At 43.7% G+C, this 57,671-nt stretch carries 58 protein-coding genes and 1 pseudogene (1 of these 59 running past the window's edge); 31 read left to right on the plus strand and 28 right to left on the minus strand.

All coding sequences use genetic code 11. From position 1 onward, the window contains the following. The coding region (locus L5L98_RS19565) for a transposase (protein ID WP_263142986.1) at window positions 1-188 on the minus strand (188 nt) is incomplete at its 3' end. A gap of 1,715 nt (window positions 189-1,903) precedes the next feature. Between L5L98_RS19565 and L5L98_RS19570 the strand changes: the two genes are divergently transcribed. The 3 genes and pseudogenes from L5L98_RS19570 to L5L98_RS19580 all read left to right on the plus strand — a co-directional run bounded on the left by L5L98_RS19570 (window position 1,904) and on the right by L5L98_RS19580 (window position 3,548). Beyond that, window positions 1,904-2,620 carry a hypothetical protein gene (locus L5L98_RS19570; protein ID WP_263142987.1) on the plus strand — a complete coding sequence of 239 codons (717 nt, stop codon included), beginning with the start codon at window positions 1,904-1,906 and terminating at the stop codon, window positions 2,618-2,620. A 124-nt stretch (window positions 2,621-2,744) separates the two neighbouring features. After that, a pseudogene (locus L5L98_RS19575) lies at window positions 2,745-3,062 on the plus strand (integrase core domain-containing protein); the annotation flags it as partial. Between the two features lie 60 nt (window positions 3,063-3,122). After that, a complete protein-coding gene (locus tag L5L98_RS19580; RefSeq protein WP_263142988.1) occupies window positions 3,123-3,548 on the plus strand; it encodes a nuclear transport factor 2 family protein in 426 nt (141 codons plus the stop codon). A gap of 317 nt (window positions 3,549-3,865) precedes the next feature. Here the strand turns inward: L5L98_RS19580 and L5L98_RS19585 are convergent, their stop codons facing one another. After that, a complete protein-coding gene (locus L5L98_RS19585) occupies window positions 3,866-4,495 on the minus strand; it encodes a recombinase family protein (RefSeq protein ID WP_263142990.1) in 630 nt (209 codons plus the stop codon). A 563-nt stretch (window positions 4,496-5,058) separates the two neighbouring features. On the opposite strand from L5L98_RS19585, the gene L5L98_RS19590 reads away from it, so the two are divergent. The 5 genes from L5L98_RS19590 to L5L98_RS19610 all read left to right on the plus strand — a co-directional run bounded on the left by L5L98_RS19590 (window position 5,059) and on the right by L5L98_RS19610 (window position 10,067). Beyond that, window positions 5,059-6,378: a hypothetical protein gene (locus L5L98_RS19590; RefSeq protein ID WP_263142995.1), complete on the plus strand. Its 1,320-nt coding sequence runs from the start codon at window positions 5,059-5,061 to the stop codon at window positions 6,376-6,378. A gap of 12 nt (window positions 6,379-6,390) precedes the next feature. Further along, window positions 6,391-6,711: a hypothetical protein gene (locus L5L98_RS19595; RefSeq protein WP_259508566.1), complete on the plus strand. Its 321-nt coding sequence runs from the start codon at window positions 6,391-6,393 to the stop codon at window positions 6,709-6,711. A gap of 1 nt (window position 6,712) precedes the next feature. Beyond that, a complete protein-coding gene (locus L5L98_RS19600) occupies window positions 6,713-6,985 on the plus strand; it encodes a hypothetical protein (RefSeq protein WP_259508568.1) in 273 nt (90 codons plus the stop codon). 1,403 nt (window positions 6,986-8,388) lie between these two features. Continuing rightward, on the plus strand, window positions 8,389-8,823 hold the full coding sequence (locus L5L98_RS19605) for a S24 family peptidase (protein WP_006087353.1): 435 nt from the start codon (window positions 8,389-8,391) through the stop codon (window positions 8,821-8,823). After that, complete coding sequence (locus L5L98_RS19610) at window positions 8,811-10,067, plus strand: Y-family DNA polymerase (protein WP_006087354.1); 1,257 nt, start codon at window positions 8,811-8,813, stop codon at window positions 10,065-10,067. Before L5L98_RS19605 ends, L5L98_RS19610 begins: the two co-directional genes overlap by 13 nt. 123 nt (window positions 10,068-10,190) lie before the next feature. Here the strand turns inward: L5L98_RS19610 and L5L98_RS19615 are convergent, their stop codons facing one another. Next, on the minus strand, window positions 10,191-10,514 hold the full coding sequence (locus L5L98_RS19615) for a hypothetical protein (protein WP_259516234.1): 324 nt from the start codon (window positions 10,512-10,514) through the stop codon (window positions 10,191-10,193). Window positions 10,515-10,707: 193 nt separating this feature from the next. Between L5L98_RS19615 and L5L98_RS19620 the strand changes: the two genes are divergently transcribed. From L5L98_RS19620 to L5L98_RS19705, 18 genes are all read left to right on the plus strand, one after another. Further along, window positions 10,708-11,373 carry a tyrosine-type recombinase/integrase gene (locus tag L5L98_RS19620; protein ID WP_006087356.1) on the plus strand — a complete coding sequence of 222 codons (666 nt, stop codon included), beginning with the start codon at window positions 10,708-10,710 and terminating at the stop codon, window positions 11,371-11,373. A 58-nt stretch (window positions 11,374-11,431) separates the two neighbouring features. Then, a complete protein-coding gene (locus L5L98_RS19625; RefSeq protein WP_193377977.1) occupies window positions 11,432-11,608 on the plus strand; it encodes a hypothetical protein in 177 nt (58 codons plus the stop codon). Between the two features lie 14 nt (window positions 11,609-11,622). Then, the gene (locus L5L98_RS19630) at window positions 11,623-11,913 is read left to right on the plus strand and encodes a hypothetical protein (protein ID WP_220774006.1); all 291 of its coding nucleotides are present in this window, start codon (window positions 11,623-11,625) and stop codon (window positions 11,911-11,913) included. A gap of 13 nt (window positions 11,914-11,926) precedes the next feature. Then, window positions 11,927-12,106, plus strand: a complete 180-nt coding sequence (locus L5L98_RS19635; RefSeq protein WP_220774007.1) for a hypothetical protein — start codon at window positions 11,927-11,929, stop codon at window positions 12,104-12,106. A gap of 24 nt (window positions 12,107-12,130) precedes the next feature. After that, window positions 12,131-12,475, plus strand: a complete 345-nt coding sequence (locus L5L98_RS19640; protein WP_220774008.1) for a hypothetical protein — start codon at window positions 12,131-12,133, stop codon at window positions 12,473-12,475. A gap of 413 nt (window positions 12,476-12,888) precedes the next feature. Beyond that, window positions 12,889-13,620 (plus strand): endonuclease, encoded by a 732-nt coding sequence (locus L5L98_RS19645; RefSeq protein ID WP_220774009.1) that lies wholly within the window; start codon window positions 12,889-12,891, stop codon window positions 13,618-13,620. Window positions 13,621-13,634: 14 nt separating this feature from the next. After that, the gene (locus L5L98_RS19650; RefSeq protein ID WP_012197936.1) at window positions 13,635-13,868 is read left to right on the plus strand and encodes a hypothetical protein; all 234 of its coding nucleotides are present in this window, start codon (window positions 13,635-13,637) and stop codon (window positions 13,866-13,868) included. Between the two features lie 392 nt (window positions 13,869-14,260). After that, on the plus strand, window positions 14,261-16,135 hold the full coding sequence (locus tag L5L98_RS19655; RefSeq protein WP_263143005.1) for a ParB/RepB/Spo0J family partition protein: 1,875 nt from the start codon (window positions 14,261-14,263) through the stop codon (window positions 16,133-16,135). A 124-nt stretch (window positions 16,136-16,259) separates the two neighbouring features. Then, entirely contained in the window at window positions 16,260-16,715 is a 456-nt protein-coding gene (locus tag L5L98_RS19660) for a type II toxin-antitoxin system HicB family antitoxin (RefSeq protein WP_220774011.1), read from the plus strand. Between the two features lies 1 nt (window position 16,716). Beyond that, complete coding sequence (locus L5L98_RS19665; protein ID WP_220774012.1) at window positions 16,717-17,205, plus strand: hypothetical protein; 489 nt, start codon at window positions 16,717-16,719, stop codon at window positions 17,203-17,205. A gap of 30 nt (window positions 17,206-17,235) precedes the next feature. After that, window positions 17,236-17,457 (plus strand): hypothetical protein, encoded by a 222-nt coding sequence (locus L5L98_RS19670; RefSeq protein WP_220774013.1) that lies wholly within the window; start codon window positions 17,236-17,238, stop codon window positions 17,455-17,457. Window positions 17,458-18,127: 670 nt separating this feature from the next. Next, entirely contained in the window at window positions 18,128-18,751 is a 624-nt protein-coding gene (locus L5L98_RS19675; protein ID WP_220774014.1) for a hypothetical protein, read from the plus strand. Between the two features lies 1 nt (window position 18,752). Continuing rightward, window positions 18,753-19,154, plus strand: a complete 402-nt coding sequence (locus L5L98_RS19680; protein WP_220774015.1) for a hypothetical protein — start codon at window positions 18,753-18,755, stop codon at window positions 19,152-19,154. A 193-nt stretch (window positions 19,155-19,347) separates the two neighbouring features. Beyond that, complete coding sequence (locus tag L5L98_RS19685; protein WP_006087375.1) at window positions 19,348-19,593, plus strand: type II toxin-antitoxin system HicA family toxin; 246 nt, start codon at window positions 19,348-19,350, stop codon at window positions 19,591-19,593. Next, window positions 19,590-19,928 carry a type II toxin-antitoxin system HicB family antitoxin gene (locus L5L98_RS19690; RefSeq protein WP_012197942.1) on the plus strand — a complete coding sequence of 113 codons (339 nt, stop codon included), beginning with the start codon at window positions 19,590-19,592 and terminating at the stop codon, window positions 19,926-19,928. The genes L5L98_RS19685 and L5L98_RS19690 overlap by 4 nt, the downstream gene beginning before the upstream one ends. A gap of 603 nt (window positions 19,929-20,531) precedes the next feature. Beyond that, a complete protein-coding gene (locus tag L5L98_RS19695; protein WP_048908709.1) occupies window positions 20,532-21,530 on the plus strand; it encodes an ArdC family protein in 999 nt (332 codons plus the stop codon). A gap of 48 nt (window positions 21,531-21,578) precedes the next feature. Beyond that, window positions 21,579-21,878 carry a hypothetical protein gene (locus L5L98_RS19700; protein WP_012197944.1) on the plus strand — a complete coding sequence of 100 codons (300 nt, stop codon included), beginning with the start codon at window positions 21,579-21,581 and terminating at the stop codon, window positions 21,876-21,878. Window positions 21,879-22,436: 558 nt separating this feature from the next. Further along, entirely contained in the window at window positions 22,437-22,796 is a 360-nt protein-coding gene (locus tag L5L98_RS19705; RefSeq protein ID WP_259512114.1) for a hypothetical protein, read from the plus strand. Between the two features lie 20 nt (window positions 22,797-22,816). Here the strand turns inward: L5L98_RS19705 and traI are convergent, their stop codons facing one another. From traI to L5L98_RS19815, 22 genes are all read right to left on the minus strand, one after another. Continuing rightward, a complete protein-coding gene (gene traI, locus L5L98_RS19710) occupies window positions 22,817-28,777 on the minus strand; it encodes a conjugative transfer relaxase/helicase TraI (RefSeq protein ID WP_263143013.1) in 5,961 nt (1,986 codons plus the stop codon). Between the two features lie 58 nt (window positions 28,778-28,835). Beyond that, on the minus strand, window positions 28,836-29,015 hold the full coding sequence (locus L5L98_RS19715; RefSeq protein ID WP_259583107.1) for a thyroid hormone receptor interactor 11-like protein: 180 nt from the start codon (window positions 29,013-29,015) through the stop codon (window positions 28,836-28,838). Window positions 29,016-29,028: 13 nt separating this feature from the next. After that, the gene (gene traD / locus L5L98_RS19720; RefSeq protein ID WP_263143016.1) at window positions 29,029-31,155 is read right to left on the minus strand and encodes a type IV conjugative transfer system coupling protein TraD; all 2,127 of its coding nucleotides are present in this window, start codon (window positions 31,153-31,155) and stop codon (window positions 29,029-29,031) included. 2 nt (window positions 31,156-31,157) lie between these two features. After that, window positions 31,158-31,691, minus strand: a complete 534-nt coding sequence (locus L5L98_RS19725; RefSeq protein ID WP_263143018.1) for a hypothetical protein — start codon at window positions 31,689-31,691, stop codon at window positions 31,158-31,160. 36 nt (window positions 31,692-31,727) lie between these two features. Beyond that, window positions 31,728-34,547 carry a conjugal transfer mating-pair stabilization protein TraG gene (gene traG, locus L5L98_RS19730; RefSeq protein WP_263143020.1) on the minus strand — a complete coding sequence of 940 codons (2,820 nt, stop codon included), beginning with the start codon at window positions 34,545-34,547 and terminating at the stop codon, window positions 31,728-31,730. 2 nt (window positions 34,548-34,549) lie between these two features. Then, window positions 34,550-35,938, minus strand: a complete 1,389-nt coding sequence (locus L5L98_RS19735; protein WP_131525418.1) for a conjugal transfer protein TraH — start codon at window positions 35,936-35,938, stop codon at window positions 34,550-34,552. Then, window positions 35,935-36,099 (minus strand): hypothetical protein, encoded by a 165-nt coding sequence (locus L5L98_RS19740; protein WP_263143022.1) that lies wholly within the window; start codon window positions 36,097-36,099, stop codon window positions 35,935-35,937. Before L5L98_RS19740 ends, L5L98_RS19735 begins: the two co-directional genes overlap by 4 nt. A gap of 9 nt (window positions 36,100-36,108) precedes the next feature. Next, the gene (trbB, locus tag L5L98_RS19745; protein WP_263143023.1) at window positions 36,109-36,519 is read right to left on the minus strand and encodes a type-F conjugative transfer system pilin assembly thiol-disulfide isomerase TrbB; all 411 of its coding nucleotides are present in this window, start codon (window positions 36,517-36,519) and stop codon (window positions 36,109-36,111) included. Window positions 36,520-36,559: 40 nt separating this feature from the next. Then, window positions 36,560-37,327 (minus strand): type-F conjugative transfer system pilin assembly protein TraF, encoded by a 768-nt coding sequence (traF, locus tag L5L98_RS19750; RefSeq protein WP_263143024.1) that lies wholly within the window; start codon window positions 37,325-37,327, stop codon window positions 36,560-36,562. A 104-nt stretch (window positions 37,328-37,431) separates the two neighbouring features. Beyond that, entirely contained in the window at window positions 37,432-39,243 is a 1,812-nt protein-coding gene (gene traN / locus L5L98_RS19755; RefSeq protein ID WP_263143025.1) for a type-F conjugative transfer system mating-pair stabilization protein TraN, read from the minus strand. Then, complete coding sequence (trbC, locus tag L5L98_RS19760; protein ID WP_263143027.1) at window positions 39,240-39,980, minus strand: type-F conjugative transfer system pilin assembly protein TrbC; 741 nt, start codon at window positions 39,978-39,980, stop codon at window positions 39,240-39,242. The genes traN and trbC overlap by 4 nt, the downstream gene beginning before the upstream one ends. Before the next feature lie 22 nt (window positions 39,981-40,002). After that, window positions 40,003-41,010 (minus strand): conjugal transfer pilus assembly protein TraU, encoded by a 1,008-nt coding sequence (gene traU / locus L5L98_RS19765; RefSeq protein WP_263143029.1) that lies wholly within the window; start codon window positions 41,008-41,010, stop codon window positions 40,003-40,005. Further along, window positions 40,997-41,701, minus strand: a complete 705-nt coding sequence (traW, locus tag L5L98_RS19770) for a type-F conjugative transfer system protein TraW (protein WP_063883625.1) — start codon at window positions 41,699-41,701, stop codon at window positions 40,997-40,999. The genes traU and traW overlap by 14 nt, the downstream gene beginning before the upstream one ends. Continuing rightward, window positions 41,698-42,069: a type-F conjugative transfer system protein TrbI gene (gene trbI, locus L5L98_RS19775; RefSeq protein ID WP_263143031.1), complete on the minus strand. Its 372-nt coding sequence runs from the start codon at window positions 42,067-42,069 to the stop codon at window positions 41,698-41,700. Before trbI ends, traW begins: the two co-directional genes overlap by 4 nt. A 1-nt stretch (window position 42,070) precedes the next feature. Continuing rightward, complete coding sequence (traC, locus tag L5L98_RS19780) at window positions 42,071-44,659, minus strand: type IV secretion system protein TraC (RefSeq protein ID WP_263143034.1); 2,589 nt, start codon at window positions 44,657-44,659, stop codon at window positions 42,071-42,073. Between the two features lie 3 nt (window positions 44,660-44,662). Beyond that, a complete protein-coding gene (gene traV, locus L5L98_RS19785) occupies window positions 44,663-45,118 on the minus strand; it encodes a type IV conjugative transfer system lipoprotein TraV (protein WP_048908712.1) in 456 nt (151 codons plus the stop codon). Window positions 45,119-45,138: 20 nt separating this feature from the next. Continuing rightward, complete coding sequence (locus tag L5L98_RS19790) at window positions 45,139-46,671, minus strand: TrbI/VirB10 family protein (RefSeq protein ID WP_263143036.1); 1,533 nt, start codon at window positions 46,669-46,671, stop codon at window positions 45,139-45,141. Then, window positions 46,668-47,483: a type-F conjugative transfer system secretin TraK gene (gene traK, locus L5L98_RS19795; RefSeq protein ID WP_014358135.1), complete on the minus strand. Its 816-nt coding sequence runs from the start codon at window positions 47,481-47,483 to the stop codon at window positions 46,668-46,670. The genes L5L98_RS19790 and traK overlap by 4 nt, the downstream gene beginning before the upstream one ends. Continuing rightward, a complete protein-coding gene (gene traE / locus L5L98_RS19800) occupies window positions 47,483-48,049 on the minus strand; it encodes a type IV conjugative transfer system protein TraE (RefSeq protein WP_263143039.1) in 567 nt (188 codons plus the stop codon). The genes traK and traE overlap by 1 nt, the downstream gene beginning before the upstream one ends. A 40-nt stretch (window positions 48,050-48,089) precedes the next feature. Next, window positions 48,090-48,392, minus strand: coding sequence for a type IV conjugative transfer system protein TraL (gene traL / locus L5L98_RS19805; RefSeq protein WP_115407283.1), 303 nt, complete (start codon window positions 48,390-48,392; stop codon window positions 48,090-48,092). Between the two features lie 3 nt (window positions 48,393-48,395). Then, window positions 48,396-48,770, minus strand: a complete 375-nt coding sequence (locus L5L98_RS19810) for a hypothetical protein (protein WP_263143042.1) — start codon at window positions 48,768-48,770, stop codon at window positions 48,396-48,398. A 63-nt stretch (window positions 48,771-48,833) separates the two neighbouring features. Beyond that, window positions 48,834-49,022, minus strand: coding sequence for a TraY domain-containing protein (locus L5L98_RS19815; RefSeq protein WP_263143044.1), 189 nt, complete (start codon window positions 49,020-49,022; stop codon window positions 48,834-48,836). 1,103 nt (window positions 49,023-50,125) lie between these two features. Between L5L98_RS19815 and L5L98_RS19820 the strand changes: the two genes are divergently transcribed. Continuing rightward, on the plus strand, window positions 50,126-51,046 hold the full coding sequence (locus L5L98_RS19820; protein ID WP_263143046.1) for a hypothetical protein: 921 nt from the start codon (window positions 50,126-50,128) through the stop codon (window positions 51,044-51,046). A gap of 1,081 nt (window positions 51,047-52,127) precedes the next feature. On the opposite strand, the gene L5L98_RS19825 is transcribed toward L5L98_RS19820, so the two are convergent. Both L5L98_RS19825 and L5L98_RS19830 read right to left on the minus strand, forming a co-directional pair. Continuing rightward, entirely contained in the window at window positions 52,128-52,472 is a 345-nt protein-coding gene (locus tag L5L98_RS19825) for a hypothetical protein (protein ID WP_263143049.1), read from the minus strand. After that, window positions 52,469-53,170: a ParA family protein gene (locus L5L98_RS19830; RefSeq protein ID WP_263143050.1), complete on the minus strand. Its 702-nt coding sequence runs from the start codon at window positions 53,168-53,170 to the stop codon at window positions 52,469-52,471. The genes L5L98_RS19825 and L5L98_RS19830 overlap by 4 nt, the downstream gene beginning before the upstream one ends. Before the next feature lie 353 nt (window positions 53,171-53,523). Between L5L98_RS19830 and L5L98_RS19835 the strand changes: the two genes are divergently transcribed. From L5L98_RS19835 to L5L98_RS19850, 4 genes are all read left to right on the plus strand, one after another. After that, entirely contained in the window at window positions 53,524-53,808 is a 285-nt protein-coding gene (locus tag L5L98_RS19835; RefSeq protein ID WP_263143051.1) for a hypothetical protein, read from the plus strand. A gap of 683 nt (window positions 53,809-54,491) precedes the next feature. Beyond that, a complete protein-coding gene (locus tag L5L98_RS19840; protein ID WP_263143052.1) occupies window positions 54,492-54,707 on the plus strand; it encodes a hypothetical protein in 216 nt (71 codons plus the stop codon). Between the two features lie 212 nt (window positions 54,708-54,919). Continuing rightward, window positions 54,920-56,083, plus strand: coding sequence for a DUF262 domain-containing protein (locus L5L98_RS19845; protein ID WP_263143053.1), 1,164 nt, complete (start codon window positions 54,920-54,922; stop codon window positions 56,081-56,083). A gap of 9 nt (window positions 56,084-56,092) precedes the next feature. After that, window positions 56,093-57,139, plus strand: coding sequence for an MAE_28990/MAE_18760 family HEPN-like nuclease (locus L5L98_RS19850; protein ID WP_263143054.1), 1,047 nt, complete (start codon window positions 56,093-56,095; stop codon window positions 57,137-57,139). A 211-nt stretch (window positions 57,140-57,350) separates the two neighbouring features. Here L5L98_RS19850 and L5L98_RS19855 read toward each other — a convergent pair whose 3' ends face one another. Beyond that, window positions 57,351-57,671 carry the 3' portion of a recombinase family protein gene (locus tag L5L98_RS19855; protein WP_263143058.1) on the minus strand. It continues 291 nt past the right edge of the window, so only the last 321 of its 612 coding nucleotides appear in the window; its start codon lies beyond the right edge, outside the window; the stop codon is at window positions 57,351-57,353.

The raw sequence follows: 57,671 nt of genomic DNA on the forward strand, positions 1-57,671 counted from the left end.
CCTGTAAGGCTCGCAGTGGTAATGGCTAAGTCGCTAAACACACGAGGACGACCTTGCTTGGGTTGCTCGACCTTGGCTTTCCACTTAGCGATTGCCTCCTCATCAATCCAGAAGGTAAGTGAACCGCGGTTGATTAAGGCTTGGTTGTATTGCTTCCAGTGGGTTGTTTTATAGCGAGGTTTTGACACGGTTGATGGGTAAGTTGATAGGCGATGCCGCTCAGATCTGCGGCTACGGTTTTAGTTCAACTTATTTTGTTCTAATCTACTGGGAGAATTAAACCTATAGTGCAAAAGAATGATTTTTTTGATCGCTACTATTTTAATGGGAAAGTATTAAAATATTAAAATGAGTTGATAAATTTTCATGTTTCGAACGATACTGATATTTGTTAAATGATTTAAATTGTTGTGGATATTTTAAATCTATTAAACGTAGCAATAAATACATGAAAAATAACCTCAAAGGTAGTAGCCTTAGATTATATAAAAATAGCTTACTACTGATGAAGAATTTGATGATTTATTTAAAATAAATAACTTGAAAGAGTATTAGAAATTCTGAGGATGATTATTTCTGCGATAGCAAGTAAAAATGAAGTGCTGATACTAAAATAAACGATAGAGACATTCGGTAAATTGAGGGATGACTCTGGTCAAATGCAGTTGTGAGATTTTAATGCAAATAGTGATAAATGAGGTAACTTTCAGCTTGCGCAAGTCAATATAGCAGTCGATTGTCACCATTGTAATGAGCTTTACATTTTTGTACTCTAAAGTCATGAAAGAAAATTAATTATTATGGATAACATGGGGTTAATTATTATTAGTTACCAGTTGAAATTAAAATAAATGTATTTAAGATCTGATGCGTACTCCACTATCTGAAAGACAATGTCTGACATCTTAGTTATAAAGCTAAATCATATAGTTTCGGTTTTTATATCTAAAACCTTTTAAAGTGTATAGATAAGTAGTCTAGGAAAACGTAGCAAAATTTTTTAATTTTAAGATGGCAAGATGGCAAGATGGCAAGATGGATTTTTATTTTAAACAGCGATATTGAACCGGCCTGGATACCTGAATATATAATTACTTAAAATAAATTTCGCTCAGCCATTGACGCTAGATATTATATCAAGATATTAATCACATTATTTGATAAAGTGTTGTCGGAATTTAATGCTGAAAATGTAACTAGCTATTTTATATTATCTAAGTTTTATGTAGATAAAAATATGCAAAATTAATGGCGATTAATGGTTTGATTTTTATGGCTCGATGGTGGAGGTGAAGATAATACCATAAATAATGGAAGGTTACGATGGTTGGATTTATCATGAAAAATATTAACTGGCAGTTAAATTGCTTTACTAAAGATAGATGATATTATCTTGTTTAATTATTATTTTGTTTAATTATTATCTGAAAAATGTGCCAGCTATTATTTAGCTTATTAATAAAGAACAAGGTTAATTTAGTATCGCTACTATCCGATTATGAATAACCTAGAATAACCGTGAAATTGTAATCGATGTTGTATTTTGCACTCTGTTGAACTTACTGATAACTTTTCTGTAATAAATAAATTGTTTGATAAATGTTGAATTGAAATATGGGATTCTGTAATGAATTGAATTATTTTTTACTCTAAATGTGTGATAGTGTTAATGGAGCTTTCTAGCCAGCTAGTAGCTTAATTCGCTAGTATCGCACTTCTGGATTTAATTATGGACTTTGGTTAATGTAGCCATTTAAACTTTTTTTAATCAAAATATTTTATTTATATATAGTTTTGCAAACTAAAATTATTAATTAAAAGACTCATTAAAAGCTGCAAAATCAATAAATAGATATTATTTTAAATAATTAAGCGTGTTAATTAAAGTTAATTTGGATTGAATATGAATACTGTTAATTTTTCAACTCTTTACGCCATTCCAAACCATCCTTTAGCTCAAGATGTTCAGGATAGTTTGCTTTATGCCCAATTGCGCACTAGAGAATATATGAAAACTTATGTACTACAGGAAGGACAAAGTTACTTGGATGTTTGGTATACTATTTTATGCAATGTTTTGTCAGCATATCCCGGGTATGTTGTTTGTAATGATGATGCAGGGTGGAGAAATATGAACTTCTTTCATAATGATACTTTAAATGAAATAAGAAATATTTATGGTGGTGAAAGAGTAATTGATGTATTAAAACAAAATTGTCGTGATGCCGAATGTTGTATGCCAGGGATTGCTGATGCCGATAGAGGTTTTATGGATGGTTATATAACCCAACTTTCAAGATCATTAATGAAAGCCGGCAATGGAAGTAAAGCTATGTCAATATGGGATGGGAATACTCGGAATGGAAATTATGTAAACTGTATGAATTCTGGAGTTAATATGTCAGGAGGGGGGGGGGGATTATCATTATTTATAAGTGTAGTGGCCTTTAATAAGATAAATTGTAACAGTCATTACCTATGGGAGGGTATCGGTAATGATATATTTAGAGTCGCAATGCATTGTACTTTTTCGCCAAGTGATTATGATAATGTCCGTGATAAAGTTAAGGCGTATCTCAAAGACTCCGCTAAAAAATATGTTGCCAATCTTGATGTCTAGAGTTTGGTTGATGCGGGGTGATTTTTAATCTGTAGGTTATGAATGACGATGAAACAAGGGTTTTAAGCATCATACTGGGCGCTCAGGAAGCACTCTGTAGTTATTTGTGCAAAGCCATTCCACAGGCTCGCAATATACCAGTAAGCAATTCGGTAGGCTGCTATCGAGCTATGGTATCCGAGCCAGCATGGATGATGTGGGTGCGAGTTGGGATAATGCCGTTGTTGAGCGTTTCTTTGGTAGCTTGAAACACGATTGGATTTTTAAAGTTAATCAACCAACAAGGGCGTTTATGAAGCAAGATGTGGCGGCTTACATGAAATATTACAACTTGGAGCGATCTCATTCTGTTAATGACAATCTGTCACCTGTAGAGTTTGAAAATTCTCAAGTAAAAGTGTCCAGTTTGGACCAGTACACCCTACTACAAAAATTACATTGACTTAACATTGGAAATTAAGTTATTAAATTAAATATCTTATTTTAATCTAGGGAAGTGGAAGTGGAAGTTAATAATTCTATTTTAGATTCCGTACCTCAGACAGTCCTTGACTATGTGAATGGTTGGGTGCAACGGAATGCAGATTTGATCGTCTCCTCCATGGCTGACGAAGCTACATATATCGACAAACCGCATCCGGTAATTCTAAAGTCGGGCATGAAGGACCATCTTGAGAAAGTGGCTTGGGTCAATTTCCCTGATATGACATTCGACACGATGAAGCTTTTCGGCTGTTCCAGTACTAATAACTACGCTTGGGAATGGGCACTCCATGCGTCGAAGTGTGGCGTGATAGTTTGGCAAGCATCCGACAGAAGTATCTACTGTGAGGGGGTGGACATTTTGACTCTCAATTCAGAAGGGAAGATCGTGCAGTCTGTTTGCCATATCGATAGAAAAGCTCTTTGGGATTCAGTGGTGAGCTGAGTTAATAACTTGGTGGGTTGTTCTGTAGCGGAGATAATTAAACTGCTAGAATCACCACTTGTCACAGATAATTTGGTAATCTATTGGCAACTATCTAGAACCATGGTGAATAACGCCTAGATAGCCAGCCCCCATAGGGGGGGGCGAGCCATTTATGTCCGATAGGATTAGACCAGAACAATAATTCAACATTCATATTTTGAGTCTGCCACTACAAACTTTACCCCAGACTGATTGACGCTGGTCAAAAACAGACCCATTTCGCCCCGTTTCTTCCTTTCAGCGGAGCTTTTTTTGCGCTAGGATGAATCAAATCTCTAGAGAACTGATTCATCGTTTTTTAGCTCATTTAACTTAGCCGCTTTGGCAATGGTAGAACGACTACATTTAAGCAGACTCTGCACTTGTGACCAGCTTTTCCCTTCATCTAGTAGTAACCGAATATTTTGCCTTAATCCATGGTCAGGCTGACGTCCAAGGTATTTGCCTAAGGTTTTTGCCTTTTCGATGCCTTGCGCTTGTCGCTTTCTTCTTGTCTCATAATCATCTCTGGCCATTGCAGCGGCTAAATCAATCATGAACTCCGTGAGCACTTTTGCGATCATGGTATGTTCTTCTGTGCCATTTAAGATCCCATGTGTCATTGGTTGGTCAACAACAACAATATGAATATTGGCCTTTACCAACTTACTCTTTAACACCTTCCATTGCTCAAAGGGGAGGCGAGACAATCTATCGACTTTTTCTATGAGTAAAACATCGCCAGGATGAGAGTCCATGATCAAGCGCCCAAGTTCAGGCCGTTCAATTTTAGCCCCTGATTGTGTCTCGGTATAAAAACTGGCTATGCGAACATTTTTACTTTCTGAAAATTGAACCAACTCATTTCTGGCTCGATTGGCATCTTGTTCATCTGTTGATGCGCGCAGGTAGGCCCGAATAAACATTTTGCCTCATTTGGTGTTTTTAGGATGTGGTTTACGATGCTAGTGCGAGTAGGGTTTTAAATCAAGATATAGCGAACCAATTGGCAATGGGATGTAGCTAGTTTGCTTGGGGTATACCCTAAGTGAATCGATTTTATTACCATATTGGACCAATGCAGACTTAGTTAAGGGTGGCGTATTAAGTTTGCATGATTTGGTTTGGTAAGTGTTAGAGCGATCATCCTAAGCAATTTCTGCCCCATTGTTAGTAAGCAACATTCTAGAATGCGTAGTCCGGTGAGATCATTTTGAACAAATTTAAATGATGCAGGAATGTGTCTATCGTCATTGTGGCAATTTATTAGCCCTACGCTAAGACACCAGCATTTTCCAAAAATTTGACTTGATTAAGTTACAGGCTATCTCTAAAGTTGATTTTGTAAGCAGTAAATTCTGTCAGCTCCTTGAGCAGATAGTTAATTTCTTACAATTCACCGCACAGCCTCCTTGAGATTGTGTTAAATATTATGACTCGTGTGAAAGTCTTTCTAAGCGTTCATGCAGTTAATATTGGAAATATGATCATGACAACATTGTTAGATAAAATGGGACAGCTCGTAGCTGTTCATATCCACACATCAAATGACACATCTTTTAAAAAGAAGCCCGTACGCTTAGTTCAGCTTCAATTCCCTATACTCGAACCTGTTGCTCAACTATTATCACATGTTAGTTGCTACTCTAACGACTTCAAGATTTGTCTTGAAGATGTGAATGATGATGTTGCCGCACAACATGAATTTACCCAGAACATTATTCAGCTTAATAAAGTAATGTGGCATCTCGGCGAAGACAGCTTTTTACACTATGTTGCGGCTGAATCCAGTTTATTCATTGATAACATAGAATCCAACATTCGCAGCGCTGACGGTACATTACGTGGTATCCACGAGATAAAGCAAATTTTCTCAGAAGCGGTAGTCAAACATTTGCGTACCAACGGTATTGAGTCAAAATGCAATATTGGTTATGGCTCTATTTACGTTGACGATAAGATTGTAATCAATTCGGGTATTACTCAGTCTACGGTATTGTCGAATGGCATCATGAATTTTACTGAGTTCAAAATTGATCCTTCTGCTCAATATAACTACTCGGAGCAATACCATAAGGCTCCACAAGGTTTTTATGAGCCCGGTTCGTGGACTAATATCAGAGGAGACGAGCTCCTAGTAATCACATATAAAATGGCGGCGTATTCGGCGTTGTCCAGTTTCTTGTCTCGCACGGCATTTTTGTTAAATAAAGACATTGCCTCTGACAGTTTTCTGTCAGCTGCAATATCCAACGCGCAAGCACAGTATTCTAGGTTGGCTGAAGCATATTCAGAATTAGTCAGCCCAAAGGCATTTGATACAGCAGTACTGCTTAATAATGAGTCAGTAAGAAAAAGTGAAACATATCAGGAGCTTGAGCTGTTGGGGCTTGGGGGGAACTCAATTAAGGAATTTGTGGAAAACGAAGCAGCCTATTTCATACTCGAAGATTTATCAAAATCTATAGGCGCTGATAGAGTGTCGGTTTTTAACCCGAAACACGCTGACGAAAAAAATGATAAGTGTGGCTACTTTGATGAGTTTTATACCGGGCATGTTTCCCTTCCTTCAAAAAAAACTCGCCAAGGTATGTTAGCACTAAAGCAGGCCTTAGATCAGCCTACATCACTGGCGTCTTTTCTAATTGATAAGAACCATTTGAAGCTAAATGTGATTGCCTCTTACTCAGGATATGACCAACACCTAGATGAGCCGATAAAACCATACCAATGCGTACAGGTTTGCTTAGGGGGTAGACCTCCATTAGTGAAGTCTGGTGATATCATCAGTTTTTACTTTTATCTTTAAGGGGGATGATTTATGTTGGCTTCCTCCAAACACGCTTTATTGCGTGAACAGCAATATACCATTTTACCGCTTATGGCACTTATTACTGACGAGTATGCTGTTGAATGGCAGATCTGTTCTCAAAAGCTGATTCAGATTCTAAATAAGTGTGATGCAAACCTAATTGAGCTTGATGTAAATCACTTGATTAGAGTGTTAAAGCGTAACGTTGAAGACTTAAAGCGCATTGAAAAGAAAACTTCAGCCCAGAACACAAACATGCAGGTTCTGACCTTGGATGGTTTGTTGATAACTGAAGTTAATCCCAATCGTGTAAAACGTTGGGAGCGCTAATATGCCTGAACTAACGCAAGCAGAAATTAAAAACATGATGAATGATTGGGTGGCTCAAAAAATTGCAGAGTATCGCCAACAAGGAAAAAGGTTATCCCGCAGTATGCTGGCAAAACAATTGAACGTCACAGAATCCTGCTTCAGTCAATATTTGAATAAGAATCATCCCAAAGCGGCACCGTGGGAATTTCAAATAAAACTAGCAGAAATGATGCATCAAAGCGTTCGAAAACTACATCCTGAGATGATTGACTTGAGTCTATATTGCTCATAATAGTTAAACGAAAAGTAAATTACTCCTTTCCATGATAATAGTAGCCAAAACCCGTCTTCGCGGGTTTTGGGCTACATTTGGTATTATGAATAGATTCTAATTCGATTTCATTGCTAACTCGGAAATATATCTGCAGGTACTGAGTGAAGAGCGTCATAGTTTAGTAATGAATGCTTGGGGATAGCCCCTGCTAAGCAGAGGCTGATTTCAGTGAATAATGTTGATCTGGATAGATAAGCGGATCACTATTCTACTTAATAAAAAATGTGCTAGATAGATCATAGTTAATTTCTATATGTGATTAATCGGTAACTGCAGATTGCCATCACGACAGAGCTATAATCAAGAAGGGTGATTCTCATACTACCAAAATCAAGTCGTTCTGATCGACAAGTTACGTCCGCTTACGGATTGCAGTAATGAATGCTGCCATTAAAGAAAAACCCGCCACTAGGGCGGGGAAAATATTCTATTTTCGGTTGGTGTCATCTTTACGTGTGTTACCAATATTTATATCGCCGATAGTGATTTTCACACCACCGGCGGCAATAAGGGCAAGCACAATAATTACCAATTCAACAGACATTGATATTTTGCTCCAAAAAGGGAGCCGTGGATTCATCTGCTTCTGGTCAACATATGAAAAAAGATGCATCAAACTAGGAGATCTGACACATCAACACGACTTAAGGTTTATGAGCTTGTTTTTAGACCAGATGCTGGGTACCACCCCAGAAAACAAGAGCCATAAAGGGCAGAACATAGTCCCACCCTAATGATTTATACTGTCCATAAATCATTAGGGTGCCTTTAGTGTGTCTGACAGGATCAACTATTAGACTGTCGAAAGTATATGAGTATTTGATAGAGTTGAATATAACTTTATGTTTTTTGGATACAAAAAAACCGCTAAATGCGGTTTAGTTGTCGCCTAGTAAGGCGTATAGCTTTCAGAAAGCTTGCTGGTAACAAGGTTTCTCACATGCTGATGTGTCAGATCTCCTTTGAATACTATATGACAACACCGTCAACAATGCAATGATATCCCACTGTTACATTAAACTGTTGGATCTCATTGCTTGCTATTCAAAAGTTGTCGCCCCCTTTGGGGGGGGCTGGCTATCCTAGAGCTGTTCACCGTGGATCTAGATAGTTACTAATAGATTACCAAATTATCTGTGACAAGTGGTGATTCCAGCAGTTTTTATCTATTCCCAATCAAGTGTTACCTTTTCAAGAGCAAAGCCACTCGCCACCGAACCCTGATTTTTTGTGGATAACACCGCAAAGAACGCGGTAATTACCCACCGAAAAAAGTCAGGAACCGGCAGCAGGATCGAAATTTTAGATTTTTATTTTTTTACTGCTATCATTACTGATTATTTATACAGTGGTTTTGGCTTGTGAAATTGATTACATGCAATGCAAGTGCAGGGATTAGCGGCTTCCCTTCACCTGCTGCAGATTACCTCGAATTGCCGCTTAGCCTCGATCAACTCCTTGTTGAACACCCTAGTTCTACGTGGTTCGGCCGCACAGCTGGGCGAAGCATGGAAGGTGTCGGTATATACGACGGCGACATTTTAATTATCGATAGAGCGGCACCACGCCGGAACATGTCTCTAGTGGTGGCGAGTTACAACGGGGAATTTACTGTTAAATTACTCGATATGAAACGTCGTTTGCTAGTGTCTATCGATCAACAGCAAAACATGACATACGTTGCAATCGATGAAGCCGACACTTTCAGTGTCGATGGTGTGGTCATTAAAAGTATTCGCATTCATGAGCATTCAACATTACTTGATCAGTATTTGAGTCAGCAATGTTCGGATTAATCGATGCCGACTCGTTTTATGTCAATTGCCAGTTGGTGTTTAGACCTGATCTGCGCGGAAAGCCGGCTATTGTACTCAGTAACAATGACGGCTGCTGTGTCGCTGCAAATAGAGCGGCCAAGGCGGTTGGTGTGAAAAAATTTGGTCCTTACTTTGAGCAGCAACATTTATGTCGGCGCCACCATGTGCAGGTATTTTCATCTAACTACGAGTTGTTTGCTGATTTGTCTTCAAAAATGATGCAAGTGATCGGGCGCTTTGCGCCCGAACAGTATGTTTATAGTATTGATGAGTCATTTGTATCTTTTCAAAAGTGCCAAGCTGCTATCCCTAATCTTTGGTTGCATTGTCGCGCCATTCGTCGTGCCGTTTGGCGTGAATGCCGCTTGCCTGTGTGCGTGGGTGTAGGGGAGACATTAACTTTGGCGAAGTTGGCCAACCATGCCGCGAAACAATTGGTCCAATATCAGGGCGTTTGCGTGATCGATAACGATGCACTGAGGATTGAAATTTTAAAGTTGATGCCAGTTGATGAAGTTTGGGGAATAGGCCGCAAACTGACTGCCAAACTAGGATTACTTGGTATTAACACCGCGTTTGATTTGGCCCAGCTGGCGCCGAAAATGGCGCGACAACTTTTTTCGATTGAAGTCGAACGAACAGTGCGCGAACTCAACGGCCAGATCTGTAAAACATGGGACGAAACAAAAGCGGACAAGCAGCAAATTTTTTCAACTCGAAGTCTTGGCGAACGCATAACTACCCGTGACCATTTACAACAAGCGTTAGCAAAACATGCCGCCATTGCGGCGGCTAAGGCGCGTGAACAAGGTTCGTTATGTAAAACGATGGTCGTGTTTGCCGCAAACTCGCCGCATGATCCACAGCCTGTTTATTTTAAAAAAGTTGTTCAGTTTGTCTGTGCTACTGATGACAGCCGCGAACTGTGCGCTGCTGTTAGCAGGGAGCTTTCAAACCTTTATCGCCCAGGTGTGCGCTATTATCGCGTTGGTGTTGGCTTGCTTGAGCTTTGCAGGAAAACTTTACAGCAATATGACTTATTTAATACCCCAAAGAGTGATCCTAAGCTTATGCAGGTGTTCGATGAAATCAACCAGCGCTATGGTCGTGATGCGTTGTTTATTGCGGCACAAGGTAGCGATCAGCATTGGGTTATGCGCCGTGAATTTCTATCGCCGCAGTACACTACTCGCTGGTCCGATATACCGACGGTTAAAGCGTAACAGGATTCCGTGACGTTCTGGCCATCGGCTAACCGCCACGGAAACGACTTGTGTTGAGTAAGCACCAAACCGCGATAGTTTTCAGGTATATGGGTAAGGAGATTTCTTTGCATCCTTTGACCATTATTGTTTAGTCGACTTGGCCTTATGGTCAAGATCAACTGTGTAGCCCATATTCTCCAACCCTTTCATAAACATGTTACGAACTTGAGAATTAGAATTTACGGCTAAAATAATATATTTATAGCTATCAGTGCCAGCGGCTAGATACCGATCTACAACTACTCTTGCAGGATTCCAAGGATCAGTTTTATTATGATTATCAATCAACTCTGATGATGCTGACTGGATTTTAGCCGAAAGGGTTTTACAATCAATTTCTAGTTGTCCAAACTCATGTTTGGAACCACTCAAAATCACACGAAAAAATTCATCTGTAATGGTCATTTGTAACTTCCAATTTTCCTGAAGGGCTTATTCCCTTATTGTTTATATTGGGGTTATCAATCTTAAATCCAATGGTTTTCCAATAAGTTAATTTGCTTTCCGTGAATGCCAGTTCTAATGCTGTGTTAAGCTAATTAGGCAGTGTAAAAATCGTATTGTCTGCATATCCCCATTTAAAAGGAAAATACAGACAATGAGCCGCGCAGACGCACTTACTCCCGCCCAAATTCATAGAGTCCTGAAAACTTGCCAACTCATGCAGCACAGCGAAGGAAAACGTTGTGCTGTAGCACTTTCTCACGCTGCCCTGCGCGTGACTGAGGTTGCATTACTCAAAACTGAACACATCCTTTTTGCCAACGGCAAAATCAAAGAGGAAATCCACCTGCCAGCCAGTATTTGCAAGCTGTTGAAGCCCAGAACGGTTTGGCTTACAAACAAAACATCGAGGGCGATCATTCAGGAATGGGTTGATCACCGCCTAGTTAAAAAATGGGGCGTATCAGGCCGTGCCGAGTTTCAAGGATTAATCCCTGAGTCGCGGTTTCTGTATACGGTTCGTGGCGCTCCTTATTCGCTCCAACCTAAGCCGCGAAAGCTTGACTCTGGCGTGGTGCGGGAATATTGGGCTTGCGACTCCTTAGAGCAGGCAATGCGCGAGATTTATAAGAAATGTGGCCTACCATCGGCCTCGTCACACTCTGGCCGTAAGTCGCTTTGTACTAACGCCGTAGTCAATGGCGTACCGATTGAGACTGTAGCGCGAATCCTCGGCCATGCCAGCCCTGAAACCACAATAGACTACGTTGTTATTCAACCGAAGCGGATTGAACAGATGTGTGGGATTGATTGGTTTTGAAAAAGAAATATACTAGACATATTTGACAGGTCTAACTTAAAAGGTGTACTAGGCATATATGACGGGTAAACCTATTACGGAATTTCAATTAATCGCCAACTCAAAGGGATGGACGTTTGAAGAAATTGCAAAACGCTGGGGCAAGTCAGAGCGGCAACTATCCAGAATCGCGGCGGCTGGTGAAGCTAGGGATATGGACGCAGTTAGAGGCTTGCCAAAGAAAAACAGTAAATAATCGGAAAATAATTTATGTCACGCCCATTACTTGATGACGCTGTATTAAAGTTGATTGACGCAAAACTCGTGCTTAATGGACACGTTACCAGCCAAGATATTTACCGTCATTTGGGGCTAGGTCGTCAAAAAGTGAGTAAAGTCTTTCAAGACTATTTGGCCACGAATCCAGACTCAATGATTTACGTGCCAGCTAAGAAAAAATACATCGCCACCGATTCTTTTAAGCCCTGTTTCCTTGGTGATGTCAAAGCAGGTGAATTTGTAGATGCTTTGAACACTGTTTTTGGAACATTTAATAAATAACGGAAAGTCAATTATGAGCGATAGAAAAGATTACATTACTTGTCCAAACTGTAAGAAAGTTTTTGAACTAATTGAAAAAAATGCTGATGGTATTGGTTGGGAGCGCGAAAAAATCATTTGCCCATATAAATGCGGTCACTCTTATAAACAAAGAACGCCAGGTTACTTTGAAGCAAATGTGCTGTCTGATTAACTCAACATCGTAAAGGAGTTTCAAATGGGAAAGGCAAAACCAGTCACAATAGCAGGCAAGTTTTATCAAACCAAAGGTGAAGCTTCTAACTACTTTAAAAGTCAAAAATTGAGTCCTGATGCAAATGGAAAAATAGACTCTGGTGAATTATTTAATGCACTCAAAGAACTCTTTGAACGTTACTGTGATAATGAAAAGGGATGGGATTTGAATGGTCGCCTAGTTGTTTCTTTTGTTGTTGAAAATGAGAAACGTTTTGTCGAACAGACTTGGATCACAACAGCTTGTTATAAAGTCCACTTGTCTAACGGTGAACTACGCCCATTCTCAATTGATAAAGCCCTTACATCCATTACCAAAAACACATAGAACGGAAAATAAAGCATGAAATTAAACGTAGATTTGTCTGATCTTCATAAAGTTGCGGCCAAAATGCACGATGCTGTTTATTGCTCTCATTGTGAAAAATGCGGTGATAACAAGCATTATTTTGAAGGGGACAAAGTGCCTGATTCATGTCTTAAATGTGGGGAGCATAAAGGCTTCTCAGTCATTAGTGTTAACTGAGCGGAAAATCATTTTTGTGTGATGAAAAAACAGAGGTTTGTCATTTACTTAACTAAATAGCCTCATTAGCTGTCGTCGATAATGATCGCTTAAACAAGTCATATCTTTGGCCGCCTAAGTTTCTGGATAAAGTAGAATATTTGGCAGTATCGCATTATTAACACAGCTTTTAGATTAATCTAATGTAGTCAATCTCATTGAAAAGAGGTTTGTTTTTGAATCGTTTTTTAATTTCTATCATTGCGGTAATTCCCCTTTTTGCTGTTGCTTCCAATACGACGAATCAGTCGTTTAATCAGGCTAAAAAACAGCTGTTATCGGTCTATCAAGATCAGCGGGAAACCCTTTATTGCGGTGCTGCATTTGATGCAAAAGGGCTGGTAATCACTCCGCCAGGATTTACTACTAAATCGCATTTAGCGCGCGCTAAAAAAATCGAATGGGAACACGTTGTACCCGCCGAAAATTTTGGCAAAGCATTTACTGAGTGGCGTGATGGCCATGGGGAATGTGTCGATAGCAAAGGTCAGTCGTTCAAGGGCCGCAAGTGTGCCGAGAAGATGAATGTTGAGTATCGATACATGCAAGCGGATATGCACAATCTATTTCCGGCCATTGGCGCTGTGAACGCGCTGCGCAGTAATTACAATTTTGCCCTGTTACCAGCTGCTAAATCTGATTTTGGTGCCTGTGATATGCGTATTGAGGGCAGCAAAGCTCAGCCTCCCGAAGCCGCCAGAGGGCGCATTGCTCGGTCTTATCTGTATATGGACCAAAGTTATCCTAAATATTCGATGAGTAAGTCGCAGCGCCAGCTTATGAGTGCGTGGGATAAGCAATATCCGGTGAATGTCCAAGAGTGTCAGCGGGCTAAAAAAATTGCCGCCATTCAGCTCAATGATAATGAAATCGTCAAAAGTCGCTGTCAGCAAGCCAATATTTGGTAAATATACGAGAAGCCATGAATTATATTGATAATAACACCTTGTCAGAGTTGGATTTGGTTTGGTTGCGTAAGTTTAAAGCCAGTAAGAATCTCGATACGCTATTAATCCAAGTGACCGGCGCTGAACGAAAAATTGAGCAAGATCCTGCGCTCACTCAACGTGAGAAGTTTGATAATCTAACGTCGATTAATACGGCGTTTTGTCTTCGTGAAACGGAAGTAAAACAGCTCACCGGAGATTGGTCTTAAACTGGGCGTTCCCTTCGGTCGGGCTTTTCGCTTCGCTCCCCGCGATAACGTGATCCACTGATGGCAAGCAAGCTTGCCGTGGCTCTACGTTCCTGCTTGCCAATCCCTAACGCAATCACCAAGCCCCAAACAAAAGCAAACATCAACGTCCTAAAGCACTGTCCGGTTCATTGCCGGCTAAAGTGTGAGTAAGCGTGCGCTTCTCTATCGTTTGTCATCGTTTCCCTGTCAATACCGTTCACGTCTGCGCTGTCACTTCTTATCTGTCTCATTTCACAACCTGCCCGCCAAGGGAGGCTTCGCCGCTGCGCGCCCTTGTCTGTCAGAACGTGAAATGAGTCAGGAAGTTAGGCGAAGACGAGAACGATATTTAAACGACAGGAAAACAAGCAATGACAAACTCAATTCAAGCGCAAGCAACTCACACTAAAGCCACCACTTTACCTGCCAGCCCAAAGACTCAAGCAGGCTCTCACAAGCCCGATATTGCTCAAAAATCGGCAACAGCGGCTAACGCTGTGGTGGCATTGGCCTCAACAGCAAAGCCAGTGTTACTGCAATTGCAGATTAACCAGTTGGTGTTGTCTGAGAAGAACGTGCGTAAAGAAAATGCGTCCAAGGCTGACGATGAACAGTTGTATGCCTCCATTTTGGCGCATGGCATTTTACAAAATTTGATCGTCGAGCCCATGAACGCGCAAGGCTTATACCCAGTTTTGGGCGGTGGCCGTAGACTGAGACAGCTCATTAAAGCGGTCAAAAATAATAAGCTGAAACCGAAAACGCTTGTGCCTGTTAAGTTGCTGACAGCCGAAGAAGTCGCCAACTATGCCACCGAGCTATCAATGACTGAAAACTTCACACGCGCAAAGATGCACCCAGTCGATGAATTTCACGCTTTTGCTGACATGGTGAATAAGGGCGCGAGCATTGCTGATGTTGCGGCGCGGTTTGGCGTAACAGCGAAATTCGTGCAGCAGCGCATGAAATTAAGCATGGTAGCCCCTGTTGTGCTCGATGCGTACAAAGCGGGGAACGTGTCGCTTGATGTCGTGATGATATTCACGATTGCCAGTGTCGAAAAACAAGTCGAAGTGTGGGAGCTGGCAGGCGATAGACGTTACAACGAAAACCAATTCCGCAATATGCTTAAAGACGCCGCTGTGAATGCTGATCACTATTTGGCTCAGTTTGTTGGCCAAGAAGAATACGAAAAAGCGGGCGGGGTTGTGACCTCAGACTTGTTCAGTGATGAAGTCTATCTTGATGATAAAGCGTTGCTCGAATCATTAGCGACCGCAAAATTGCAAATCGAAGCAGCAAAGTTAATCGCGCGTGGCTGGAAGTGGACACAGATAAAGTTAGTTTCTGAATACGATGAACTTGCAGGGTTTGGGCTTCTAGACTCAAAAGAGGGTGAGTATGATCCCGCTGAAATGGCGCTAGCGGGGTGTATGCTCGTGTTAAAAAGTTATGGTGAGCCTGTCAGTATCTATATTGGGTTAGTGCATAAAGACGACAAAAAGGCACTGGCACAATTAAAAGCCAGTGTGCAATTAGACCCACTCAATGTGGGTGACGTGAAAAAAATTGAAGATAAGGACGCAAGCGGTTATTCCGCTGCGCTCAATGACGACTTACGCGCACAGCGTTTGATTATCACGAAACATGCGTTAATGAGTGCGCCAAGCGTTGCGCTTGATACGTTGCATTTCTCTGTCTGTGTAAGCGCGTTCACTGATTCGCATTATGGCAGCCGTCCACTGCATATCAGCGTTAACGACACCACTTGCCATCCTAAAACGGGAGCGCTCACGGATAACAAAGCGGTGCAGTTAATCGAGGGTGTAAAAGCCAGCCTAAATTTAGCGTGGGTTGGTCTGCCAACGGTCGCTGAACGCTTTAACGCTTTTTGCGCCCTCGATGTAAAAGAGAAAGAAAAGCAGGTGGCTTACGCCACGGCTTCCATGTTCGAGGCGTCAATTGATAATAGTCATAAAGCTGTTGAGGCCGTGATATCCACGCTCGATGTGAAATGGTCTAACTACTGGCGACCTACTGCGGAAACCTTCTTTAAGCGCGTGAGTTTGTCTTGTTTAATTGATATGGCTCAGCCTGTCATGGGTGAGCAGTGGGCATTACAAGCCGCTGCACTCAAGAAAAAGGATTTAGCAAATCAGGTTGATAGCTTAGTGAACGGTGAGCGAAAAGGGCTAGATGATGCACAAAAAGCCTACTTTGATGCGTTGATGCCAGCTGGATTTTAAGCCGCATACTGATGCAGATTTACCCTGTTAATTCAGGGTAAATCTGAGCAAGAATTAACTAAATAAATTGAGTTGTGTGTATGCGTGTGTATAATGGTTCAACGGTTAACGCAGAGGTTTTACAATGCTATTTATGGTCGGGATCGAAAGCCCTGCTGATGAAACGCAGGCGTTTGGTATCGTTATCCCCGTGTTTGAAAAATTAGGCTATGGCTGTTTTTCGGCGGCGGATTGCCAAGAAGAAATCTTGTTTAAGGCTAAAGAAGCCATTTTATTAATGGCTGAGGAAGTGATCAACGATGGTCATTTAGTCGATAGCTTGAATGAAGGTTATCGCGACTATCAGGCATTGCATCCCAAGTTCGACCAATGGATGGCCTTAGAGGTGCCACTAGAGGCGCTTAAAGCCAAACAAAAACGCCTCAATATCACATTGTCAGAATCGCAGATTGTACGTATCGATAGTTTTGTGGCGTTTCATCGCGAGTTCAAAGACCGTTCGGACTTCTTAGCCAAGGCAGCTGATAAGTTAATGAACAGCGCAGACTCAGTAAGATCGTGTTCAAAAGTGGGAGATTGATATGGGCAAAGTAACCGGTATTCCATTTTCAGAGGTGAAAGCGCAGCTTATGGACAATCCCGAGGTTGTCGCGGCCTATGAGCAAGCCGTACAAGCCGATGAACCGATCCACATTATTCCAGTGCAACACAGTGAGGGCGTTATCATGCCAATCAACAATATCGTGAGTTGTACTCGTGAAGGTCATCATGTTTATTTTTCCTTTGTGAATCTGTTTGGTGGCCATCACTATCCAGTGACGATGATTTTTATGCCCTCTGGCGCGGTGAATGTCGTTGTCGGTGGGGCGCGGTATCGATGCCAAGCCAATCAAGTGCAGCGCGTGATTGATGAGTCTGGGCTTGAGCATGAGGGCTTAGCGTGTTTGAAGTATTTGATTGAAGCGGGGGAGTTGAATTTTCACATCCCCGCAGATGTTCACGAACAGCTTAAAGAGCATCCAGAGTTTCAAAAATACCGCCTCATCGAGTGGGAAGATGAAGACATGTGAGTGTTGCGATAACGACAAGGAGGATTAGGCATGTCTCAACGTGCGATAGAGATTGTGAAGATAAGTGATCTCAAGTCCGTCAAACAGGGCGAAGTGTTTGAGTGGTGTATTGATTACGAAGAGTTTCAATGGCGCAAGGGAGATAGCATTCTCAGAAGTCGCACGGGCGCCGATTCTCCTTGGGAAATTTGGCCGTTGACTGATAACACCAAAACCGCTGCTAATCGCAAAGTATTTACGCTGATAAAATGAAAGGACAAAGTGATGATGGCATTCTTGAATAATATACTATTGGTGATTTGTTGGCTGTTCATTGCCATTTCTGCTATTTATTTCGTCGCCGCCGCATTCAGGCTCGTTTTTATTGGCCGCCGATAGTCGCTATTCCCTGTTAGTTCCCCGCAAAACGCGAAACAAGCGGCGGCTGCGCCGCCCTTTTCCGTTTATCTGACAATACCCCTTGGTGTGCTTTGAAACGTGCCTCGGCGGTTAATCTATTTACTCTGAGTGTCTATTGGCTGCTGTCGCGCTATGTCATCTAAATACCACTGATGAACTTGGGCGTTCCCTTCGGTCGGGCTTTTCGCTTCGCTCCCCGCGATAACGTGATCCACTGATGGCAAGCAAGCTTGCCGTGGCTCTACGTTCCTGCTTGCCAATCCCTAACGCAACCACCAAACCGCCAAGCACAGTCCTACTCACTGCGCGGCAAGTGTGGCTAAGCTGGTCGTTTCATTCGGCATCATGGCCGCTCCTGGTTCTATCCCTTTCGTTTACGCTGCCGTCTTATCTGTCGCTCACCACAACCCGCTTGCCAAGGGTTCGCTTCGCCGCTGCGCGCCCTTGTCAATCAGAACGATGGCGAGCGAGCAGGACGTCAGGCGAAAACGAAGATGATAGACCCCAAACGGAGCACACAGCCATGACACACTCAATCACTACCCCAGCAAGCCACACTAAGCCTTTCAGCGAGCAAGCCAGCTTACAAGCGACAAGCAGGCTCTCCAAAGACGATATTCAACAGCAAAAAAGGGGCGAGTTGACGATCATTGTTTTAACTGAAATGAATTTCTTTCACTTTTGCGGCCTCGGACTTGAGGGCGTGGCTAATGAGGCATGGTATCCCTATTCACAAGGGTTATTGTTTGAAGCGGTCGAGCGGTACTTAGTCGCGGCAAAAGTGGCTCAAAATGTCGTATCAATCGATCAACCTCGACGCAATGGCGCAAGTATTGATTATCGCGTGCGTTTTAATGTGTTTAGCACTGACAAAAAACGGGTTTCGGTTCGTTTTCCTGTCGTGATTAAGAATTTTGGCAACGATACGCAATGCCTCTCAGTCGAAGAACTAACGAGGGCGTTAAGTCAGAACTATCGAAATAAGCACGTTTCAATCATGTGGTCTTTACCCTCGGGGATCACATCAACGGTTTATGTGTCGGTGGCGGCTGACGGGGGGATAAGCGATTGCTATACACATCATGCTCTGTGGTTTGTGATGGAAGGGGGCTGCATTGAGTTGGCCACTAACGCGGGGGCGATATGATATGTGCAAACCCTCAGTGACGTTTGAAGAAATGAACACCTATTTACAAGGGCAATATAAACATGAACGTTTATATGGTCGCACCCCTGCAACGGGTTGGCCTGCGGACTATGCAACATCAGTTGTTAGTAGCCACATGGCTGATTTGAATGCTAACGGGATCGGGTACATTGGCCATCACGAATCCGCGACAGGTCAGGCGATCCGTTATACCGTGGACGAGGTTAAATATTCCCCTCGCTTTTTTATTGTTGGCTATGACTCTGAAAACGATATTGCCCAAAAACAATGCTATTTTATTGATTCAGCGATCAATATCGAAAGGGCTCGCGCTAAATGCTTAGAGAGTGCTAATCGCTATCCGATAGTGAGAATTAAGGATCTACAAGGGCATTTTGTGTAAGCAGCCTGAACGTCTTACAGGGGAACATGCGTTCCTCATTCTCGTTAATTCACATCATGACCCATTTCGTTTTCTTCTTAAGTTCAATCCATTCGATAGGTTAAGTCTCGAAAATATCCCAATTGCAACTATATATAGTTGCACTTTTTGCGGTTGATTTGGTATAATGATCCCCTATATAGCAGGGGGCATTATGACGAAAACGGATAAATTATTAGCAAAGCTCAAATCGTCCAAAACACTGACTTGGAATGAATTAGCGGGGGCGTTAAAAGTGCTCGGCTATCAACAAGTCGAGGGTGATGGTTCGAGGGTTAAGTTTGATAATGGCATTCCGAAGGAGTTAATCAACCTGCATAAACCGCATCCTAAAAATGAATTAAAGGCTTACGCATTGCGCCAAGTGAGAGACAAATTAACCGAATGGGGGAAACTATGATGCAAAATACAATGACATATAAGGGTTATCACGGCTCTGTAGAAATCAGCCCAGAGGATAATATTCTGTTTGGGCAGGTGCTATTCATTTCACCGTTGATCAACTATGAGGCCGAAACAGCCAAAGGGTTAGAGCAAGCCTTTCAAGAGGCGATTAACGCTTATCTTGCTGACTGTGCTCAACAGGACATTCAACCAGAGAAGCCTTGCAAGGGATCGCTTAATGTCAGATTAGGCCATGACTTGCATTTGGCTGCGTCTATCGCGGCATTTCAGGCATCGACTAGCACGAATGAGTTTATCAAAAGGGCAGTTCAAAAAAGCGTGGGTTTGTAGGCTGCAAATCGTTGTCGAGCAATGATATCAGCCTGAGCCATGTGATCTACTTAAACTGAACATTACCCCTGATAGCTCCCCGCAAAACGCGAAACAAGCGGCGGCTTCGCCGCCCTTTTCCGTTTATCTGACAATACCCCTTGGTGTGCTTTGAAACGTGCCTCGGCGGTTAATCTATTTACTCTGAGTGTCTATTGGCTGCTGTGGCGCTATGTCATCTAAATACAACTGATGAACTTGGGCGTTCCCTCCGGTCGGGCTTTTCGCTTCGCTCCCCGCGATAACGTGATCCACTGATGGCAAGCAAGCTTGCCGTGGCTCTACGTTCCTGCTTGCCAATCCCTAACGCAACTACCAAACCGCCAAGCACAGTCCTACTCACTGCGCGGCAAGTGTGGCTAAGCTGGTCGTTTCATTCGGCATCACGGCCGCTCCTGGTTCTATCCCTTTCGTTTACGCTTCCGTCTTAATCTGTCGCTCACCACAACCCGCTTGCCAAGGGTTCGCTTCGCCGCTGCGCGCCCTTGTCAATCAGAACGATGGCGAGCGAGCAGGACGTCAGGCGAAAACGAAGATGATAGACCCCAAACGGAGCAAGCAGCCATGACACACTCAATCACTACCCCAGCAAGCCACACTAAGCCTTTCAGCGAGCAAGCCAGCTTACAAGCGACAAGCAGGCTCTCCAAAGACGATATCTCAAAAAGCAAAACAAAAAGTAAAAGTGCAAAAGCATTTAAAAAAGTAGATATGTATCAGGTCGTCACTGATCAAATCATTGCGGCATTAGATAAAGGCGTAAAGCCTTGGGTGTGTCCGTGGCAGAGAAATTCAATCGGTGCAGGTTTGCCGATTAATTTCGATACTAAAAAAGCCTATAGCGGTATTAATGTTTTGTTGTTATGGGCGGCGGCATTTGATGCGGGATTTTCATCAAATCAATTTTTAACCTATAACCAAGCGAATAATTTAGGCGGTCAAGTTCGCAAAGGCGAGAAGGGCACCTCAATTATTTTTTATAAGAGTTGGGAAAAAGAAAATGAACAAGGTGAAAAAGAAGTTATTCCCATGCTTAAAAGTTTCACTGTCTTTAACGTTGAGCAAATCGACGGGTTAAATGTTGAGGAAGTGAAAGGTTTCAACGTAAACAACTCATTTGATGCAATTGATCATGTTGAAAGCTTCATTAATAAAACAGGTGCGAATATTGTAGAGCAAGGAGATAAAGCATTTTTTAGACCCTCTACCGATAACATCGTTTTACCCACTCGCGAACGTTTCTCAAATAGCCTTGATTTTTATTGTACGGCATTGCATGAGTTAACGCATTGGACAGGCGCAAAAAGCCGATTAGACAGAATAAAGGGATCTCGGTTTGGTTCGGATGATTACGCCTTTGAAGAATTGATCGCTGAATTAGGCGCAAGTTTTTTAATGGCCGAGTTAAATATTAGCGGTGACGTTCAGCATGAGTCTTATATCGCAAGTTGGTTAACGCAGTTAAAGAATGATAAGCGCTATATTTTTAAAGCCGCCAGTGCCGCGTCTAAGGCTCATCAGTATTTAATGCAAGTCACATGCGAACAGTTAAAGGCCGCTTGATTTTATAGGCTTAGTTTTCACTAAGCCTTTTATTAGATAGGAATAGATATGTCGGATAAAACAATAGAAGATAAATTGAAGTGGCTTGGTGCATTATATACATCTAAAGGGATAAATGAATTGGTCAAAAACGGCCATGGTAATGGTTTAGCGTTAGCGTCTTTGTTCTATCGTCACGCGATCGGAGATTGGGGAGATTTAGAGAATGAAGATTACCAGCTTAATAATGAGATGTTAATTAAGGGCGGTCGTATCCTTTCAGCTTATCAGTTTGAAGGTGTAGAAATATGGATCATCACCGAGGCAGACAGAGCACGAACCACCGCATTATTGCCAAGCGAATATTAAGCCGCCACGCTTGCAGAAAACGCACTCATTGAGTGCGTTTTTTTTGGCCTGAAAATCCCCCGATACCTTTGCCGCTTCATACGGCAGCAGCCTAGCAAAAATCGAAAATTCCCAAAAAATCCCCAAAAAATGAAAAGTGCAAAATCCTGGCGAAATAGTGAAGTTGGAACCTTGAGAAAAGAACCACACCCCACGCAAGAATTGATAAATCAATTCTTATGGTTGTTTGTGGTGTAAGTTATTGAAATTAATTGTTTAAATATCAGAATGGTTTAAATGTTTTTTTTTGAAAATTCATTTCGTTTTTACACTAAATCGTATTAAAGGTGTATTAATAAAATAATACAATCGTATTAAAAGCCCTTGTGCCAATGGTTTCAGGCGGATTAATACAGTATTAATACCGAGTGTATTATTTAGTATTAACGTGATGTTTATAAAGGAATTACTCATTAACTCAATTTGTGAGTGTATTAAACTTTAATACACTGGTTAATACAGTTATAATGCAAATCTATACGTAGTTAATACACTTTTAATACATTGGATAATGTCACTATGGCCAGAAGTAAAGTTGTGCAAGTCCCCTGCGATGCAGGTCTCTATGCCAAGATTGTTGCTTATCGAGAAGAGAAGGGTTTGGAAAAAGATGCTGCTGCCGCGCGAGATTTGATCTTGTTTGCTCTGCGTATTCTTGAGCATAAAGATGATGCCGAGGGGTTATCTACTCGCGAACTGTTAGAGGTGATTCTGACCTATACAGTTAAGGCGCAACACACTAGCAGTCTGGTCTATTACCAGACATACAATGCGGCACCTGTTGATATACAGAATGCTGGTATTAAGCATAAGGACACAATGAGAAAGGCAGAGGAAAAAGTTGAGCAGATTTTAGCGGGCGAAAATAAAGAGGACTAAGTGTCCTCTTTATATATTCATTACATGGTCTTTTCCCCAATATCCAATTTAGGATTGTCGATGTTGGGGCTATGTTCTTTCGTGGTTGAACGGTGGCTATCCATTGCTAAATGTTGATAGTGTTCATCGTGCTTTATTTTATTCGTCGTTACGTTAGTGCTGTCATCTTTCATCGTGATATTTTTTGTGCCTGCAATGTCATTACTCAGTGATTGAATGGCTTTAGATAGGGTATTATCTTTTGTCGTGATGCTATAGATCGCTTCGTTGACTAATTGCTTTGTCGTTTCGACTTTGTTTAAGCCATCAGGTATCAGGTTGGGTTCAATAATAACCGCATGTATATTCTCCTTGCTGAATTTATCCGTAAGGTCACTAGCCAGTTTTGCAGTGTCTTGTGAATTATTGGTATCAAGTACCACTATCACGTTTTCGCGCAATTCATTTGTATTGAATGTTTTAGTGTCATTATTATTGTTTAGCGCAATAACATCAGCCCCGTTTTTATTGTCAGCATTTATCTTAAGTGCATTCTCTACCCCGACAGCGACAATGCTATAGTCTGAATTATTGCCTTTGTTGATCGTCGTGCTGTTCCCCGATTTAGAGCCGAGTATGCGCTTGTTTATTTTAAGCGCTGCAATGTCACCGCTGGATTTATCAAGGTAAGTAATTTCTACTGCCTTGGTCTCATCCTTATCATTGGTGATGTTCGCAATTAATGCGGGGAAGGTCCCACGTTTTTCTGACGAATAAACGGCATCGTGAAAACGTAAGTTTTCATGCTGCTTAACGTCGATGCCTTGCTTGTTTAAATACGTCTGTGCGAGTGAGTTTTCGATAGGTTTCGCTTCATTAAAGTATTGCTTCGCGCGCGCTTCTAATTGACTTTGCTTAACCGGAATGGCATGTGTTAATTCATCATGCTGTGGGTTTTTTACCAGATTATATTTATCGGGTTCGTTCATCATTTTATCGGCTTTATAAAGTGCATCCTTATAACTGCATTTTTCAGCGACCATAATCAGGTTAATTAGGGTGCCTTTATCGCCGGTTTTCCAGTCTTTAAAATAGCCACGATATTGGCCCGTTGTGGTCAATGTTAGGCTCCCCTCTTTGCCAAATGTCAGGTTATCTTTGTCTGATTTATCGTGGTTCGGCTCACCTAAAAGCTGCGTTGCCAGCGATTCACTGTAGGCCGGAAGCTTGGCATTTAGCTCAGTGGCCATCCGTTTTAGATCCACATATCCATTCACATCGAGGTACTTTGGGTTTTCCTGCGGCAAGGGTTTGTCATTAAATAGCGGGGTATGTTCAGGGTAATACTTATCTCTTGTCTCAAGTGCAGAGACTTTATTGGGATCGTTATTGACCCATGAGAGCATCATTTTTTGCGGGTTATCGGTGATGATTTTTACGTGCTTACTGGCACGGGTGATATCGATATACGCGCGCCTTACGTTAGTTAATGCACCTTGGCCCTTAATCGCGGTAATGACATTCTCATAGGTTGCCCCTTGCGCCATATCGGCGGTGCGGGTGTATGCGTAATCCCAATGAGCATCTTTCAACTCTTTGGTTGAGAGCGTTAATGTGTGGTTATCCGTTGATTTGAGCTGCATTTGTTTATCGTCAATGCTGCTAACGGTATAGGTTTTGTTGCCCTGCATTTCACGATCAATATCACTTTTGCGGAGCATAATACTGTCGCCTTCTGCGAGAGGTTGCTCACTCTTGGCCCAAAGGTTCGTGAATTTGTGACCATGATTTTTGGGGAAGAAATGCTTTTCCTCGCCGGTTTTCATATCCGCGAGGGTGAGCATGTTATTGAGCTTATCGACCTTCATAATTTCAAAATAACTGTCTTTACCGGTCGTCAGGATTAACCCCTGCTGATAGGGCAACATGGTCGCCAGTTCCGCCTTACTGGCATGAACTCCGCGTAATCTCGGCACGGTGAATTGCTCGGCACTGAGGCTTTTTTGTTGCTGTAACCCTTGGCGTATTTCGTGGGTAATGTCGTCGCGTTCCTTGTTGGTGTACGCAATGATAAGGGTATTTTCACGCGCTTTAGGTGTTCTGGCCAAGTATTCCAGTGCCACAGTGGCGGGCAGGGCTTCGGTCGCAAGTTGCTGGTTTTTCTTTGGGTTATCAGTTAGCGGCTGCAAAGTTGAAATGATATTCAAGCTTTGATTGATGTTAGCTGTCGCCTGCTTTTCGGGCGTTACCACGTCGTTAGCGGTGGGCGGGGTGTATTGGTCAAAGGGTAATTGTTGCTGAATTTTATCAATAGCGCTTTCGCCCTGGCGATCAACAATATTGTGTACTGCACTCAGTAGCGTGCTGTTCTGTTGGCGCACAATGTCTTTCATGGTGATGCTATTGATTGCGCCTTTGTTTAACGCGAGTTCAAATGGTTTACCCGCTTCTTGGGACGTTAACTGTTTAGTGTCACCCAAGAACACGGCGCGCGCGCCTGTTGTCTCAATCAAATGGGTAAATTTATCCATTTGGGCGTTACTGGTCATGGAGGATTCATCGAGCAAGAACACGGTGTTGGCGTATTGGTCCGGTTTCGCATCTTGGCTTAAAAAGTTGCTTAGGAGTGATTGCACCGTTTGGCTTTCGACGTTCTTGTCTTTGAGTTCGTTAACGGCGGCGTGTGTCGGCGCTAGACCGATGAATTGTGTCGGTGTCTTATTGGGTTGTGTGTTGAGAATGGATTCGCTTTGTTTAACGAGATCGATACCCGTTTCAAGCATGGTCGATTTACCCGTACCGGCTAACCCTTTAACTGCCACAAATCGGTCTTTGGTGGTGGTGATAAGCAAGGTCGCGTCTTTTTGGCCATCGGTCAGGTTTTGATTTTGACTGAGTACCTGCGCGGCGTGTTCAACGCTGGTAAGGGGCGCAAGTTGATCTTTGCCCGCTTGTAGTCTGTCTAAAATACGCACTTCGGTATCGATGGCGGCTTGGGTGGTCCAGCGGGTGCCGTCGTGGTATTCGGCGCTCAGGAGTGAGGGCGCGCCTTTATCCGTGCTGTTCGTGGCCATGTGTTGCAGGGTGTTGATGATTTCATGTTGGGTAATGCTGGTGCCTTTTTCTTCAAAGGCGTACTTGATCGCATTAACAATCAGTTCTTTTTGTGAGTAACCGGCTTCTTTCTCGCTAATGTGCTGGATGGCAAAATCCACGGCATTGTGAATAAGCCCTTTGTCTTGATGCTGGGCACCAATGGCATTCAGTGCTGCGGTCACATCTTGGGTGAGCAGGGCCGTAGTTTGGCTATTCACGAACTTTTCTGGCATATCAGCGGCTTGCATGATGCGCGAAATACTGGATGGTTTCACCTCACTTTTTTCTAATCGGTCATCAAATTGTTGTGCCTTGTCGGTGAATATATCGATGTGTTTGATGCCTTGTGTCAGCGTGTCATGTAACCACTCTTTTGAGGCGCTATAGGCTTTAATGTTGACGATGTGGTGACTTGCATTAGGGCTGGCATTGCTTGGCGTGGTGGCGTAACCATGATTGAGCGGCGCATGGTGCAATGCACTGGCTTTAACGCTGTGCTGTTTGCCGCTTTCGTCTTTGAGCGTGACCCATTCTTTGGACAGGGCGTTGATCGTATAAATTTGTTTGCTCAAACCACTGTCTTGATGGTTTGTGGCCATGATGAGTTTGTCGCCGTTGGCGATATGTAAATTGTCCGGTTTAGCGATCGCGTACTCTGCGGCTTTAAAGGCTTTGCTGCTGGGGTTAATCTCAGATGCTTTACCGTTTTTGTCTATCAGCGTGAGGGTGTTGTTATCGCGGTTTACACTGTCCACCGTCAATTGCTGCTGTTGATTGCGGCCGCCGACTTTTTGCCATTGGGTGAGTACCATGCCCTTGGTGTACTGGCCGACGACTTCCCGTTGCTGCGCGGATAAGAACACGGGATTAAGGGTAGGGATGTTGAGCCCAAGGCGCGATACATCACCTTGATTTTGCAGTTCTGCGCGAATGGCGCTGTTAAGCTGCTTCACGTCTTTGTGGGTGCCCGCAATGACTTGGGTGTGTTGCTTCTCGGGCAGTTGCGCGTAAGTTTTTGCAATCAGGTTAACCCTGTCACTGTCTTTGCTTTCATGCAGTCGCATGGCTGTGTTGCTTTGTTTGGTGGCGACCCAGTTGCTTTCGTTTACGTTGCCTTTTTTAAGCACCTCGATAGCGTTACCGGCTTTCATGCCTTGCTTGGCATTGGCGTGATTGAGCAAAATCACTTTACTGTTACCCGCTTTGGCTTGCGCGAGCAGGGCATTAAAGTCGTTAAGGCCGAGTTTATTGGCGTTCTCAACCACTAAAATATCGCGGTTAGTGTTGTTGGCCGTTTTAGTAAAGCTGCTGAGTGTGTGTGTGTGGTCAGGTTTGAAGTGGTTCATTATCCACTTGCCAATAGTCGATGAATCGCGTTGCACTCGTTCACTGGTTTGCAGTTTGCTTTTCATGTCAGGGGTAATGATGTGAATACGTTTACCGTTGGCCTCACCGACATTGAGCAGGGCGGTCGCGAGCTGTTCACTGCTACCAAAGACGTTCACTAGGTTAACTTGTTTGGTACTGGCGAACAGTTCAGAGACTTTCTTTTGGTTGTCCGCATTTAAGCCTTTGCCTTGAAGCGTGTTGGTATCGACCACTTGGCGCATGTTGGCCGTTTTTGGCTTGATGCTCTCTAACAGGTTAGTTTCGGCTTTAATGTGGGCGGCGCTGGTAAAGGTCGCAGACTCTTTATCAAGCGGAATGAGTGCGCCATCTTCAATGTGCTTATCGAGTGCCAATTTAATATCGAGCGCATCGAGCTTCTGGCCTTGCGTAAATTCAAGCGTGGCTGATTCCACTAATTTCGCGTAATTAAAACGGTTTTGGGTGTTACTGGCATGCTCAATCGCACGACTCACCGCATCGATAGCGGCGGGTTTGAGCGCTAACGCATTGAGTGATGTTTCTCGTGACATGCTGTTTGTTACAAAGCCTGTCAGGTTAAAGCCACTGTTATTGGCTTTGTTTTTCCATTGCTCAAACAAGGTGGCTTCGCTGGTATAGGCTTTACTCTTGCGGGTGTCCTTTGCGGCCACATCCCGCGCCGCTTGAGAGTCTAAACCTAAGCTTTGGGTTTGTTCGTTGATTTGCTGGCTACGGGTTGAAAAGGTATCGAGTAAGGACTGCGGGACACCTTCCACTTCAAACAAATTATTACCCAGTGAACGAGTTTGATAACCCGCTTGTTCAACGCTGCGGGCTAAGGCGCTTTGATAGAGCGAGGTATAGTATTTTTGATGGTTATAAACCCGCTCACCCGTGCCATTGATGATGCCGCCTTTTTGTTTAAAGCTGCTTGCCAGCGCGCGCAATGTGCCCTCGCTGTCCTTGGTCATGTTGGCGGTGAGTGAGTGGGTGTGCAACTGCGGATCTTCTTCACGGCTGGTTTTGTGACGCACCATTGCAAACAGCAAATTGCCCGTGTTTTCAAAGGACGTCGCTTTGGTATCTGGGTTAGTTTGTCTGGCCTGCGCCGCATCTTTCTCGATATGCGATAACGCGAATTTTACCGCGTCATCGTGCGCTGTCATTAAGCGTTTATCGCCGCCCACGAGTGCAAGTAAACTGACGGATTTAGGCGCCGAAAAGGTAAAGTCAAAACCGTTGCGGGCGTTGCTGTTTTGGGTTTTAAGCGTTTGGTCGTTCAGGCTACCGGCTAACACCTCTTTGAGTTGATGCTCTTCAACGGGCTTACCTAACATTCCCTCTTGTTCTGCCAGTTTGCCAAACCATTGGGTATTGGGCTCGGCGCTCTGCTCTTTCAAGTAATAGTTGGTTTCCCCTTCTTTGGCGTCCGCTGCTTTTTCTAACGACACATCAGGCAAATTGAGGTTCTTTTCTTCACTGAGGTAGTAGCTGGCCGCGCCGCCAGCGCTCGACGCAATGGGACTGATGGAAAGCATAATGATATTCCTTTAGAGGGACCTCGCGCGGGGCGCGAGGTGAACTAATCCGGTAGGTTTATTCTGAGTCGAGTTGGGCTTTGATTTCGTCAGACGTGAAGCCCAGCGCTTTGAGTTCCGCGATGGCTTCAATTCGACGCATGACGTTCATCCGTTCATGGTCATTTTTAGAGCCTTTACGTGAGGGCTTTTTCGCCGACAATTCGGGCACTCGTGTCGTGGCGTTGAATGAGGTCATCGTTTTAGCTCCTTTAGTCGAGCGATATTTCTTCGTGTACTGAGGCTATTTGTTGCTCTTCAAGTCGCTGTGCATCCTCAATGTGCTGGTCATTGGCCTTTTGTTTTTCAGCGGCTTTTTTCTTCTGCGCATCCTTGAGCGCTAACTCAGTCGGTTTGGCCTTTTTCGCATCGATGAGGCTTTGGGCGACCGCATCGGTTTTTTCAGCAAGTTTGGTCATGCGCTGCGCTTCCGCGCTGCGTTCATCATTGTTTTCATCCCCTTCATACATGGTGTCATGAATGCTTTGAAGCTTGGTTTTATCTGCCTTATCGACGTGTTGAACCGCACTGAACTGGTGATAGTTCAGGCTCCATTCAATCTGCTTTATGTTTTCAGACGGGGTGTAGTTGCGTTTGATAAATGGGGCGCACAGTGAGCGCATTTGGTTAAACTCTAAATCCACTCTTACCACGGGATAATTGCCAGGCGTGCGCAGCCAAAATTGTAAATCTTCAAGCTGCATGATTTCAGAGGGCGTGACCACAGGGCGGGTAATGGTTTGATGGCCCAGTGATACGCCATCCCTGATTTCATTAGCGCCGTAGCTGTATTGCTCTTTAGAGACATCAACTTCTTGCTCGCCTAAATCGTGAGACGAGATTTTGGCCATTTCGTTAGAGGGTGAACGGAAAAATAGCCGAGTGTTGAGCAAGTCGAACATTTCAAGCGCCGCATTTTCGCCATAGACTTTTTTAAGCTGCGCAAAAGACTGAATACCTATGACATAACAGCCGCCGAACTTACGCACTTCTGCGATTGTTTCGGCAAGTTCAGGTAACTTGTGCAAGCTTGGTGCTTCATCCATCAACACCCAAATTCTGCGGTCCGGATCTTCGTCTTGTTCTAAAATGGCGGTCGAGGCAATGGATAGCCACATTGAGATCAAGGGGCGCAATGATGCATGTTGCTGTGCGTTACTAGATAGAAATAGAAAGCCATTTTCGGCATCGTTTTTCACCCACTCACGAATTGAAAATTTGCGGCGAAGGAGTTTTCCCTGTTCGTCCTTTTCATCCAGTCCGGCAAGGAATCGTAATGATTTGATGTAGGCAGCGAGGACCGATTTAATGGATATCGCCGTTTTTTGGATTTTATCTGATACCAGTGAGGCCGATTCGGTCCCTTTTAAGTATTCACTTAAGGACTCAAGTTCGCTGGTCAGCATGAGTTCAAGCAGTCGTTCAGTGGTTTGGTTCTTTTTAGGTTCATCTTGCATCTTAAATGCAGTAGATGAAAAAATGGTACGTGCTGATTGCACCCAAAATGGATCGCCCTCGCCGTGTTGGGGAATGAGCGCGCTCGCCATGTTCTCAAAATCTGAGGGTTCATGTGCATCACACCACACATCCCAATAGGCACAGCGTTCATCAAACGGGTTTAGTAGTACGTCCGTTGCCGGATTATAAAATTTACTGACAAAGGTACAGCCTTTGTCATAGATAATGGCTTTGTCGCCCCGTTCACGTATCCACGTTAAAAACTTACGCAGCGCCACGGACTTTCCTGCGCCCGTGGTGCCATCAAGTAACAAGTGTTGTACTTCAAAGCGTTCTTTGAAAATACCGATACCATCGAGCTTGAAATCGGACTGGCGCTTGTCCTTTTTAAGCTGTTTTGCTAATTCCTTCGGCGTGGCTTTTTGCATCCCCCGAATAAAGTGTTCCTCGGTTTGCTCATCGCCTTTTTTCTTGAAATACCACATGGCCACTGACAGGAAAACGATGCCAATCACACAGCTAATAAGGAGGTAAATTTGTGTCCATAACCAAAAGCGGCTGTTGGCCGCAATCAGTATCGGGTTTTCTAATTGAGACCCTAACGTACTGGTATAGACAGTGCCTTGCCATTCAGTCTGCATAACATGACTTTCTGGTCTAAACACGCTAACCGTTTGGTTTATCCAATAATAATAAGCGCCCGTTAAGGTGTCTTTATCAAGGAAGAGATAGCATAGCAGCGCTGTTAAGATGAGCACGCCAAAACACGTCCAGCGGACAAGCACGGCGTTAATCTGCAGAAACATCCGCAAATTGTGAAATAAAATCTGGCCACCACGGGTGTAGTTACTGCCTTTAGTACGTTTGGGGTTTAAGGTCACGTCTAGGGTTCCTTTTTCGGTTTATTGGCTTCGAGGGCCTTCTTTTCTGCGAGGCGTTTTTGGGCGGCAGCGCGATACTTAAGATCGGTAAAGTCTAAGTAAGTGCCGTAATCGCTGTATTCCAGTAGCACATGGGTGGTGTCATTTTGAAACTCGGCTTTATCGAGGCGTAATGGCTCCGATACGAAGGGGGCCATTTTTATGCGTGGGTATTGGCGGCTAAGTTGTTCTTCTAGCGCCTTATACTTTTCTAAGGAGCTAGGGAAGGTAAACAGGATGCTTCCTAATGTTTGAGCGTCATCAAAATAGAGGGTGGCCTCTTTAAGTTGTGGCTCATCAAATTGCTTGCCTGTCACGTTATAGTAATTCCAGCTATCAGGTAAACTTGATTGGGTATTTTTGTATTGGAGGGTGTAGGTTTGCTCAACCTCTTGCCTCGTAGATTTGCCCAAGGTGAGGCCGAACAGAGTGGTTTCAGCCTGCGCCAAGGGGCTTAATAAGCACAGCAACAGTGCACCTGTTTTAATGATGTTCATGAGTTATCTCTTTGTGATTGAAAGTCATGGCTATTATCACATTTTTGGTCCTGTATTAAAGGGGCTTGATTGACGCACTGTTTCCGCCATTTTTTCATCGTCACTTGGATTGTCTTGCGGTGTTTGAATTAAGGCATGCGCCGCTTTCGCATCAGCACGGGCTTGTTCCATATCGATGCTCTGAACATTTGAAGGGGTGTGATCGCGCTCTTCCTTCCAAACATCTTGTCTAATTTCAGCGTTACCTTGCGCCGCATGGCCTTGGATGCGCTCAAATTCGCCCGTTTGATAGAGGCTTTCATTAAGCGGCGCAGGGGCATAATGTGGTGATTGCTGTTTATTGACATCAATGTCTGAAGCGTAACGCTCCTGAGCTTGCACAATGTCATCTCTGTTTTGCGGAAATTCATGATTTTTATATTGCTCAGCCATCGCTTTGACTTCGGGGCTGTTTGCAAATTCTTCGACTAGCTGGTTTCTCGTCTCTATCGCGTGAGGGGTTTCGCCTTTGATCACGTCCATGGCATCACCTTCTTGCTTTCTTGCTTTTCCTACGTAATTAACAAAATCCTGATTGAAATCGCGACCAACACTAATTGAGCCACTTTTGATGCTATTGGCTGCATCAGTGTAACTTTGTGCTTCGGTGAGCTGAGATTGGTAGTTTTTAGCTTGGGTTGTTGCTTCGTTAATTCCCTGTAGGAAGCTTTGCGTTTCACCTGTATTTTTACTGTTTGTTTCGCTCGCTTGTTCGCCGCTACTATATGACTTCACGGTGTTAACGTTAGTGCTAAACTGGTCAAGGTAGCTTTCTTGGCGACTTGCACGTTCGCTTTCACTCATGCGCGAGCTGTCAGACTCATCGGTTGACCCTTTGGTGCCAGTATTGGCGGAAAGATGTGCGCTAGAACCAAAAAATCCATCCCCAGGTGTGCCAACTTTTACCCCTGCTTCTGCGGCTATATACATAGTGGTTAAATCGCTTAAGGCTTGTTCTTCTGACACGTTAAAATCTTTGGCATAAGACTTCACTGTGCTACTCATATCTGAGAAGCCTTTGTTATGGGAACCACTGTCGCCAGTGGCGCTATTGCTGCCATAACTGTTCGATGTATTAACTCCGCTCATTTGACTTAACGCGGCATTGTTGACGCTTGCAATGCTTGTACTGACTTGCTCACCAGAAACCTTGCTGGCATTGATGCTATCAGTGGCTGATTGAGATAATGAGTTTGATAACACATCATTACCGCTGATGTTCACAGGCAAGCTACGACTTAAAGCATTTTGGCCACTAATGACCTGTTTGCCATCATCAAAGGTGGTGGTCTCATAGCCGGTTGCATCTTGCTTGGTGTTGCCATGAATACGTTCAACGCCAGTGGTGTCGATTTTATTGCCGTTGGTGTTGTTGTAGCTGTAGTTATCCACCTGAGCGTTACCCAAATTGATATCACCACTTGCCGCACTGGCAGAGGTGCGCGCGTTAACGCTGCTCATCATGCCCGCGAACTGATGCGACATACTGCTCATTACCGACGCGCCGCCTTTCATAATGAGCGGGACAATTAATGTCGGTACGCTCATCATTAAAAAGCCGGTCATGGCCGCATAGCGGGAGTGCATTTCTTGTAAGGGATCAACGTTGCTTAACGTGATACCGCCGTAAATGTTAGTGATTTCGGTGGCGTTAAGGGATAAGCGCGTGGTCATGATGAAGTTAATGAGGGCAAACATCACCGGCCATGTGCCAAGGTAGATAAAGCCTTTGAAATAGTTGCCGAGCACTTGAAACGTGAGTGAGGGGATCATGGCAATCGCCACCACTAAAAAGGCGACAGAGCTAAACAGCAAAAACAAAATCGATTGCAGCATGGGCAAAAATTCGCGCGCCTGCAGGGCCATTCCCGCCCACATCGATGTGGTTTGCATTTTGTTTTGCGTATAGGCGTAGTTGAATGCGGCGGCGGTGTTGTTGCTCACCGCTGCATCATCTGCAAGGCCATTTCGCAGGGCGTTAATCGTCATGTTTTGCAGCGTGATTTGCGACGCGCTTTGACTGATATTGGCGTACTTTTGATAACCACTGCTGATGCTGGTATTCAAAAAGCTTTGTTGGCTTGTGGCCTTTTCACCATAAATCCAACTGCCCAGTAACTTGATGCTTTTTGCGCTGTCAGCTTGGAAAAGTTGCTTGAGGCGCGGAAGGGCTTCTTTGCAAGTGGGGTAATCATCAAAACCCATTTGAATCGCCCGTAGCGGCGAAGGGTTGTGAGTGGCTAAAAAGTCCCAAATGTCCGGCGCACTGGCTAAATCTCGCCATGTGTATTTATTATTGAGTAGCATATCTCCGCGAATACAACTGCTGATGTAGTGCTGCCAATAGCCTTTAAGTTGGGTGTTTTCTATCTCGCTTTGTCTGGATAACTTGTACAGTTCAGAGCCAAACATCATGCCCGTTTTACTGTATTGTTGATCATCGGGTACGTGAAAAATATCTTCCACCGTTTGGGTGGTGGCATACATATAATGCGACGCCCATGAGGCCGGATACGCCACAATCGCGGGCACATTGTCCACGCGATAGTTACCCGTCGGATTGGTTAAATCGGTAATTTGCACTGTGGCGGTGGTGTTCATGGCAAGCAATGGCACGGCAAAGTAAACCGCGCACCATTTCATAATCGCGTTATGGTCACGCTTGATGAAAAAGTGCAGCGCGGTGGCCACAACGGCAAACAGCGCACAGATGCTTATCATGCTGGCAAATGAATCGGACTTGAACAGCACGGCAATGGCATTCATCACTTGCTTGGCCACGTCACCGTTGCTGTAGGTGAAAATCTCAACTGCCATGGTTATCGCTCCCCAAAATTCAAGTTGGCCTTAGCTTTAGCGCTCATGGCGCCAGTTATTTGCTGTTTGATTTGCTGGTTTTGCATAATGAGCTGGTGCTGTGATATCGCGTCTTCTTGGGCTTTGGTTGCCAGTCCCGCTAAGAAACGATTAGCGTTGATAATGTCTTTCTCGATGCGATCAATGTCTTTGGGATCATTGTTCGTGGCCGTGATTGAAGATTTCACAATCGACAGCATGTTTTGCAGATAGAGGGTAATAAACTGCACGCTGATGATTTTGGCGTAAGTATTGGTTTGGGGCGCAAGTCCAGCCTCCAATTCGGTGCGTAAAAAGGTCATGATGGGCAGTGTGGTGTATTCGAGCAGTGACTTGTCGTTATCTGTGAGTGGCTGGTCGTTTTGCATCTTGCTGGCGATACCTCTGAGTAAGGTTTCTACGCGGTATTGCAGGCCGTGATTACTTTGGATGGTGATCGTTTGTTGTGTCGGTGCTAAGCATTGGTCAATGGCTTGATTGGTGCATTGATAACTTTCAGCTTTGCCGCCCTCTAACAGACTATTAATCAGGTTATTGTTGTCGGTCAGCAGTGAGCCATAACCGCGCGCATTGCCAGTCGCGTCATAAATGTAAGTGCCTGAAATCGACATGAGAAATTCTGCCAAGGTCGGATCGCTGGCAAGGAAGGTGTTTTTTAAAATGGCGGCCCACACAATATTGGTGTTTTTGCGCACCATGTCTTTTAGTGCGGGATCTTTCTTGGCGTTATCGAGCTGATTGTTAGCTTGACCGCCCGCGCCGCATTCTTGCTGGCCAGATACCCAATCCGCAAAGGCGTTATTTTGTGTGCCCATGGTGGCACAAATGTATTTTTGACTGCCAACACCTGCAAACCCCGCCAGTGCCGAGACGCCCGCTTGGGCACTCTCGCAAGAATTGATCGACTGATTGAGATACTTATCAGCAATGGCCGTTAGCGTGTCCTTAATCTGTTTGATTTGTGGTGCCCACGTCTGCAGGGCTAAATCGACGGCAAACGGCGCTGCGTTAGCAATGATGGCCTTGCCTTGTTGCACAAGGGCGTCAGAGTTAATGTGGCTGAATCCCCCCATAAACATATCAATACCGCCACAGCCTGCGGCAATGCTGGGCATTTGCACACTCACCAGTTGTGCGTCGCGAATGGGGCTACGCACAAAGAGATTGCCGCCGCTGTAGTAGTTGGCGCTTTGGCCTTTGAATGAGCCCGGATTGGTCACGTTAGTGCCATAGCCTAGGCCATTGAAAAAATCGTTTAGTGAACCTGAAACCCCCGCGCTATAGGCGTGTGTTGTCAGCAAACATGAAATAGTGACGCCAAGTAGTGTGCGCGTCAGTGCTAAGCGTTTCATGATTTACCTCCGGTATTACCGCTTATGCTGCTATTAAGGCGCGGGGTTAGTGTGCGTAGCGCACGCAAGCAAACGGCACTTAACAATGCATGCACGGGGACGAGTACGAATTTATAAATGGCTAAGGCCAGTAAAATATTGATGATCAACATCGTGTCCATGAGTTGCTCCTAGCGCATGCTTGCAATGACTTGTGGGTCATTGAGGGATTGAAGATAGCTTTGTTGAAGCTGCGAGGACGTCACATCCCCGACGGTTAAACGGACAAACTTACGGGTATTGACGTTGATCAAGAATGTGGCGGGCACTGTCACGCTGCGCGGGTTCTCAAAGAAAGTGGCGGCAATGTCTGGCGTGGAAGGTATCGGTACTTCAAAGCCTGATATCCCTTGGTTGTCGAGCGAAAAGGCATAGGTATAGGTGCCTGTTTGCGCCGCAAGCTGTTTCAGTTTCGGGGCGAACTGGTGGCAAAACGGGCAGTCAGAGCGAAAGAAAAACACTAACGCGTAATCATTCGGATTGGCGGCAACAGCTGCCCCCATAGGCGTCGCCTTAGCGCTTAAAGAGAATAGAAGAGTCATTAACATTACTGTGATGATGCGTTTCATGGGTATTTTCCGTTTAAAAGTCAGGGGCGAAATCGGTGGCCACGTTCAGGAAGCGGCCAAGTAAATCGTCTTGAGAGATAAAGCCATAAGCGAGCGGTTTCATTTCCCCCGTGCCAGGATTAACTAACACGAGTGCGGGACTAAACGGGACGTTTATGTGCTGGTCGTTTTGGCGGTTCTGCACGATGGCTGGCAGTGCTACACCATCGAGCGTGACGCCAAGTAGCTCAATGCCATGCTCAGTAGCGAACTGCTGCACGCTGGGCGCTAGCGCAATATCAATTTCTTCTTGGCCTTTGTAGACAAAGAACAGCCCCCATCCCGCATCGGCAAGGCTGCGTACTGCGCGCATCTTCTTGTTGCGCTCTAATGATAAATAGGTGCTTCTTGCCGCTTGTTCCGTCGGTCTATCTTTGGTGTAAGACAGCTCAGGGTTATCTAGCAGGACCTTTTTAAAGGTCATGCCGAACTCTGACGATTTATTGCTGACGTACTGATTAAGCAGCATTGCCCTTTCCACTTTCTTGCTGTCTTGGCTGTTTATCGCCGCGTCATTGAGCGTGTCTTGGTAGTAGCTGTGAAACCAATCCATCTGCTCTGTCGGGGTCAGCGTTTGCGTTCGAGTAAGTGTGACGCTTGGCGTTTCGGCCTTTTTAAGTGCTTGCTTCTTGGGGGCGGTCGGTTCGTTATACCAGCGCCAGCCTTGTGCATCCGTTGCGTTTGCGCCGAGGCAAAACGTTGTCAGCATAAGGAACACTAACGCGCTGCGCTTGTTGACCACCGCATCCCCTTTTTTTGTGGACAACCACGCCAACGGCGCGTGGCTTGACCACCGAAAAAAAGGAGATACTGCGGCATGTTGTAAGTGGTCATTTAACAACGTCATCATGGTTTGGTTCCTCCAACCGACTGTTGTAAGCGTTTTTGAATTTCATCTGTGTTGGGCAGTTCGATGGCGTCGTACATGTCTTCATAAAAATCAGAAAAGTCCATTGACGACATATCAATGCGTTGCAGTTCGTTAGGTGAAAAGGCGCTGCAATCAGGATGCTTGGCGCTGCCGAAGTTTTTGCCCAATTGCGCGCGGCCCTCAACCTGCACAATGCGCGCGAGCTTGCTATCAAACGCGCAATAGGCTTTTTTCTTGCGGATACACACACCAAGCACTTTCTCAGCACAATATTGGCCAAGTGATACGGTGAGCTTGTCTTCTTTGGCGGTACCCAGCGCTTTTTCTTCTTCACTGCAGGACGTTAAGCCGATGCCGTTACCCCAACCGCTGTCCTGACAACAATTGCTGATCCCCAGCGCTTTATCGCTGCATTCCATGATGTTGCCTTTGAAAATGATGGCGCTGTTTTCGTTGATGTTGGCTTTGTCTTTCACATCACCGGCTGCGTCACTGACGGCGGCCAGTCCTGCCGCAGCATGGTTAAAGTCAGTGCTGCGAGTGGCAGCAGGATCGTAATAGTCACCACTGAGCGCAAAGCTGTCTGCACCGCAGATAAGGCCCGTATCGCGGCATTGCTGTTTATCACATAGGCGTTGTTGTTTATCTTTAATGCAAACGCCGCCAAGTTGGGTGTCACAACTGGTCGATTGAATGCTGCAATCTGCGAGGGTGGTGCAGGTATTGGGAAAGGCACATTGATAGGTGGTTTGTTCTTTCCAGCAATCCAATGTCACGGCTATCCCATTAATCATGCGCGTTTCTTTACCTTCTACGCATTGAGATTGGACTTGTTGGCACTCAGGAAGAACAGCACCACAGCTGTTGTTGTAACCGACTTCAACATGCGTTTCAGTGGTGATGATAGTGATGGGTAAATTCTGTAACTCAATTTTAAAGTAAAAATCCCAATTTGCACTTATATGAACCGCTAATGGGGATGCTTTAATATCATAATTTTCTGTGGTTAATGAACTGTTTACACTCATTGCGCAAGGTTGATTAGCAACACATGTACCAGGGGCTCTCTCTGTTAGAACATGTCCTATAAACGTACCATTTAATGCAATTGATAATTCGGCATCAATGGCTATAGAACGATACTCACCTTTAAATTGAACACGGACGATCTTAACATTAGGGTTTGGTAATTTAATGTCAATAGTAAACGGTGGTGTGCCAGTTAAGCTGTATGAATGCGCCACTTCCTTAACCGATGTGCTTTTGACAAAGGGTGTTAGGTAGCATTGCACCGGATTATTGGTGGGCAACGTGCAAGAACGTGGCAGAGAATCGACTTCACAAACGAGCCCTTTTTCACAGTCATGATATTTAGATGAAATGCCGTGGCTAATATTGTAAGCATCATTTTGATAGCCAACGGCGGTATGGTATGCCGGATCGTTTTCATCAATCGTCGGGCGGCCATTATTAAAGCCACTCGTCACGGCTTGGGCTTGGCCATCCGTGCTCATGCCTTGCATTTTGGCACTGTCCATGGCGCTCGGGTTGTTGTAGTAACGGCTTTCGCTCGGGTTGGCGACTTCTTGCTGACATGTCGCATCTTTGCATAGGCTGTTAACGTCAAAACCGGTGTAACCCGCTTTGTTCTGATTCTGCTTGATACTGTCTTTGGCCCACTGCACATTATCGCGGTAATCCTTTTCGCTGTTGGCCGCCATAACAGGCAAGGCGGCGCTCAATGTGAGGATGGCACTGAGGATTAAGGCATTATTCAACTGAGTCATTTCGCCCCCTTTGCTAATGTCTTCGCTGCCACATCGGGAATGCTGCCGTGTTGTGCAAGTAAGTTCAGCGCGTCATACAACGAAACGTTGCCGTAAATCACGTCAAAGTCATCGCTGCTGCAGGGCTGTTTTGCCTGACATTTGTTGGGTCTTACAGCAACAAAGGCGGGTACTTGGGTAATGCCGAATTGCGTAAACCACTGGGGATTAATCGCAAAACCGCTCTGTATGGTTTTACCTTTGTTATCGATAAGGTGATTCATCTGTTTAACGGTGGCGGTAAAGCCTTGAGGCAGTACACCGCGCACAATGAGTGGCACCTGTAAGTCTGCGCTTTGCATGAGTAACTGCTGCAAACTGGTCGCAGGCATACCCAACGACACAAATACCATCACACCATTAGCATCGGCACTGGGGTTGGGCTTTGCATCGAGCAATGGTGATAGTGCGTTGTCTAATTGGCCTTTGCTTTGCGCTTCGAACTGACGAGCTTTATCAAACAGCGCGGCTTGGTCTATGTTCAATGGGGGGAATGTGTGACGTTCTCGCATCGACAGCGCTTTTAATTCGTCAATACTGTAATCCGTTTGGGCGAACACCTGTGAAATTGATCCAAGGCACCATAAGCTCACGAGCAGGGCTAAGCCTTTAAATGAACGTGAAAATAGGCTGTTATCCACAATTTTTGTGCATAAAGCGGTATATGTTGTTGGTAATTTGGTCTCAAACTTTTTCATCGAAAATCCCTCTCCTTATTGGTCACAAAAACACGCAATTGCGTTTTTTGAAGTTGATAAAGCCAAAGTTGTCACCCGACACAGGGTTATCGTGGCCACTTTCCCAGATCACCGTTGTCGTGGTGTAAGGGTGCGCCCATAGCGCATCGGGTATGGTGTTGGTCATTTGGTAGCGATAGCGGGATTTGGGCATGAGGGGCATCGGCGTTTGATAGCAAATCGCGCCGTCTTCACCGTGGGATTCCCATACGATGCCTTGGCGATGCAACTTGTAGTTCAGGCGTTCTAAAATCAACGTACCCGCCTGAATGGGCGTGTCGCGGTAATTGGTGGTGCCAGTCAGGGGGTAAGCACTGCCTTGTGAGCCCATACACCAAAACAGAAAATCAAAGGGCAACACACTGTTGGTCGAAGTGGCCACGGCTTCGGTGGCACAAGCGAGTTGTGACACGATATTGCCAAATAAAATGGCTTCGGGATTGAGAATAAAAGACAACTCATCGTCATCCCACAGTGGATCTATCTCTGTTAGGTAAGCGATATCAAAATTGTCCGTGGCCATACAGGCTGCGCTTTGCATAATTTGCAGCCAATAGATCACAGGGTATTTGTACCAGTGCCCATGATAAAACGCGCCATCACTGGCATCGTTATCGCGACTTGTAACGCGACCGCCAATTTGGGGGGAATTACTCATGTCGAGCTTCATGCCCATGTTGACCATGCAGTAAGGGACGCGCGTCACGTCCACTAAGGTATCAGGCTCCCAGTAGCCGATATTCAAGCCAATTTGCATAAAAATAGGCGGCGGTTTGGGACAAAATGAAATGGGTGATACGGGGTTGCGCGTATCGGGTAGGCTCCCAGGAATAATAGGCACACTGCCAATGGTCATCGGGAAGATACACGACCAACAAATGTCGGTCATCGGGTTAACGAACGTACCCGTACAGGCCGCTTGCGCGTTGACTTGTGCGGGAATGACTCCCATTAATAATGCTAAGAGCAGCGCAGGTTTAATGTGTCGCATGGTTTGTTTCCTCCATGAATACGGGGAAATTTGACACATCTATTTCGCGCACTTGCCACATCACCCCCGCTTGCTTAACGACACTCGGCACGCGCTTAAGTGTTAATGCGCGGCTGAGGTTTCCTTGCTGGTCAAAGTAAACGCGCGCATCTAATTGGCCATGCAGTGTTTCGGGTTCGCCGCCCGTTAAAATCCATTTGATGGTGTGTGGCTTGTCATGGGTTGTTGCAAACTCTTTGGCCCATAACACTTGCTGCACATCATCCCCATCAAAAAACACCAGCGTTTTACTGAACTCAAACTTGCCGACGTTGGCCTTTTGCAATGCTGGCCATGTCTTGGTGTCAAATGGGTTTACGCGCGTCCCTTTGGGATAAATCAGGTTGCCCTTTGCATCATTGATATCTTTGGCCAGCGTTAAAGTGGGATCGACTAAAAACACCTCTGGGGTTTTAGTGGTAATGAGCCCCACCGGACGAGGGCGCTTAACACCGGCTTTGACATTCTCTTGGAATTGCTCGCGCATACTGTCTAGCTCACCCGTTTTCTCTAAGGTCTGCAGACGGTTTTCAATCCACTGCAGCATGTCTATTTCAGCAATCGGGAACACTTGTCCCACGGTGCCGATAGACGCAGCCTTGAGCGGTAAGAGTGGGCATAGCGCCAACATCAGAAGCGCGAATTTATTCATTTAGCCGTGACCTCGCTCACTTGGGCGCGGTTTGCCTTGTTTTGCGCTTGAAGGGTTTGCAGTAGTGACTGCTGAATTTCTTGGGTGATATTCACGGCGCCACTGACGACGGCGGGGCTGACTAACACCACGACATGGTTATCAATGGCGTATTGCTGCACCACATCATCGAGTGTTTGGGTAAATCGAGTGATTTCTTTTTCACGCTGTTCGTCGGATAGCTCGCTTTGACCGATAGATTGGTGAAAGCTGGCCACGGTTTCGTTAATGTCATACTCGACAACACTGGGTTCGCGCGTCACCCAGAGGGTTATCATGACGCCCAGCGTCACCAACCATAAAATTGATTGTATGATGGTTTTTTCCATTTTATGCGGCCTCTTTGTGGGTTGCTGCGGCGGACAAAATGGCATCAAAGCGGGCCATATCATCGGGATAGAAATATTGGGCTGTCAGTTCAATGGCATCGAGTAACGGCATGCCGCCTTTAATCAAGTTTTCGCAATATTCAAACTCTTTGGGTTCAGTTGAGAGCATGGCGCGCGACCATGGATCGGCAAAAATCCGGTGAAAGGACACAAGCCCGCCCGCTTTGAGCATGACGCAGGAATGACCCGCATCATTGGCGCGGGGGAATGACTTGATCATGTGTTGCTCGAAAGGCGAGAAGTGGTCAGGATGCTTGTTCAAGAAATCCCCAAAGCCATCACCTTGGCGCAAGGTGATATGAATATCTGAACTGTTCAGTGCCGCTTCGGCCTCGGCGTTGGCAAAGAAGTCGTTCATGCCTTGCGTTACTGTGGCAAAGCTGCCGCCGAACTTACGCACTGTGCGATAACCTTCGTTGATGAAATCCTTACTTTGCGCATTCGCGCCGCTCATGAGCGACCACGCTTCTTCAATCACACAGATTTTCGGAATAGAACGTTGGCCCGATAAGTACATTTGTTGGCTGATCGTCACCATCAACGCGAAAATCACCGGACGTTGTAGCTCGCCTTTAAATCCATCAAGTTCCAGCGTGGTGATATCGATATTGGGATCGAGCATCGAGGGCTTATTGAAAATTGCGCCATGAATGCCGTTAGAGCAGAACTTGTTTAATTGCGCGGCGATATCACTGATACGGGTATCGTCATTTTTTTGTGCGGCAATGTCATAGAGTGCCGTTTGTACATCGTCAATCAGCGTGTCGTTACCGCATTTTTGCCATGCCAGCAAAATAGCATCGCCGAGTAATGCCGTCTGAAATCCGGTGAGCTTTTCATCAGGTGATGCCATGGTAGCGATAAGCGCGGTGATGTTTCCCAACACTTCGGTGATGGGATCAATGGCTTGACCTTCATCATCGAGGATTGGGCCAAAAGTACCCGCATCCCGCACGCTTAATACTTTGCCTAAGTGGGTAAACGGGTTTAGGAAAATCTGCGAACTGTCGAGATAGACGCCGCCTAATGTTTGAGTGAGTTTTTTATAGCTTTGGCCTTTGTCTAAAATCCATGCCTTGCCCCCTTTGGCAAAAATAGATTTCACCAAGGCTTGCATGAAGAATGACTTCCCTGCCCCTGAGCCGCCCGTAATCGCCATGTTGTAGTTATCACTGCCGCAGTTAAACGGATCGAAATAGCTAATTTGATGGCGCATTGTTGGCAAGAGTAGCCCTGCTGATAAGCGTTTGTAGTCTGCAACAATCGGTAAGAAATTCACCAAGTTTGAGGTTTTCATCATGAAACACAGGCCCGCTTTTTGGCTGTCTTTCATAAAGCCTTCGCTCATTGAGAACGGGAGTGTGGACAGGGTGCACATGCCTTGCAGTTTATTGTTTCGGATTAAATCAATGCCTGCCGTGCGGAAGGTCGCAATCGCTTTTGAGGTGTCATGGCGTTGTTTCTCTTCTGTCGTATACAGGGTGACATTCAATGTCATGGTGGTGATTTTAAAGGCGTGTGAGCTGAGTCCTTTTTGTATCTCCTTGCGTTCAGCCAGTTCATCCGCGGCGCTGGGGATTAACAACCGCATAGGGGAGTTGACCGTTTTCGTTAGTGAGCCAATTTTGCTGTCGTTACGGGTGGTTTGCTCACCCGTTTTATTAATATAAAAAGACACGCTGACACGATAAGGACATTGAACACTGTTCATGGTGTAACTGAGTGATGCAATACAGTTGGGAAACGCATATAGCCTAAAGTCGTTCGGCAGCCCCTTTAGCCCAAGATTGATTAAGGTGGTATCGACACTGTTGTCGGATTGCATCGGCGTGTGACGGATATTGACCGAATCACGATTAATGATGAACTCACTGTCAGGGCTGAGAATTTGGGTGTTGAGAGGTTGATACTCGTTATATTTAGCGGGCGAAACGCGATCTTGTTGATGCGAAAAATTTAAATGCTCGCGGCAATGCTCAATCAAATCGTCAGCGCCTAAGCGGCGAATGTGCATGCCTGTTTGCGCCAGCTCTGACTCAATGCCAAGGCGCATATCCAGCAGTGCTGGCATGTCTTCGGTGGTTGAAACAAAGAAAAACCCTTTAGTGTTCTTTAGATCGTAGTGATATGCGCTGCTGAGCTTGGTGCCAAAGCCTTTGGTCGAACTGTGTTTTGCATAGATAGCTTCATTTGAGGCAAATTTATCGCAAATGGCATTGCGGCCACTGAGCAGCGCTTGATTTTGCTCGATGAGCTCACCGACTTGATTATTACCCACCATGACGAATTGATAATGCCATTTGTCGCCCTCTGGCAGTGTGCACACCAAGGCGTTCATGGTTTTGATCAAGTCGTCATTCGCCCCGCCAAACAGCGAAATGGCAAAGCCAAAACCAAGCGAATTGGCGTTTTCAAAGACTTGTTCAGCATCATCATAAATGCGATAGGGCAATTCATGATGCAGATGGTTGTGTTGCTGTTTACTGCTGGCATACAGTGCGCCGAGATCGTTTTTAATACGTTGTTTCATGGCTTAATCCTGCTTGATGTATTTGGCAGGTCTGCCCGTCCAACGGCTCTTATCGACCACGATGTACACATCGCTGGTATCAACGTAATCACCTTGCTCGTTGAGATACGGGAAGATTGTTACTTTTTGGACTGACTCTGAGGTGCGCAGCGGTACACCGTGGCGGTCGCGGCGTGGCAATGGGATAAAGTCTTGTTGTTGGCTCGCGAGCTTGGGAAGTGCAGTTGTGCTTTGGCCGCTTAAGGCCGTCACCGCAGGGCTTTGTGCTTGTGGCTGATTGAACACACCACTGTCAGTGAGTTGCCTCACTTCCATCATGTTAGTACAGCCATTGATGCCGCCGACTTTATCGCATGAATAGTCACTATCCAGCCCCGCCGCACAGCCACTCACTAGCCATGAAGCCAGTGCGATAATACCGGTGTTACGTAATGCATTTTTGCTCATGATTGTGTTCAAAATGTCACTCCTTAAATGAATTAATTCGCACGGCCAAAGGCTGAGTTAACAGGGGGGCGCTGGCCTTGTTGGTTATATTGCTGCTGTGGTGTAGGCGTGTTTGTGCCTTGGGCCTGCGGCTTAATATTCCCTGGCATCTGTTCTAACAGTGGGTTGCTGATAGTGTTGAGGATTTGCGCTGTGGCACTGACAGGATTTTGGGCTTGCTGCGCTAGCGCTTCTTCGTATTCTTGAATGCCAACTGGATCGAGCGGGAAGCCTTTCAAAAACACGATGTTGACGGTATTGCCCGGATTGAGCTCAATAATCGGGTGGTATTGCTCAGCTAATTTGATGTAGTAATCCGCGAGCTTGCTACCCACGCTTGAACTGGCACTGCCGGCTAAGTTGAGCAGTGCATCACTGCCATTGACGCTTGAGGTTGACCCTAGCGCTGAGTTCGATGTGGTTTGGCTCAGTGCCTTACCTGTCTCACCAATGCCCGTCAAAATGCCGCTAATCCCTGCCATCTGAACGATTTTGCCGTTCTTCATAATGGCAGTACCGCGAATACCGTTGCGGCCATAGTTAAATACGGTCGCCTCGACGGGAATGTCGATGATTTCATCTTCAAAAATACAGCTGAGGCGAGTGGTGCGCACAATGCCGCGACTCGATGAGATTTCGCCGTAAGCTGCGCCCAAAATCGTGCAGTTGTTTAGTTTTGAGGGCTTGCCGTTAGGCAGTACACCTTGGTTAATGGTTTGGAATACCATTGGCACGGTATCGCCTTGGCCATTCACACCCGCATTGGCATCTGCGCCGCCTGTGACGACAGCCGTCACAAATGAACCTGCAGGAACATAGTTCTCAGGGGTGCGTTTTTTGGGGAGGTTTTCTTCTGGCGATTCCCAATTTAGTGCAAAGGAATCGATGCCATTTTGGGTTGCAGGTGGCGGGATAGCGCCGCCTTGATAGGGGGCAGCATACCCACTTTGTCCGTCACCCACGCTCGGGCGTGGTGGTAGCGTTTGTTCACCCAAGTAGCGTGTGCTTTGCCTAACGGGATAGGCTGATGCATCAATGCCCTGTGTCGAAAATTCATCGGTGACATTGTTATTGCTATGCTGCATTGCATTTGCGGTAGCGGCATTAATCTTATCATCAATTTTTTCAGATACGGTCAGTTGGAACGTCTCTAAATTACGCTTTAAATCAAGGCGATTAGCTTCATTGCTGCGCTCAATGGCTTCCATGCTTTTCAGCATTTTATCAATCGCTTTCTGCTGCTTATCTAAGGCGATTTGTTGTGCGGTGAGCGCAGACTGATTGTCTTTCTCGGTGAAATCTTTATCAATCACGGCACCAAAATCGATAGGATTGCCCGCTGCGGTTTCAGGGGCACGTTTTGGGGCAGACATATAGGCGTCGCCCGCTAAATAGAGGGCGCCGAGTACCGTGGCCCCAACCCCTGCAATCACCCAATTGCGTTTTTTATTGGCTTCATTTAACGCACTGCCTTGCTCAAAGTCGGCTTCGGGATCTTTTTTGAAGTAGTCTAGGAGTTGCTTCATTGCATGCTCTCCCCGCCCGATACAACAAACAGGTGGCCTGTTTGCTGTGGTGCTAATTCATAGGTTGATAAGGCAGCGGCTCGTGTCGTTGGGGAATAGAACTGCGCCGTGGTGAGGGTGACTGGGAGTGCTGCGTGATTGGTTACGCGATAAATGATGCCGTTGAAATGCTTACCAGTGAACACGAAAGCAGGTTCTGTCGTCAGTTCTGCTGGTTTGGGCATTTGCTCATTTAAGCGAGTAAACATCGCGTCATCGATAGATGTTTCCGTGCCTCTAGGCTCACTGTCTACCGTGGTGCGTTCAAGGTCATCATTGACGACATGCACACGATAACCGTCAATTGGTTTACCCGTGGCGAGGTAGCGGATCATTTGCGCGGTGAACTCGGTCATCATGGTGGGATAAGGGGTTTTCTTATCGAAAACGGAGGGTTGTTCTTCGCGATAATGTTCTGCAGTGAAGATAGAGGTCACGGCAGGAATGGCTTTAGGGCTGATGAATAAGCCGAAATGTCTGCCCTTTTCAGTTGATACATAGGCTGTGAATGGCATGGCCAGATTGAGGTTAACGCGCGCTGCACCGGATTTATCCGATTTCGTGCCAGTGACAACGCAAAATCCTTCTGGACAATCAATCGAGGTGATTTTGTCACCTTCAACGACTAAGCGGTTGATATCAACACTCGACAGCTCGATAGGAACCGTTTCGCTGTCATTGAATCCGTAGTGTTTTGGGGGCGTATTTGCCGCTAACACGCTCATAGGAAAAAGCGCGCAGGCTGCGAAAACAAGTGGGTTAGCAATCTTCATTATTTAACGTCCTTTTGCACTTTCTTAATGGCTTTGAGCGACAGTTGGCCATGGTCATAATTCATGGCAATGATGTAGCTGATGGTTTCGGGTTCTAGCGCGCGTTTGCCCACATATTTGTTTAACGTGCCCGTTATTTTGACGAGACGATCATCAAGGGCTATTTGGGTTTCATTGATGGTGAAGTGACTGCTGATGTTTTGTTTTTTAATCATGGCGGCATCTTCAACCAGTAAAGGTTGCATCTGATGCCAATCAGCTTCATCGATATAGCTTGCGAGCTGTTTGTACTGATGGTCTACCGAAGCGGGCGTGACATTGAGCTTTAGAAAGGCAAAGTATTCGGACATTTGCTGTAAATACGGTTCATCTATAGACGTGTCTGAAACGGTAAAGGCTGCGCTGATGGTCGGTGGCACAACGGTGCGGCTTTTATTGAAGTAAGCCATCCATACAATACTTGCTAGGACCGTGTTACTGATCATGGCTACGGTAAAGCCGATTAACAGAAGCGTGTTGAGGGATTTTGCAATGCGGATAAAGTCGATTTTGTTCTTTTGTAACATGGGGCATCCTTAGGGGGATAGGCCCCCTAATTCACATCATTTAACGTAACCAGTAGCGGCGACAGGCCGCAGGCGTTCGTCTTAAAAATGATGCGCTAAATTCTGCAGGGGCATACCAATAAGCGGTGAGGCGTAACACGCACATGCCGTATTGTGATTTCATTCTGCGCATCCCTAAAAACCATGAAGAGGCTAGCGCCATGCCAATGAGCGCGTGATCCATCATGAATAACACGGCAAAAAACACTAAGGCAGGAACAAGTTCATCCATAGCAAAACCTAATAACGTAGGGGTGTTATTGAGGTGTTTAGGGATGCTAAAAAACTGAGTGGGGTTATCCACGGCCTATAGACCTACAACCTTTAAGGCCACGTTGACGAAGATCATACCAACGACAAAAGCCCCAATAGCTGCGCCCCAGTTTTTGGTTAAAAAGCCAGTAATCGCAGCGGCACATAAACCCACGACGAGAATGGCAAATTGCGCTGTTGAACCTGTGCCAACGGTATCAACAATTTCAGATTTAGCCGGTGCAAAAGGATCAGCAGCATGTACATCCCAAGACATAATCAAAGTAGCAACCACACAAATGATAAATATGCCGATGACACGCATTAGAAATATGGTGCTATCACTAGGTATATGTTTTGCGAGTCTTAGGATTTCTGCGTTTACTTCAGTTTGTTGTGCGCTAGGTTGTTGCGGATTCAGAGTTGTCATATAACACTTCCTTTGCATATATTTAGGTGAGATTTATGTAATTAAATATAATTACTTGTTTAATCATTGTTGGTTAATTGGTTTGGGCGGAGCATCGACAAAAGTTAATAAACTATGTTCAATTCGAAGCTGTATTTCAGCTCGTTTACTACGTGCTGAGCGTTGACATGAATTAACTAATTTATGGTGATATTCACCTTCAAGAATGACTACTATTCTTGAGTGGTTTTTGTTAATTTTTCCATCGGACATGTAATCCTCATTTATATCTAGTTGTGCGACTATCGCGGCGAAGATAATAAATGAAAACAGATCTCGTTATTAGTTAGGAAATTCCTAACTTGAAATATGAATTAAATTGAGTTACGTAATACTTGTATCAATAGTTTATTTAAAAATATTGTTCTAATTTCGTTAGATGATGTGCATCCAAATTCAGCTCTGAGATCTGCAAGGTGCCTTTCAATTGCCGTGCGTGAGCAGTCAGCTTTGGCTTGTAATTGAGATGGTGTCATCCCGAGTGAAAAATCCTTCATCACTTCTAGCTGCCGTGGCGTAAGAGTAGGGAACAACTCCCTAAAAATAGTGATCTCGCTTTTATTTAGAGGCATAATTTTTTTACTTCTTTATTGAAAATTCGATATGTTCTATCATGAATAAAATTACAAGATTACTGTATTACAGAAAGTTACTGTATTACAGTGAGGCGGTCAATACAAAATGAATTATTATGAAAAAAAATTATAACCCTCCTACATCGTCAAAAACTGAGCTAGTGACATTTAGGTGCCCGAAGAAGCTTAAGGAGTTGATGGATAAAGCCGTAAAAGATGGTGAATATCAAACAATTACAGCTTTAACAGTAGAGTCAGTTATGGAAAAATTGAAGTATGACCCCAATTCAGATGCATAGTTGATCTGTTTTGCATTAGCCTTGCAATTTTTTTGATGAGCAATTAAAATACGAAGTAGATTTTGAAGCAAAAGTGCATTACATAGCACGCTACTACATAGTTTTCTATGTAGTGTATTTTTCAAAGTTTAGAGTGTGTTGGGGGTGGTTCCCTGACGTGAAGCATTCGACAACAAAGCCGACTTACCGAATGGGTCGGCTTTTTTGTGCCTAAAATTCAAGACATTGAAAGATCGTTGATCTTTGCGATCGATCATATTATAGTGTTTGGCAATGTTTGAACTAACCATTCAAACAGCCCTAAAACATTCGGAATCAACAATAATGCCTAATTTCTTACATGGCTGCCATTTGCAGCGCAAGATCCATATCCTCAGATACATATACCCTCTATGCCGCCAGATCTCGCGATCTATGCTGAGCTACAGTGGGATAGTGTCTGATGCAAAACTCTAGTCAATCAGATCTTCTCTATTCATCATTTGACGATGAAAACCCGCCCCTATCGTGTTATGAAGCTGATATGTCGCGTCTGGCCACAGAACTGCCAGACGGAGAGGCTTATTCTGTCAATGATGAAACTATTCGGCTAAAAATCGCCAGAAAAGCAGAGCGCGACAAGATAAATTCAGAAATTAAGAGCGTAGCTAACATCGTTATGAAAAAAGGTGTGGCTGTCGGCTTTAAAGCAAAAGTTGCGTCTTATGCTGGATTTAAAGGCAAGCGCTTACCTGACTTTGTGCAAACGTTATTAACGCAATCGAAGTTATTGCCTTACCGTGACGATTTTTTAGATCGTGGTGATGGATTGTGCAGAGGGAAAACTCAGGCACGTTCTAAAGTAATATTAGGCTATATACTGTCTGCATTTGTTGTTAACTGTAATGTCAACAACGGTCATATTGTCATTGCTACTAGACAGGGCGGTAAGAACGTTACTCATGATGAACTCCGTAAAGAAGTGGCCATGCGTCACGGTGTCTACATACCAGAATCAACCTGGTACTTTTACGTTAATCGATTAGTTCAATGCGGCCATATTGAAAGTCATACTGTGAGCATTTATGAAGATGGCCACGTTGCCTCTTTTCATGCAGAAGCGAGCCATAAGTATTTATCAACAAAGCTTATGTCAATGTTGGGTGCTGACCGATTATCTGTAAGAACAGCAGCTGCGAAGCATAACGTAGATCTGAAACTGGCAGGAAAATCATTTAAGCAAAAACCTCGTTACGCGAGTTCACGCTATCGTCGCGATGGTTCTCTTCGTCAAAATATGCCAATCATAAAACCGTCTCAAGAATTGTTGGCACTTATTCGCTCTCATTATGAACGCGAAGCTTACTACGTACCTCCTAACTAATATCTTAGCCTTTTCTCATCACCTACCTATTATCAGTGCTTAACTGATGTTTCTCATGCCTAAATGGCTCTTAAGCCCGTCTTTGACCCAATGTTTGGTGTGTACGTTCATCATTCTTTAACTTCACTGAGTCAAATTACATCGGTTAGATCTCGCTTTATACATAGATGCGTTCATCATCTATATAACTTAGAGTACAAAAAAAAACTGCAAAGTTAGTTGTGATCTTTAGTCTTAAAATCTTTTTCTCTTCCTTTGATTTTTAGCTTTAAAAAATGAAAGATAAAAAGATCTATAGCAGAAGACTTAAAAATGATGACTGATAAATCAGTCGCTTCTACAAAAGATTAAGAGCAGCGCTGTAAGTTATTTTTGTCTACGACCGTTAAACCTCAAACGCGCTGTTAAGATCGTTGCTAAAGAAAAAGCGTCTAGCAGAAGGGATTTTGCAAACAAAGTGCCAAAGTGACGAGAAAGCTCAATGAAACGCTGATTATTAAAAGCAAATGCCATTGAATCATATAAAATGGTTCAACCATTTTATTGAGGTAAATAATAGGTAAGGTTATTAGGCACAGATCTTAAAAGATGAAGGTACTAAGAATTGAAAATAATGGGAAAAGCCTAAGACAGATAAGATGTTTACTCCTGGCCTTTATCTTAGATTAAAGTTAGGGCTCAAGCCCTACCCTCTTCATGCTTAAGTGATATGAGAATTAAACAATTTTAGAAAATAGTACAAATGTAAGTAACTCTAGATGCCATACTTCGGTAAGGCCAATAAAGATAACATTTAGTTATCTTTATTGTAGTTATCTATTAGATAACCGTAGATTGGTTATCTAATAGTTTCCCATTGCTTGGCTATCATCAAATTACGTTGTTTTAATAGTATCGCCTTAAACCAATCTGATTTAGTTCTAAGCCATGCGTTTAAGGTGTCAATAGGTATTGACGGTAAGTCGATTAGACGAGTTTTAGCTATTTCGTTATACTGTGCTCGTGTCATAAGTTGAGAGTCCAATTTTAGGTTGTGGCACTGGCCTGTGGTGATCTGAACCATCACCATGGGCCAACATTTTTATTTAACTAATTCTTCATATTGTACTTTTAAGTGTTCTAATCCCTCCTTTTCAATAAGTGCTAATATCGCGAGTTCCAAGGTCTCCGTATCATATTTATCCATTTCTGTAGCAATAGTTTGAAATAATGCTTTCATCCCTACCCTACATTTTCCGCCAAACTGAGCGGTGTATGGTGAAACTCTTTTTCTCGAACTTTGCCGGCTAACAAATCCAATTTTTTCACTACCTGCATAAACTTCACTTTGTTCTTTTGGTGTTAATCTTTTTGAGTTTGTAGATGTTAATTCAGAAAGATCGATATCATCGTCTAGGATAAGTGGAGCACGTTCTGCTTTTTTCATTTAACTTCTCCTAAATTTGCTTTTAGTAGCTGTTTGACTTCCAAAACTAAAGATTGAACATTATTAGCGGCTTTATCTAAACTTTCTTGCTCTTTTTTCGATTTTGCTTGAACTGAATTGACTGTTCCACCAAATGAAAAAATATTTCTAAATGCTTCTCTGTCTACTAATGCACTCTTGAAAATATCTATTCCGGCTTCGGTAAAGGAATCTGTAAGATATTTGCTAGTTTTAGTAATTATGGCAGCCTGAGTTCTAACAAATAGTACGGAAAATGGAATGTTCCGTTTAGCTATTCTAGATGCGTAACGGATTGTTTTAACAGTTTTAATTGCCTCTTTAGCGTCATTTTGAGAAGCTTGGCACGGTATAATTACCAAGTCTGAGCTGCTTACTGCACCAACAACTGCACTGCTAGCAACACCTTCTAGATCGACTAGAACGAATTGTGCTTGTGTTTGTGCTAACTCAATAACATCGAGGATCGTATCTTCGGTAACATTTTCATATAAGACTATATTTGATGGCACACCCTCAAGTTTTGCCCATGCTGCGCTGTGTTGATTAGGGTCAGCATCAATCAATGCTACTTTGATATTTTTATTTAGGCCTTGTCGTGCTAGTTCCCCAGCCAACAAAACGATTGAAGTAGTCTTGCCTGCACCGCCTTTACTTGAAGCACATGAGATAACTGGCATATTCATTCCTTATTAAAAAGATAACTGTTAGTTATCTTAATTGTCTATGTCTAAAGATAACCAAAAGTTACCCTCAAAAAAGATAACTAAGTGATAACCTTTTAGGCGGATAACCTTTAGATACCTATTAGCTAACTTTAACACACCTGATAGTTATGTAAAGGATAACCAATAGATAACCGCAAATAAGTTATGTAATAGGTAACTTTAAGATAACCGATGTTTGGTTATCTAATGGGTAACTCCATATGTGACGCATTGCATTTTTGTAAGCAATAGATAACTTTTACCTTGATTTACTTGAACTTAACCACAATATAATATGTGTTGGACTAACTAAATTTAGGATAAGTATGAAATATTTATTAGGATTAATGATTGCGGTATTGAGTGTTTCGGCGTTAGCGAATGAAAATCCATTGATAAAAAAAATCGAGTGCGCAGTACAGGATTGTAATTTGTTGTGTATGAACACAGCTAACCAATGGATGAAAATAGAGGAAGGGGCAAAGACTATAATTGTTAGTTACTATGACAATGGTAATACTGAGTTTCTACTAAAAAGAGGTGTTAGCGGAGATAAGATCGTTCTCATTGGCCCGAATAATTTACAGTGTAAAATTGATGGTATTCAGTAGATTTTCATCATTAATCACTCTAAGACAGACTGATTCCCTTGTCAGACTTCCTAGTCTGGTTCATAAAGAAATCCTGTCATTCTAAGTAGGCTTGGGACTAACACGCTTTTGCAACAAAGTGTGTTAGAGGAGCTGAAACATCAATGTTCTTTGTTTAAACAAGATTACTAAGTAGATTTCGGATGTGTAGCTAAGCTGGTTGCAAAACACGAAGCGCTTAGCTTGTGTTACAAAGAACTTTTCGCACCCGATATTCACGGCGTTAACCAAAATGTCCTTATGGCCTTTGCGCTACACACGAGTTCGTCTCGTGCATTTATCAACACATTGGCGAGCTCATCCACCACTACAGAAGCACATTTGAGTTCAGTTTCTGCTATTCACGAAACTGAGCCGTCGTACAATGGTATTCAAAATTTCTTGGTTTTAAGCGTTATAAAATCGAAATTGAAGCGTGATATCTAAAATTATTTTAAAAATAACTACTTAAATGTTATCGTGATTGAATTGGATAGTAAAATCTACATATACACTTTTAATGATGGTGAATTTGCTATAAAGCTGATAACTTGCAATAAATTCAAAAAGTTAAGATTAATTTAACAGGGTTTGTTGCGAGTAATTACTATATGTAGGTTATGCCTTATTTTATCGATTACTACAGTTATATTTTGGTGGGTGTAATGAGAAAATTATTTATAAGTAACAGCGATCAAATAATTGATTTAGAGGGTGTAATAGCCATCGAAAACATTATTGATAATGCTAACGAATTACAATATGTTGAGTTTACACTAGTTACTGGAAAAGTGATTAGAAGCCTTCATAAAACAGATGAGGGTGCAATCAAAGAAAAATGGGACGCTTACGAGGCTATGAGAATTAATGACGTTTCTTAATGATAGTTAAGAAATACGGTTGAACTTAAAATAAGTTAAGTAAGGTGGTTTGAGGAAATTGGATTTTGGAAAAATTGCAATCAAAGCGTTAGCAGTGATTGGGGCGAAAATGTGTTTAACTTGTTAATTTAAATGCATTGACAGCCCAAGGGTGATATTTGAGTTTGATTGGTTTAAATTAATATTTTTATTTAAAAAGTATAGGTGGGAAAATGAAAAAAATAGACGGTGAAGTTTTTAAAAGAGAAAAAATAAAAGTAAATGCAGTAGATATGTCCGACGATGATATAAATGCGAAGTACAAGAGAGGCGAAATTAGAATTGTCACTGAACAAGCGCGATACCCTGTAAAAAGTATAAAGTCTATGCTTGAGGGGGGGGACTATAAATTAAACCCAGAATATCAAAGAAGAAAAAGATGGGATAACGGTCGAAAATCCAGACTTATTGAATCTTTTATAATGAATGTGCCACTCCCTCCCATTTTTCTTTATGAGTATGATTATTCAAAATTTGAAGTTATGGATGGGTTACAGCGTTTAACTACAATTTTTGATTTTTATAGTGGAAGTTTTGCATTAGAAGAACTCGGGTATTGGAAAGAGTTAGAGGGTAAATTATATGATGAACTACCCGAGGAGATACAAAAAGGTATAGATAGAAGGTATATATCATCTATCGTGCTACTTGAAGAAACAGCAAAAACACCAGAAGAGGCTGAAACGCTAAAGCAGATTGTGTTTGAGCGGTTAAATAGTGGAGGGGAAAAATTAACACCGCAAGAGACTAGAAATGCACTATACAATGGGAGCTTCAACCAATTATGTTTAAAACTTTCAAAAAATGAAAAGTTTAGAATAATGTGGGGGATTCCATTAGAAAGTTCAGGGGAAGATGAACTTCTTACTAGTGAAGCTTATAGGCGAATGGATGACGTAGAATTAGTTCTTCGTTTTTTTGCATACCGCTTTATTGATGTTCTTACTGGTACAGTCGAGGAATTCTTGGATGATTATTTAAAACAAGCTAATAAGTTTTCAACTAAAACCTTAAAATCATTAGAAAAATTATTTAATGATACAATAGATACGACTTATGCAATATTTGGTGAGGAGGCATTCTTTTCACCTGTATATGAAAGGAGAGTAACCAAACCTCAAAAAACAATTTATGATCCGTTAATGCAGTCAATTGCAAAGCATATTCAATCAAAAGATAAACTTTTACTTGTTTCAGATGAGATTAAAGCTAACAAATACAGTAATGAAACAGAAGTGGATGGTGAAAGGATTTTTTATGGAAGAAATACAATTCCTTCAGTAGTTAAAATGAGAATTGAATATTTTGATAATTTATTGTCACCCTATTTAAAATAGGCGGGTTGGATGCGTGATAGTACTTTGCAGTTATTTGTTGATGATCTTAATGATATACGAGAGTATATGAGATATATCGATTTGGTTAATGGCATTGAAATTAATAATCGAGTATCCGAAGATGCGGCAATTATTGATTTTAGACAGCATTTGCATAGTTTTGGAGTCTCCAAAAAACTATTTGAGTATAAGTCGATTACAATATCTTTATACGGAGTTTTGGAGAAACATGTTGGCCTATGGATTAGAGAGTACGTCAATAATTTACCTAAATTAATATCGAATTACAGCGGTTTTAGTGAAAAATTTCGTGATGATCATTTTCAATTGTCAGTGAAACTACTAATGCTTGTTATCGAAAAAAAGTCTGCTAAATATGAAGGTTTAAAGAGGGAACAAATTCTCGCAAGGCTCAGCTCTTGCATTGATACTCCTCTTGATTTTGAACTTAATGGCGATGCATTTTATCTCCATTCTGGAAATCTAAAGCATTCAAAAATAGTTGAAGCTTTTAATTATTTAGATATAAAACTGACAAATAGACTAAAAATCGTAGGTCAGCGAAAAGGTGGGTTTCTCTGTGGAGGGCCTTCAAATATTGCAAGTAAGGGTGATGAATTATTTAGTTTGATCGATGAACTTGTAGCTCGACGAAATGATATAGCTCATGGTGAGAATATAGATGACATACTAAATGTTTCAGGGTTTAGCGTATACGTTAATTTCCTTGAAGAGTATGGTCGGGCGGTATTTCAAACACTTGTCGAAAGAGAAATTCAATTTGAAGCTGATATTTTGTATAGAAAAATTGAGAATGTAAAAGGGATCTTTAAAGCTGGATCAGTTTTGTGTTTTGAGATTGAAAACAATGAAATTTGCATAGGTGATAATATCATTGTTCAGCTGAATGATGGTGGATATTTAAAAAAAGAAATATTGGGAATTCAAAAGGATAATCAAGAATTTGAACGTTTAGTCGTAACTTCTCCTGAAAATATAGGCGTAAAATTGGGTAAAGGTCTTTCTAAAGGTCAAACTTTCTTTATTAAAAAGTAGTGGCTTTTTAATATGTAAATATCAAGATGATTGGATGATTCCTCATAAACTAAGTCAGGATCACTTATTCATACATTATGAATGTACTTTAAAAAATTGCGTCGTGAATCACTCTACACCAGACTGATCACGCTGTCCTCAAAACAGACCCATTTCGCCCCGTATCTTCCTTCCAACGGGGCTTTTTTTTGCCTTAGAATGAATCAAATCATTAGAGAATTGATTCATCGGTTTTTAGCTCATTCAACTTAGCTGCCTTGGCAATGGTAGAACGACTGCATTTAAGCAGACTCTGCACTTGTGACCAGCTTTTCCCTTCATCGAGTAGTAACCGAATATTTTGCCTCAATCCATGGTTAGGCTGACGCCCAAGGTATTTGCCTAAGGTTTTGGCCTTTTCGATGCCTTGTGCTTGTCGCTTTCTTCTTGTCTCGTAATCATCTCTGGCCATGGCCGCGGCTAAATCAATCATGAACTCAGTCAGTACCTTTGCGATCATGGTATGTTCTTCTGTGCTATTTAAGATCCCATG

The sequence above is a fragment of the Shewanella sp. SM23 genome (genome assembly GCF_025654295.1).
Taxonomy (GTDB): Bacteria; Pseudomonadota; Gammaproteobacteria; order Enterobacterales; family Shewanellaceae; genus Shewanella; species Shewanella oncorhynchi.

What these genes read in the sequence shown, in the direction of transcription:
- traC (WP_263143034.1), bottom strand. Translation starts at nt 44,659, where the DNA reads ATGAAACAACGTATTAAAAACGATCTCGGCGCACTGTATGCCAGCAGT.
- L5L98_RS19600 (WP_259508568.1), top strand. Translation starts at nt 6,713, where the DNA reads ATGCCTGAACTAACGCAAGCAGAAATTAAAAACATGATGAATGATTGG.
- L5L98_RS19820 (WP_263143046.1), top strand. Translation starts at nt 50,126, where the DNA reads ATGCAAAACTCTAGTCAATCAGATCTTCTCTATTCATCATTTGACGAT.
- trbB (WP_263143023.1), bottom strand. Translation starts at nt 36,519, where the DNA reads ATGACTCTTCTATTCTCTTTAAGCGCTAAGGCGACGCCTATGGGGGCA.
- traK (WP_014358135.1), bottom strand. Translation starts at nt 47,483, where the DNA reads ATGAAGATTGCTAACCCACTTGTTTTCGCAGCCTGCGCGCTTTTTCCT.
- traU (WP_263143029.1), bottom strand. Translation starts at nt 41,010, where the DNA reads ATGCGACACATTAAACCTGCGCTGCTCTTAGCATTATTAATGGGAGTC.
- L5L98_RS19840 (WP_263143052.1), top strand. Translation starts at nt 54,492, where the DNA reads ATGAGAAAATTATTTATAAGTAACAGCGATCAAATAATTGATTTAGAG.
- L5L98_RS19670 (WP_220774013.1), top strand. Translation starts at nt 17,236, where the DNA reads ATGTCTCAACGTGCGATAGAGATTGTGAAGATAAGTGATCTCAAGTCC.
- L5L98_RS19830 (WP_263143050.1), bottom strand. Translation starts at nt 53,170, where the DNA reads ATGCCAGTTATCTCATGTGCTTCAAGTAAAGGCGGTGCAGGCAAGACT.
- L5L98_RS19715 (WP_259583107.1), bottom strand. Translation starts at nt 29,015, where the DNA reads ATGACCTCATTCAACGCCACGACACGAGTGCCCGAATTGTCGGCGAAA.
- L5L98_RS19725 (WP_263143018.1), bottom strand. Translation starts at nt 31,691, where the DNA reads ATGAACATCATTAAAACAGGTGCACTGTTGCTGTGCTTATTAAGCCCC.
- traW (WP_063883625.1), bottom strand. Translation starts at nt 41,701, where the DNA reads ATGAATAAATTCGCGCTTCTGATGTTGGCGCTATGCCCACTCTTACCG.
- L5L98_RS19790 (WP_263143036.1), bottom strand. Translation starts at nt 46,671, where the DNA reads ATGAAGCAACTCCTAGACTACTTCAAAAAAGATCCCGAAGCCGACTTT.
- L5L98_RS19825 (WP_263143049.1), bottom strand. Translation starts at nt 52,472, where the DNA reads ATGAAAAAAGCAGAACGTGCTCCACTTATCCTAGACGATGATATCGAT.
- traE (WP_263143039.1), bottom strand. Translation starts at nt 48,049, where the DNA reads ATGTTACAAAAGAACAAAATCGACTTTATCCGCATTGCAAAATCCCTC.
- L5L98_RS19635 (WP_220774007.1), top strand. Translation starts at nt 11,927, where the DNA reads ATGAGCGATAGAAAAGATTACATTACTTGTCCAAACTGTAAGAAAGTT.
- L5L98_RS19655 (WP_263143005.1), top strand. Translation starts at nt 14,261, where the DNA reads ATGACAAACTCAATTCAAGCGCAAGCAACTCACACTAAAGCCACCACT.
- L5L98_RS19625 (WP_193377977.1), top strand. Translation starts at nt 11,432, where the DNA reads ATGACGGGTAAACCTATTACGGAATTTCAATTAATCGCCAACTCAAAG.
- L5L98_RS19675 (WP_220774014.1), top strand. Translation starts at nt 18,128, where the DNA reads ATGACACACTCAATCACTACCCCAGCAAGCCACACTAAGCCTTTCAGC.
- L5L98_RS19705 (WP_259512114.1), top strand. Translation starts at nt 22,437, where the DNA reads ATGGCCAGAAGTAAAGTTGTGCAAGTCCCCTGCGATGCAGGTCTCTAT.
- L5L98_RS19845 (WP_263143053.1), top strand. Translation starts at nt 54,920, where the DNA reads ATGAAAAAAATAGACGGTGAAGTTTTTAAAAGAGAAAAAATAAAAGTA.
- L5L98_RS19815 (WP_263143044.1), bottom strand. Translation starts at nt 49,022, where the DNA reads ATGTCCGATGGAAAAATTAACAAAAACCACTCAAGAATAGTAGTCATT.
- L5L98_RS19640 (WP_220774008.1), top strand. Translation starts at nt 12,131, where the DNA reads ATGGGAAAGGCAAAACCAGTCACAATAGCAGGCAAGTTTTATCAAACC.
- trbI (WP_263143031.1), bottom strand. Translation starts at nt 42,069, where the DNA reads ATGGAAAAAACCATCATACAATCAATTTTATGGTTGGTGACGCTGGGC.
- L5L98_RS19585 (WP_263142990.1), bottom strand. Translation starts at nt 4,495, where the DNA reads ATGTTTATTCGGGCCTACCTGCGCGCATCAACAGATGAACAAGATGCC.
- L5L98_RS19740 (WP_263143022.1), bottom strand. Translation starts at nt 36,099, where the DNA reads ATGGACACGATGTTGATCATCAATATTTTACTGGCCTTAGCCATTTAT.
- L5L98_RS19690 (WP_012197942.1), top strand. Translation starts at nt 19,590, where the DNA reads ATGATGCAAAATACAATGACATATAAGGGTTATCACGGCTCTGTAGAA.
- L5L98_RS19570 (WP_263142987.1), top strand. Translation starts at nt 1,904, where the DNA reads ATGAATACTGTTAATTTTTCAACTCTTTACGCCATTCCAAACCATCCT.
- L5L98_RS19630 (WP_220774006.1), top strand. Translation starts at nt 11,623, where the DNA reads ATGTCACGCCCATTACTTGATGACGCTGTATTAAAGTTGATTGACGCA.
- trbC (WP_263143027.1), bottom strand. Translation starts at nt 39,980, where the DNA reads ATGAAAAAGTTTGAGACCAAATTACCAACAACATATACCGCTTTATGC.
- traI (WP_263143013.1), bottom strand. Translation starts at nt 28,777, where the DNA reads ATGCTTTCCATCAGTCCCATTGCGTCGAGCGCTGGCGGCGCGGCCAGC.
- L5L98_RS19735 (WP_131525418.1), bottom strand. Translation starts at nt 35,938, where the DNA reads ATGAAACGCTTAGCACTGACGCGCACACTACTTGGCGTCACTATTTCA.
- L5L98_RS19810 (WP_263143042.1), bottom strand. Translation starts at nt 48,770, where the DNA reads ATGACAACTCTGAATCCGCAACAACCTAGCGCACAACAAACTGAAGTA.
- L5L98_RS19680 (WP_220774015.1), top strand. Translation starts at nt 18,753, where the DNA reads ATGTGCAAACCCTCAGTGACGTTTGAAGAAATGAACACCTATTTACAA.
- traN (WP_263143025.1), bottom strand. Translation starts at nt 39,243, where the DNA reads ATGACTCAGTTGAATAATGCCTTAATCCTCAGTGCCATCCTCACATTG.
- L5L98_RS19595 (WP_259508566.1), top strand. Translation starts at nt 6,391, where the DNA reads ATGTTGGCTTCCTCCAAACACGCTTTATTGCGTGAACAGCAATATACC.
- L5L98_RS19665 (WP_220774012.1), top strand. Translation starts at nt 16,717, where the DNA reads ATGGGCAAAGTAACCGGTATTCCATTTTCAGAGGTGAAAGCGCAGCTT.
- traG (WP_263143020.1), bottom strand. Translation starts at nt 34,547, where the DNA reads ATGGCAGTTGAGATTTTCACCTACAGCAACGGTGACGTGGCCAAGCAA.
- L5L98_RS19650 (WP_012197936.1), top strand. Translation starts at nt 13,635, where the DNA reads ATGAATTATATTGATAATAACACCTTGTCAGAGTTGGATTTGGTTTGG.
- L5L98_RS19695 (WP_048908709.1), top strand. Translation starts at nt 20,532, where the DNA reads ATGACACACTCAATCACTACCCCAGCAAGCCACACTAAGCCTTTCAGC.
- L5L98_RS19615 (WP_259516234.1), bottom strand. Translation starts at nt 10,514, where the DNA reads ATGACCATTACAGATGAATTTTTTCGTGTGATTTTGAGTGGTTCCAAA.
- L5L98_RS19620 (WP_006087356.1), top strand. Translation starts at nt 10,708, where the DNA reads ATGAGCCGCGCAGACGCACTTACTCCCGCCCAAATTCATAGAGTCCTG.
- L5L98_RS19835 (WP_263143051.1), top strand. Translation starts at nt 53,524, where the DNA reads ATGAAATATTTATTAGGATTAATGATTGCGGTATTGAGTGTTTCGGCG.
- L5L98_RS19700 (WP_012197944.1), top strand. Translation starts at nt 21,579, where the DNA reads ATGTCGGATAAAACAATAGAAGATAAATTGAAGTGGCTTGGTGCATTA.
- L5L98_RS19660 (WP_220774011.1), top strand. Translation starts at nt 16,260, where the DNA reads ATGCTATTTATGGTCGGGATCGAAAGCCCTGCTGATGAAACGCAGGCG.
- L5L98_RS19610 (WP_006087354.1), top strand. Translation starts at nt 8,811, where the DNA reads ATGTTCGGATTAATCGATGCCGACTCGTTTTATGTCAATTGCCAGTTG.
- L5L98_RS19685 (WP_006087375.1), top strand. Translation starts at nt 19,348, where the DNA reads ATGACGAAAACGGATAAATTATTAGCAAAGCTCAAATCGTCCAAAACA.
- L5L98_RS19850 (WP_263143054.1), top strand. Translation starts at nt 56,093, where the DNA reads ATGCGTGATAGTACTTTGCAGTTATTTGTTGATGATCTTAATGATATA.
- L5L98_RS19590 (WP_263142995.1), top strand. Translation starts at nt 5,059, where the DNA reads ATGACAACATTGTTAGATAAAATGGGACAGCTCGTAGCTGTTCATATC.